At 64.8% G+C, this 56639-nt stretch carries 49 protein-coding genes and 1 pseudogene (1 of these 50 running past the window's edge); 19 read left to right on the top strand and 31 right to left on the bottom strand.

Annotation, left to right across the window (positions count from 1 at the left end; genetic code table 11):
- Both WBR68_RS28175 and ppc read right to left on the bottom strand, forming a co-directional pair.
- Positions 1-45, bottom strand: the 5' end (the start) of a protein-coding gene (locus tag WBR68_RS28175; protein WP_230695881.1) for a 3-hydroxyacyl-CoA dehydrogenase family protein. It extends 891 nt beyond the left edge of the window; 45 of the gene's 936 nt are visible here — the first part of the coding sequence; the start codon lies at positions 43-45; its stop codon lies beyond the left edge, outside the window.
- A 231-nt stretch (positions 46-276) separates the two neighbouring features.
- Positions 277-3126 carry a phosphoenolpyruvate carboxylase gene (ppc, locus tag WBR68_RS28170; RefSeq protein WP_230695880.1) on the bottom strand — a complete coding sequence of 950 codons (2850 nt, stop codon included), beginning with the start codon at positions 3124-3126 and terminating at the stop codon, positions 277-279.
- A gap of 159 nt (positions 3127-3285) precedes the next feature.
- Between ppc and queC the strand changes: the two genes are divergently transcribed.
- Entirely contained in the window at positions 3286-4005 is a 720-nt protein-coding gene (queC, locus tag WBR68_RS28165; protein WP_050450221.1) for a 7-cyano-7-deazaguanine synthase QueC, read from the top strand.
- Between the two features lie 57 nt (positions 4006-4062).
- On the opposite strand, the gene WBR68_RS28160 is transcribed toward queC, so the two are convergent.
- Together WBR68_RS28160 and WBR68_RS28155 are read right to left on the bottom strand one after the other, a co-directional pair.
- A complete protein-coding gene (locus WBR68_RS28160) occupies positions 4063-5253 on the bottom strand; it encodes an MFS transporter (RefSeq protein ID WP_230695879.1) in 1191 nt (396 codons plus the stop codon).
- A complete protein-coding gene (locus WBR68_RS28155; RefSeq protein ID WP_230695878.1) occupies positions 5250-5795 on the bottom strand; it encodes a GNAT family N-acetyltransferase in 546 nt (181 codons plus the stop codon). The genes WBR68_RS28160 and WBR68_RS28155 overlap by 4 nt, the downstream gene beginning before the upstream one ends.
- A 113-nt stretch (positions 5796-5908) precedes the next feature.
- Here WBR68_RS28155 and WBR68_RS28150 point away from each other — a divergent pair, with 113 nt between their 5' ends.
- From WBR68_RS28150 to WBR68_RS28140, 3 genes are all read left to right on the top strand, one after another.
- Positions 5909-6799, top strand: a complete 891-nt coding sequence (locus WBR68_RS28150) for a LysR family transcriptional regulator (RefSeq protein WP_050450223.1) — start codon at positions 5909-5911, stop codon at positions 6797-6799.
- 77 nt (positions 6800-6876) lie between these two features.
- Positions 6877-8745 carry a dihydroxy-acid dehydratase gene (gene ilvD, locus WBR68_RS28145; protein ID WP_050450224.1) on the top strand — a complete coding sequence of 623 codons (1869 nt, stop codon included), beginning with the start codon at positions 6877-6879 and terminating at the stop codon, positions 8743-8745.
- A gap of 164 nt (positions 8746-8909) precedes the next feature.
- The gene (locus WBR68_RS28140) at positions 8910-9791 is read left to right on the top strand and encodes a LysR family transcriptional regulator (protein WP_050450225.1); all 882 of its coding nucleotides are present in this window, start codon (positions 8910-8912) and stop codon (positions 9789-9791) included.
- 279 nt (positions 9792-10070) lie between these two features.
- Here WBR68_RS28140 and lpdA read toward each other — a convergent pair whose 3' ends face one another.
- From lpdA to WBR68_RS28090, 10 genes are all read right to left on the bottom strand, one after another.
- The gene (lpdA, locus tag WBR68_RS28135) at positions 10071-11504 is read right to left on the bottom strand and encodes a dihydrolipoyl dehydrogenase (RefSeq protein WP_230695877.1); all 1434 of its coding nucleotides are present in this window, start codon (positions 11502-11504) and stop codon (positions 10071-10073) included.
- 49 nt (positions 11505-11553) lie between these two features.
- Positions 11554-12894: a pyruvate dehydrogenase complex dihydrolipoamide acetyltransferase gene (locus WBR68_RS28130; RefSeq protein ID WP_230695876.1), complete on the bottom strand. Its 1341-nt coding sequence runs from the start codon at positions 12892-12894 to the stop codon at positions 11554-11556.
- Positions 12895-12904: 10 nt separating this feature from the next.
- On the bottom strand, positions 12905-13393 hold the full coding sequence (locus tag WBR68_RS28125) for a VOC family protein (RefSeq protein WP_230695875.1): 489 nt from the start codon (positions 13391-13393) through the stop codon (positions 12905-12907).
- Entirely contained in the window at positions 13390-15573 is a 2184-nt protein-coding gene (locus WBR68_RS28120) for an alpha-ketoacid dehydrogenase subunit alpha/beta (RefSeq protein WP_230695874.1), read from the bottom strand. Before WBR68_RS28120 ends, WBR68_RS28125 begins: the two co-directional genes overlap by 4 nt.
- 36 nt (positions 15574-15609) lie before the next feature.
- On the bottom strand, positions 15610-16398 hold the full coding sequence (locus WBR68_RS28115) for an SDR family NAD(P)-dependent oxidoreductase (protein ID WP_230695891.1): 789 nt from the start codon (positions 16396-16398) through the stop codon (positions 15610-15612).
- 52 nt (positions 16399-16450) lie between these two features.
- Positions 16451-17194 carry an ABC transporter ATP-binding protein gene (locus WBR68_RS28110; protein ID WP_230695873.1) on the bottom strand — a complete coding sequence of 248 codons (744 nt, stop codon included), beginning with the start codon at positions 17192-17194 and terminating at the stop codon, positions 16451-16453.
- Positions 17191-17943: an ABC transporter ATP-binding protein gene (locus WBR68_RS28105; RefSeq protein WP_230695872.1), complete on the bottom strand. Its 753-nt coding sequence runs from the start codon at positions 17941-17943 to the stop codon at positions 17191-17193. The genes WBR68_RS28110 and WBR68_RS28105 overlap by 4 nt, the downstream gene beginning before the upstream one ends.
- Complete coding sequence (locus WBR68_RS28100) at positions 17940-19208, bottom strand: branched-chain amino acid ABC transporter permease (RefSeq protein WP_230695871.1); 1269 nt, start codon at positions 19206-19208, stop codon at positions 17940-17942. Before WBR68_RS28100 ends, WBR68_RS28105 begins: the two co-directional genes overlap by 4 nt.
- Complete coding sequence (locus WBR68_RS28095) at positions 19205-20146, bottom strand: branched-chain amino acid ABC transporter permease (RefSeq protein ID WP_050445589.1); 942 nt, start codon at positions 20144-20146, stop codon at positions 19205-19207. The genes WBR68_RS28100 and WBR68_RS28095 overlap by 4 nt, the downstream gene beginning before the upstream one ends.
- A 226-nt stretch (positions 20147-20372) precedes the next feature.
- Positions 20373-21608: a branched-chain amino acid ABC transporter substrate-binding protein gene (locus WBR68_RS28090; RefSeq protein WP_050445590.1), complete on the bottom strand. Its 1236-nt coding sequence runs from the start codon at positions 21606-21608 to the stop codon at positions 20373-20375.
- A 444-nt stretch (positions 21609-22052) separates the two neighbouring features.
- Between WBR68_RS28090 and WBR68_RS28085 the strand changes: the two genes are divergently transcribed.
- A complete protein-coding gene (locus WBR68_RS28085) occupies positions 22053-22790 on the top strand; it encodes an SDR family NAD(P)-dependent oxidoreductase (protein WP_230695870.1) in 738 nt (245 codons plus the stop codon).
- 37 nt (positions 22791-22827) lie between these two features.
- Positions 22828-23574 (top strand): FadR/GntR family transcriptional regulator, encoded by a 747-nt coding sequence (locus tag WBR68_RS28080; RefSeq protein WP_050445592.1) that lies wholly within the window; start codon positions 22828-22830, stop codon positions 23572-23574.
- A gap of 74 nt (positions 23575-23648) precedes the next feature.
- Here the strand turns inward: WBR68_RS28080 and WBR68_RS28075 are convergent, their stop codons facing one another.
- The 6 genes from WBR68_RS28075 to WBR68_RS28050 form a co-directional block, all read right to left on the bottom strand.
- Positions 23649-24986, bottom strand: a complete 1338-nt coding sequence (locus tag WBR68_RS28075; RefSeq protein WP_050445593.1) for an NAD(P)H-dependent oxidoreductase — start codon at positions 24984-24986, stop codon at positions 23649-23651.
- An 81-nt stretch (positions 24987-25067) separates the two neighbouring features.
- Complete coding sequence (locus WBR68_RS28070; protein WP_050445594.1) at positions 25068-25628, bottom strand: 5'-3'-deoxyribonucleotidase; 561 nt, start codon at positions 25626-25628, stop codon at positions 25068-25070.
- Between the two features lie 43 nt (positions 25629-25671).
- Positions 25672-26352, bottom strand: a complete 681-nt coding sequence (gene thpR, locus WBR68_RS28065; RefSeq protein ID WP_230695869.1) for an RNA 2',3'-cyclic phosphodiesterase — start codon at positions 26350-26352, stop codon at positions 25672-25674.
- A gap of 84 nt (positions 26353-26436) precedes the next feature.
- Entirely contained in the window at positions 26437-27258 is an 822-nt protein-coding gene (gene cheD / locus WBR68_RS28060) for a chemoreceptor glutamine deamidase CheD (protein ID WP_050445596.1), read from the bottom strand.
- Between the two features lie 348 nt (positions 27259-27606).
- Positions 27607-28515 (bottom strand): cell division protein FtsX, encoded by a 909-nt coding sequence (locus tag WBR68_RS28055; RefSeq protein ID WP_127185937.1) that lies wholly within the window; start codon positions 28513-28515, stop codon positions 27607-27609.
- On the bottom strand, positions 28512-29270 hold the full coding sequence (locus WBR68_RS28050) for a cell division ATP-binding protein FtsE (RefSeq protein WP_050445598.1): 759 nt from the start codon (positions 29268-29270) through the stop codon (positions 28512-28514). The genes WBR68_RS28055 and WBR68_RS28050 overlap by 4 nt, the downstream gene beginning before the upstream one ends.
- A gap of 324 nt (positions 29271-29594) precedes the next feature.
- Here WBR68_RS28050 and WBR68_RS28045 point away from each other — a divergent pair, with 324 nt between their 5' ends.
- The 7 genes and pseudogenes from WBR68_RS28045 (at position 29595) to WBR68_RS28015 (ending at position 35757) form a co-directional block, all read left to right on the top strand.
- Positions 29595-30611: an amino acid ABC transporter substrate-binding protein gene (locus WBR68_RS28045; RefSeq protein ID WP_230695868.1), complete on the top strand. Its 1017-nt coding sequence runs from the start codon at positions 29595-29597 to the stop codon at positions 30609-30611.
- 124 nt (positions 30612-30735) lie between these two features.
- The gene (locus WBR68_RS28040) at positions 30736-31926 is read left to right on the top strand and encodes an amino acid ABC transporter permease (protein WP_230695867.1); all 1191 of its coding nucleotides are present in this window, start codon (positions 30736-30738) and stop codon (positions 31924-31926) included.
- Between the two features lies 1 nt (position 31927).
- Positions 31928-33028 (top strand): amino acid ABC transporter permease, encoded by a 1101-nt coding sequence (locus tag WBR68_RS28035; RefSeq protein WP_050445601.1) that lies wholly within the window; start codon positions 31928-31930, stop codon positions 33026-33028.
- A 60-nt stretch (positions 33029-33088) separates the two neighbouring features.
- Entirely contained in the window at positions 33089-33829 is a 741-nt protein-coding gene (locus tag WBR68_RS28030; RefSeq protein ID WP_050445733.1) for an amino acid ABC transporter ATP-binding protein, read from the top strand.
- A gap of 190 nt (positions 33830-34019) precedes the next feature.
- Positions 34020-34298, top strand: a pseudogene (locus tag WBR68_RS28025) (type II toxin-antitoxin system RelE/ParE family toxin); the annotation flags it as partial.
- On the top strand, positions 34295-34603 hold the full coding sequence (locus WBR68_RS28020; RefSeq protein ID WP_127185936.1) for an addiction module antidote protein: 309 nt from the start codon (positions 34295-34297) through the stop codon (positions 34601-34603). The pseudogene WBR68_RS28025 and the gene WBR68_RS28020, both read left to right, overlap by 4 nt.
- A 137-nt stretch (positions 34604-34740) precedes the next feature.
- Entirely contained in the window at positions 34741-35757 is a 1017-nt protein-coding gene (locus WBR68_RS28015; protein WP_050445604.1) for a Bug family tripartite tricarboxylate transporter substrate binding protein, read from the top strand.
- Positions 35758-36122: 365 nt separating this feature from the next.
- On the opposite strand, the gene WBR68_RS28010 is transcribed toward WBR68_RS28015, so the two are convergent.
- The 8 genes from WBR68_RS28010 to gtdA all read right to left on the bottom strand — a co-directional run bounded on the left by WBR68_RS28010 (position 36123) and on the right by gtdA (position 43909).
- Positions 36123-37298 carry an ABC transporter substrate-binding protein gene (locus tag WBR68_RS28010; protein ID WP_230695866.1) on the bottom strand — a complete coding sequence of 392 codons (1176 nt, stop codon included), beginning with the start codon at positions 37296-37298 and terminating at the stop codon, positions 36123-36125.
- Between the two features lie 59 nt (positions 37299-37357).
- Positions 37358-38590: a 3-hydroxybenzoate 6-monooxygenase gene (locus WBR68_RS28005; RefSeq protein ID WP_230695865.1), complete on the bottom strand. Its 1233-nt coding sequence runs from the start codon at positions 38588-38590 to the stop codon at positions 37358-37360.
- A gap of 19 nt (positions 38591-38609) precedes the next feature.
- The gene (locus tag WBR68_RS28000) at positions 38610-39962 is read right to left on the bottom strand and encodes an FAD-dependent oxidoreductase (RefSeq protein WP_230695864.1); all 1353 of its coding nucleotides are present in this window, start codon (positions 39960-39962) and stop codon (positions 38610-38612) included.
- Between the two features lie 31 nt (positions 39963-39993).
- Complete coding sequence (locus WBR68_RS27995; protein ID WP_230695863.1) at positions 39994-41010, bottom strand: Bug family tripartite tricarboxylate transporter substrate binding protein; 1017 nt, start codon at positions 41008-41010, stop codon at positions 39994-39996.
- Positions 41003-41380 (bottom strand): chorismate mutase, encoded by a 378-nt coding sequence (locus tag WBR68_RS27990; RefSeq protein WP_050445609.1) that lies wholly within the window; start codon positions 41378-41380, stop codon positions 41003-41005. The genes WBR68_RS27995 and WBR68_RS27990 overlap by 8 nt, the downstream gene beginning before the upstream one ends.
- Positions 41381-41402: 22 nt before the next feature.
- A complete protein-coding gene (maiA, locus tag WBR68_RS27985) occupies positions 41403-42041 on the bottom strand; it encodes a maleylacetoacetate isomerase (RefSeq protein WP_230695862.1) in 639 nt (212 codons plus the stop codon).
- A gap of 13 nt (positions 42042-42054) precedes the next feature.
- Entirely contained in the window at positions 42055-42753 is a 699-nt protein-coding gene (locus tag WBR68_RS27980; RefSeq protein ID WP_230695861.1) for a fumarylacetoacetate hydrolase family protein, read from the bottom strand.
- Positions 42754-42856: 103 nt separating this feature from the next.
- Positions 42857-43909 (bottom strand): gentisate 1,2-dioxygenase, encoded by a 1053-nt coding sequence (gene gtdA, locus WBR68_RS27975; protein ID WP_230695860.1) that lies wholly within the window; start codon positions 43907-43909, stop codon positions 42857-42859.
- 184 nt (positions 43910-44093) lie between these two features.
- Here gtdA and WBR68_RS27970 point away from each other — a divergent pair, with 184 nt between their 5' ends.
- The gene (locus tag WBR68_RS27970; protein WP_230695859.1) at positions 44094-45029 is read left to right on the top strand and encodes a LysR family transcriptional regulator; all 936 of its coding nucleotides are present in this window, start codon (positions 44094-44096) and stop codon (positions 45027-45029) included.
- The gene (locus WBR68_RS27965; protein WP_230695858.1) at positions 45029-45604 is read left to right on the top strand and encodes a hypothetical protein; all 576 of its coding nucleotides are present in this window, start codon (positions 45029-45031) and stop codon (positions 45602-45604) included. The genes WBR68_RS27970 and WBR68_RS27965 overlap by 1 nt, the downstream gene beginning before the upstream one ends.
- Before the next feature lie 263 nt (positions 45605-45867).
- Here WBR68_RS27965 and WBR68_RS27960 read toward each other — a convergent pair whose 3' ends face one another.
- From WBR68_RS27960 to WBR68_RS27950, 3 genes are all read right to left on the bottom strand, one after another.
- Positions 45868-47346, bottom strand: a complete 1479-nt coding sequence (locus WBR68_RS27960) for an efflux transporter outer membrane subunit (RefSeq protein WP_127185928.1) — start codon at positions 47344-47346, stop codon at positions 45868-45870.
- A gap of 68 nt (positions 47347-47414) precedes the next feature.
- Positions 47415-50630, bottom strand: coding sequence for an efflux RND transporter permease subunit (locus WBR68_RS27955; RefSeq protein WP_230695857.1), 3216 nt, complete (start codon positions 50628-50630; stop codon positions 47415-47417).
- 26 nt (positions 50631-50656) lie between these two features.
- Positions 50657-51853: an efflux RND transporter periplasmic adaptor subunit gene (locus tag WBR68_RS27950; RefSeq protein WP_083447275.1), complete on the bottom strand. Its 1197-nt coding sequence runs from the start codon at positions 51851-51853 to the stop codon at positions 50657-50659.
- 385 nt (positions 51854-52238) lie between these two features.
- On the opposite strand from WBR68_RS27950, the gene WBR68_RS27945 reads away from it, so the two are divergent.
- The 4 genes from WBR68_RS27945 to WBR68_RS27930 all read left to right on the top strand — a co-directional run bounded on the left by WBR68_RS27945 (position 52239) and on the right by WBR68_RS27930 (position 56462).
- Positions 52239-53348, top strand: coding sequence for a LysR family transcriptional regulator (locus WBR68_RS27945; protein ID WP_230695856.1), 1110 nt, complete (start codon positions 52239-52241; stop codon positions 53346-53348).
- 151 nt (positions 53349-53499) lie between these two features.
- Positions 53500-54615: an AI-2E family transporter gene (locus WBR68_RS27940; RefSeq protein ID WP_050445618.1), complete on the top strand. Its 1116-nt coding sequence runs from the start codon at positions 53500-53502 to the stop codon at positions 54613-54615.
- 117 nt (positions 54616-54732) lie between these two features.
- Entirely contained in the window at positions 54733-55515 is a 783-nt protein-coding gene (locus WBR68_RS27935; protein WP_050445619.1) for a phytanoyl-CoA dioxygenase family protein, read from the top strand.
- Between the two features lie 119 nt (positions 55516-55634).
- The gene (locus WBR68_RS27930) at positions 55635-56462 is read left to right on the top strand and encodes an IclR family transcriptional regulator (RefSeq protein ID WP_050445620.1); all 828 of its coding nucleotides are present in this window, start codon (positions 55635-55637) and stop codon (positions 56460-56462) included.
- The last annotated feature ends 177 nt before the right edge of the window (positions 56463-56639 follow it).

Raw genomic sequence — 56639 nt, 5'->3', positions numbered from 1 at the left:
GGCGCCTGCGCCGATGACGGCCAGATTTTTCAGGGGAGTATCCATGACGGCTCGCTTGATGCTTGCAGGCGAACGTCACGGGCGGGCACACGGGGAATCAGGGGGAACGCTGTCTCTTCCGGGGATGCCTTTCCGTGCCGTTCGGCCAGAAAAATCATTTTGTTCTAAATACGAACATTTGTGCGTACTTAGAATTTCTGTCAGGGATAGTACTAAAAGTCTCCAGGGGTGGACAAACCAGCATCAGCCGGTGTTCGGCAGGTGGACGCTGCCCGCCTAGCCGGAATTGCGCAGCCCCGCCGCGATGCCGTTGATGGTTAGGTGGATGGCGCGCTGCACTCGCTTGTCGATGTCCGCCTCGGGGTGTTTCTGTGCCGCGCGGTGGCGGCGGATCAGGTCGATCTGCAAATAGTTCAAGGGATCGATATACGCAAAGCGTTCGCGCAGCGAATCCTGCAGGGCCGGGTTGTCGGCCAGCAGCTCGCGCTGCGTCAGCAGCTTCAGCATGGACAGCGTGCGGCCATGTTCGGCGCTGATCATGCCGAACACGCGCTCGCGCAGCGCGCGTTGCGGCACCAACTGCGCGTAGCGCGCGGCGATGGCCAGGTCGGACTTGGCCAGCACCATTTCCATATTGGACAGCAGCGTGCGAAACGCCGGCCATTCGCGGGCCATCTCGCGCAGTTGCGCCAGGCGGGCGCGGCGCGAGCGGGGGGCGTCGGGGGCGCCCGTTTCCAGATAGGCCTCGATGGCCGAGCCCATGCCGTACCAGCCGGTCAACATCAAGCGGCATTGCGCCCACGAAAAGCCCCAGGGTATGGCGCGCAGGTCTTCGATGCGCTGGCCTTTCTTGCGTGAGGCCGGGCGTGAACCGATGTTCAAGCCCGCGATTTCACTGATGGGAGTGGCGGCGAAAAAATATTCGGCAAAGCGCGGCGTGTCGTAGACCAGGCCACGGTAGGTGCGCTGTGCGGTTTCGGACATGAACGACATCGCCGGGCCGTGCTGCGCCATGTGCGCGTCTTCGGCGCTGGTGGCCTCGGCGCGCGGCGCCAGGCTGGATTCCAGCGTGGCCGCCACCAGCAGTTCCAGGTGCCAGCGGCCCACCTCGGCGTCCTTGTACTTGCTTTGGATGACTTCGCCTTGCTCGGTCAGGCGGATCTGGCCGGCCACCGTGCCCGGGGGCTGCGACAGGATGGCGTCAAAGCTTGAACCGCCGCCGCGTCCCACCGAACCGCCGCGTCCGTGGAACAGGCGCAGTCGCACGTTGCGCGACGAAAACACATCCACCAGCGCGCGTTCGGCCTGATACAGCGACCAGTTCGACGTGAGAAAACCGCCGTCCTTGTTGCTGTCGGAATAGCCCAGCATGACTTCCTGCGCGCCGTTCTGCGCCTGCTTCACGCGCTGGCGCACTTCGGGCAAGTCCAGCCAGGCGGCCATGATGTCGGCGCCGCGCTGCAAGTCGGGAATGGTTTCGAATAGCGGCACCACCATCAGGCCGTCTTCGGGCGCGATGTCCTGGCCGGCCGGTGCGATCAGGCCGGCTTCCTTTTGCAGCACCATCACTTCCAGCAGGTCGCTCAAGGTTTCGGTGTGCGACACGATGGTCTGGCGTACCGCTTGCTTGCCATAGCGCGCGCGGCCGGCGGCGGCGGCGCGCAGCACGGCCAGTTCGCGCGTGGTGTCTTCGCTGTAGGCGATCCAGGGCGAGGCCAGCGGGCGGGCCTGGGCCAGTTCGGCGCGCAAGAGCGCCACGCGCTGGTCTTCGTCAAGCGACAGGTAGTCCAGCGGCTTGCCCTCGTGCTGGACGCCGGCGCGTTCGAACAATTCGGCCAATGCGTTTTCATGCACGTCGGAGCTTTGGCGCAGGTCGACGGTGGCCAGGTGGAAACCGAACACCTCGATGGCCTGTTGCAAGCCCGACAGCCGCAGCTTGGCCAGCGGGGCGCCATGATGCGCCGCCAGCGACGCGGCGATGATGGCCAGGTCGGCCGACAGTTCCTGCGGCGCCTGGTAGGCCGGCGCAGCGACGGTGCGGCGGCGCGCCAGGTTCTGCCCCGTCAGCGCCTGGGCGGTGGCGGCCAGGCGGGCGTACACACCGACCAGCGCGCGGCGATAGGGCTCGTCGCGGCGGTGCGGGGAATCGTCGCCGCTGTTGTCGGCCAGCGCCAGCAATTCCGGGTTGGCCGAAATCAGCATGGTGGTGATCGATAGTTCCGCGCCCAGCGCGTGCACCTCTTGCAGATAGTGTTCGAACAGCACGGTGGCCTGACGCAGCAGCGCGCGCTCCAGCGTGCTGGCATCCACATTGGGATTGCCGTCGCGGTCGCCGCCGATCCAGCTGCCCATGCGCAGGAACGGTTCCAGCGGCGGGGGCGGGGCGGCAAACGGCTTGGCGGGCTCGCGGTTCAAAAGCTTGGACAAATCCCCGTACAGGCGCGGGATGACTTGCAGGAAGGTGCTGCGGTAGTAAGACAGCGCGTTCTCGATCTCGTCAGCCACCGTCAGGCGCGTGTAGCGCAGCATGCGGGTCTGCCACAAGGTGGCCACGCGGCCAAGCAGCGCGGCATCCAGTTCGGCCAGCTCTTCCGGCGTCAACGGGTTGCCGCGCTGGGCCAGCGCGGCGGCAATTTCTCGGTGCACGTCCAGCGTGCTTTTGCGCTGCACTTCGGTGGGGTGCGCGGTCAGCACCGGCATCACGCTGGCATCGGCCAGCAGCCGGCGTATGCGGGCCACGCCCACGCCTTGCTTGCCCAGCGTCTGCACGGCATCGCGCAGGCTGCCGCGCGGGGCGGTGTCGCCGGCCAAGGCGCGGGCACGCTGACTGCGGTTCTGGTCGCGGTCTTCGGCAATGTTGGCCAGGTGCAGGAAGTAGCTGAAGGCGCGCGCCACCGAATTCGGGTCATTGCCTTGCAAGCGCTTGACGCGCTGCTCCAGCAGCTTGCTGTCCGCCTCATTGCCTTCGCGACGAAATTTCACCGCCGTGCGGCGCAGTGTTTCGATGGTGTCAAAGACACGCTTGCCTTCGCATTCCTCAATGACGGTGCCTAAAAGACGGCCTAGCAGCCGGATATCGTGGCGCAAGGGTTCTGCTGAGTCGGACTGCGGGCGAATGGCTTTCATCGGGCGGTGGATCCGTCGGGCTGAAGATGGAAAGGGAAGGGCGTTGCGGCAAAACCAGGAAAATCGAACCGATTGATTTTACGCAGCGTTCCTTACTGGGCGCGCGTTTGTCTCGGTTAAAGTCCGTGATGTCCCTTCGTCTTTCTAGAAGCCCCCTTTATGCAAAATCATCAACGTCGCGCGCTCGTGCTGTTTTCGGGCGGCCAGGATTCCACCACTTGCCTGGCGTGGGCGCTGGACCGTTATGCCCATGTGGAAACGGTGGCGTTCGACTACGGCCAACGCCATCACATCGAACTATCGGCCCGGCTGAACGTGCTGCGTGAAATCCGCGCCAACTTCCCCGACTGGGCGCCGCGCCTGGGTGAAGACCATCTGCTGGACCTGAAGGTGCTGGGCCAGGTGGGCGACACCGCCATGACCAGCGACCGCGCCATCGAAATGCAGGCCAACGGGCTGCCCAACACCTTCGTGCCGGGGCGCAACCTGTTGTTCCTGACGCTGGCGGCGGCGCTGGGGTATCGACGCCAACTCGATGTGCTAGTGGGCGGCATGTGCGAAACGGATTTTTCTGGCTACCCCGATTGCCGCGACGACACCATCAAGGCGCAACAGGTGGCGCTGGGTTTGGGGCTGGGGTCACGCATCACCATCGAAACGCCGCTGATGTGGATCGACAAGTCCGAAACCTGGGCGTTGGCGCATCAGTTGGGCGGGGACGCCTTGGTGGACATCGTCGTTGAAGACAGCCACACCTGCTATCTGGGCGAGCGTGGCGCGCGGCACGACTGGGGGTATGGCTGCGGCGAATGCCCGGCCTGCAAGCTCAGGAAAATAGGTTGGGAAAAGTGGGTGGTGGCTTCCGCCGCCGAAGGCTGATTTTTTCGACAGCGGCGGCTTGGGCAACGGCCCAAAGGTTTGGAAGGGGTTGCGAACCTACACGGCCCTTGCCGACACCCTGCCGATAAACCGCTTTCGCAACACCCAGGCCGCCGCGGCAATCGCGGCCGCCAAGACCACGGACATCGCCATGGCGGCGCGCGCGCCTTGGGTCTGGATCACGAAGGCATACGCCACGGGCGCCGCGGCCGTCAGCAAGAAGCTGGGCACCAGCAGCGCGCCGACCAGCGAGCCGTAGCTGCGGAAATCAAACAAGGCCAGCGGCAGCGTGCCGCGCGTGATCGTCAACAGGCCGTTGCAGGCGCCGTAGAAAAACGCATAGGCTGCGGTGGCATACAGGTTGCCGTTCGAGAACCAGCCCAGCACGAAGCAAAACGGCATCAGCGCGGTGACGGCCCAATTCAGCGTCAAGGGATGCAGCCTGGCGCCCACGGCCACATCCGCCATGCGCGCCGCGAATTGGCCGATGCCCCATAGCGCGGCCACACCGGCCGCCGCCGCGCTGGCCAGGCCCACGCCGGTCAGCAAGACAATCAGATGCGCGGCGGTGCCGGCCGCCAGGAAGTTGGTCACCATGGCGATCATGGCGTAAAGCGTGCCCGCCAGACGACGTTCTCCAGGTGAGCGGGTCAGGCCGGGGGCGTTGCTGTTGGCGGCGGTGGCCGGCGCGGCATAGCGCTGGCGGGGCAGCGCCAGGTAGAGCGGCAAGGTGGCCAGCGCCAGCGCGGCATACACCAGCACCGCGCCGCGCCAACCCAGCCAGGCGGCCAGTGCGTGGCCCGCTGGCCACATCGCCGTGGACGACAAGCCGCCAAACAGCGTGATCTGCGACATTGCCCGCCGCGCCGTGGGACCACCCGCGCGCGCCAATGCGGCAAAGGCGGCGTCGTACAGGCTTAGCCGCATGCCGATGCCCAGCAACAGCCAGGCCAGGTAGTACCAGACCACGCTGTGCGCGGCGGCCAGCAATACGCAACCGGCTGCGGCCAGCACGGCGCCCACCGGCATCACAACATGCCCGCCCCAGTGGTCCACGGCGCGGCCCGCCAAGGGCGACACCAGCGCCATCGTGACGATGGCGGCTGAAAACCCGCCATAGACCACGGCGGCGTTCCAGCCCAGGTCGGCCGTCATGGCGGGGCCGAACGCGCCGATCAGGTAAAACGTGACGCCCCAGTTCACCAACTGGGTCAGGCCCAGGCAAACGACGGCGCGCGGCCCGATCACGGGCGCTGCGGCGGCGTGCTGTCGCCTTCGCCCAGGCTGCGCTGCATCAGTACGGTGTCGCGCCATTCCCCATGTTTGTGGCCCACCGAGCGCAGCGTGCCCACCGGATGAAAGCCCTGGCTGGCATGCAGCGCCAGCGACGCGGCGTTGCGGCTGTCGCCCACCACCGCCAGCATCTGACGCCAACCCGCCGCGGTGCAGCGTGCGATCAGCTCAGCCAGCAGCTTGCCGCCGATGCCCAAGCCCGCGCGGCCAGCCTTGACGTAGACCGAGTCCTCGACCGTGTGGCGGTATGCGGGGCGCGGCCGGTAGGGGGTGACGTAGGCATAGCCGACGACCTCGCCGTTGATCTCGGCCACCAGGTGCGGCATGTCCTTTTCCAATACGCCCGCGCGGCGCTGCCGCATTTCGGCGATGGAAGGCGGTTCCAGCTCGAACGAGGCGGTGCCGTGTTCAACGTGGTGGGCGTAGATGGTCTTGATGGCTGGCAGGTCTGCTTCCGCGCTGTCGCGGATCAGGACGGTGGGGGTGTGGGGCGACATATCAGGGCCGAAAGATCGAAAGGAAAATCCAGCCGCCAGTGTGGTGCTAAACAATTCATAAATAAAGCTTTGGAAGATTATGATTTGCATAAGCAAAACTTTGGGTAAACGGCATGCGCGGTTTGAACCTGGACCATCTGCGCCTCTTCGCGCAGGTTATTGAGCTGGGCAGTTTCTCGGCCGCGGCCGAGCGCGGGGGCGTGACGCAGCCGGCGGTCAGCCTGCAGGTGCGCCAGTTGGAAAGGCGTTTTGGCTTGAAGCTTGTCGAACGGGTGGGCCGCCGTGCCGGGCCAACGGCGGCGGGGCTGGAACTGCTGACCCATATCCGCGTGATCGACGCCGCGCTGGCGCAGGCCGAGCAAGCCATGACGGCGCATGCCTCGCAGGTGTCCGGCCGCATCCGGCTGGGCACGGGCGCCACCGCCTGCACCTATCTGCTGCCCCCCGTGCTGGCGCAGTTGCGCCGCCGCTTTCCCGCGCTGGACATCGTGGCCAGCACCGGCAACACGGCTGACATGCTGCGTGGGCTGGAGAACAACACGCTGGATATGGGGCTGGTGACCCTGCCCGCGCCGGGCCGGATGTTTCAGGTGACGCCGCTGATCGAAGACGAATTCGTGGCGATCTTCCCCGCCCGCGACGCGGCCTCCATTCCCGCTCAGGTGACGCCGCAGGCATTGGCGCCGTGGCCGCTGGTGCTGTTTGAACCCGGTGCCCGCACGCGCCGTTTGGTGGATGACTGGTTCGAGGCGGCGGGCATGGCGGCCAAGCCCTTCATGGAGCTAGGCAGCACCGAAGCCATGAAGGAGATCGTGGCGGCCGGGCTGGGCTGCGCGGTGCTGCCCAAGCTGGCGGTGTCGGGCGCGGGGCAGCGCGATGCGCTGGCGGTGCACTCGCTGACGCCCCGCCTGTCGCGCGAACTGGCCATCGTGATGCGCCGCGACAAGCCGCTTAGCCGTGGTCTGCGTCATCTGCAAGAGGCGCTGCTGGCGTTGCGGGAATGAGGGTCCGGCCTGTGCCGCCCCGATCCAGCGTATTATTTAGCGTTTTGCCGCCACGCTAACAGCACTCGAGACAAATCATGCCGCACTACCGTTCCCGCACATCGACCCACGGCCGCAACATGGCCGGCGCCCGCGCCCTGTGGCGCGCCACTGGCATGAAGGACGGTGATTTCGGCAAGCCGATTATCGCGGTGGTGAACTCCTTCACGCAGTTCGTGCCGGGCCACGTGCACCTGCGCGACCTGGGCGCGCTGGTCGCCAAGGAAATCGAAGCCGCCGGCGGCGTCGCCAAGGAATTCAACACGATCGCCGTCGATGACGGCATCGCCATGGGCCACGGCGGCATGCTGTATTCGCTGCCGTCGCGCGAACTCATCGCCGACTCGGTCGAATACATGGTCAACGCGCACTGCGCCGACGCCATGGTCTGCATTTCGAACTGCGACAAGATCACCCCGGGCATGCTGATGGCCGCCATGCGCCTGAACATTCCGGTCGTGTTCGTGTCTGGCGGTCCGATGGAAGCCGGCAAGGTCAAGTCGCCCACCGATGGCCAGGTCATCGCCAAGATCGACCTGATCGACGCCATGATCAAGGCCGCCGACCCGAAGGTGTCGGACGCCGAAGTGGCCGAAGTGGAACGCAGCGCCTGCCCGACGTGCGGCTCCTGTTCCGGCATGTTCACCGCCAACTCGATGAACTGCCTGACCGAAGCCATCGGCCTGGCGCTGCCGGGTAACGGCACCATCGTGGCCACGCACGCCTGGCGCAAGGGCTTGTTCGAACAAGCCGGCCGCCTGGTGGTTGACCTGTGCCGCCGCTACTACGTGGAAGAAGACGAATCGGTTCTGCCGCGCAACATCGCCACCAAGAGCGCCTTCCAGAACGCGATGGCGCTGGACGTGGCCATGGGCGGTTCGACGAATACCGTGCTGCACTTGCTGGCTGCCGCGCAGGAAGCGGGCGTGGACTTCACCATGGCCGACATCGACCGCATTTCGCGCAAGGTGCCCTGCCTGTGCAAGGCGGCGCCCGCCACCGACAAGTACCACATTGAAGACGTGCACCGCGCGGGCGGCATCCTGGGCATCCTGGGCGAACTGGCGCGCGCCGATCTGCTGGATCTGTCGTGCGGCAACGTGCACAGCGGCACGCTGGGCAACGCCATCCAGAAGTGGGACGTGGCCGGCGGCGCGGGCGAAGAAGCGCAGAAGTTCTACCGCGCGGCTCCCGGCGGCATCCCCACCACGGTCGCTTTCAGCCAGGACGCCACCTTCCTGACGCTGGACACGGACCGCCAGACGGGCTGCATCCGCAGCAAGGAAAACGCCTATTCCAAGGACGGCGGCCTGGCCGTGCTGTACGGCAACCTGGCCGAGAAGGGCTGCATCGTCAAGACGGCCGGCGTGGACGAATCGCAATGGGTCTTCACGGGCCGCGCCCGCGTGTTCGAAAGCCAGGACGACGCCGTTGAAGGCATCCTGGGCGACAAGATCGTGGCGGGCGACGTGGTCGTGATCCGCTACGAAGGCCCCAAGGGCGGCCCGGGCATGCAGGAAATGCTGTACCCCACGTCGTACCTGAAGTCCAAGGGCCTGGGCAAGACCTGCGCGCTGTTCACCGATGGCCGCTTTTCGGGCGGATCGTCGGGCCTGGTGATCGGCCACGCCTCGCCGGAAGCGGCCGAAGGCGGCACGATTGGTTTGGTGGAAGAAGGCGATGTGATCGAAATCGACATCCCGAACCGCAAGATGCACCTGGCTGTGTCCGACGAAGAACTGGCCCGCCGCCGCGCCGCGATGGATGCGCGCGCGGATGGCTGGGAACCGGTCGGACGTGAGCGTGTGGTGTCGCAAGCCTTGCAGGCTTATGCGGCGTTGGCCACGTCTGCTGATCGCGGCGCGGTGCGTGACCTGTCGCAGTTGAAGCAGAAAGCCAAGCGTTGATCGGGTTTGGTTGATGCGGGAAGCGGCGCCCTTTGGGGGCGCCGTTTTTTTTGGGCTGGCGCGGCAGCAGTGTGGATGCGGGATGCCGCTGCGGGGTAGTGCATTAAAGCTGTAAATTCCCCACACAGTAGATCAGCTGTTTTTCGAGCGTAAGGACGCTTCACATGGCTTTGAATTCCGACGCATTGCGCGTGTTCCTGGGGGTGGTGGACGCGGGGTCTCTCAGCGCCGCCGCTGAACTCCTGGGCCAGACCGCATCAGGTGTCAGCCGCGCGCTGTCGCGGCTGGAAGAGGACCTTGGCGTGATGCTGCTTAACCGCACCACAAGACGCATGGAGCTGACGGAAGAGGGCGCGCATTTCCTGCCCAAGGCGCGGCAGATCGTGGCGTCGTTGGAAGAAGCCGAGGAGTGCATGCGGATGGTGCATCAGCGGCCGGCGGGACGCTTGCGGGTGGACGCGTCGGTGCCGGTGATGCTGCATTGCGTGGTGCCGCACGTGGGGGAGTTCCGGCGGGAATATCCCGAAATATCGCTGGAGCTGACCAGCAACGACCGCATCGTGGATTTGATGGAGCACCGCACGGATATCGCGATTCGTATGGGGCCGCTGACGGATTCCACGCTCCATGCGCGCGTCCTGAGGCCGTCACCGCGCTGGATGATGGCCAGCCCGGAATACATCGCCCGGCATGGGGCGCCGGAAACGGTGGAGGATTTGGCCAGGCATGAGGTGCTGGGTTTTACACAGCCCGAAAGCCTGAACCTGTGGCCGCTGAAGCATGCGGGCGGAACCAGCTATCAGGCGACGCCGACCTTGGCGACGTCTAGTGGCGAGACGCAGCGGCAGTTGGCGCTGCGGGGAGTGGGCATCGCTTGCCTGTCTGATTTCGTCGTGCGCGAGGATATTGCGGCGGGACGGTTGGTGAAGGTGATGGAAGGGGTATACAGCGATCAGCTGCAACCGATGCACGCGGTGTACCACCGGAATACGCAATTGTCGCGACGGATTGCGTGCTTTTTGGATTTTTTTGCGGGGCGGGTGTGATGGGTTTCGCGCGATGGGCGGTTGCTTGATTCTGACGGTGGTGCCGCGCTGCACCCATCCTACGGGTGATGGTTGGGTTTCTTGTCGTCGTGTCCATCAACGGCGGTGCTCATGCGTTTGCTGATGGGTTTCGCGCGATGGACGGTTGCTTGATTTTGACGGTGGTGCCGCGCTGCACCCATCCTACGTGGGCTGGCCGTTCCTTTGTAGGATGGGTGCAGCGCGTGTTGCATGTCACCGGTGGGCGGACGCTGATCGCGCGGAACCCATCAGGCGATCTTACCCATGCAGCGCCCGTCCAAACGCGTTTAATACCGATTCGTGCAGTGTTTCCGACAAGGTCGGGTGTGCGAAAACGGTGTGCATCAGATCTTCCTCGGTCGCCTCCAATGAGGTTGCCACGCCGTAGCCCGTGATCAGCTCTGACGCTTCCGGGTGGATGATGTGGGCGCCCAGCAATTCTCCTGATTTTGCATCGAACACCGTCTTCACCAGGCCCTGGTCTTCGCCCATGGCGATGGCCTTGCCGTTGCCCGCGAAGCTGAACTTGCCGACGCGGATGTCGCCGCCGTGCACCTTCGCGTGTTCGCGCGCACGGGCTTCCGTCATGCCGATGCTGGCCACTTGCGGATACGAATACGTGCAGGCGGGAATGCGCAGGGGGGCGATGGCGTGAACGGCTTTGCCGGCAATGGCTTCCACGCACAGCACGGCTTCGTGGCTGGCCTTGTGGGCCAGCCAGGGTGCGCCGGCCACGTCGCCGATGGCGTAGATGCCCGGTTCGTCCGTGCGGCAAAAACCGTCGGTGACGATGTGGGTTTTTTCGACCCTCACACGCGTTTGCTCCAGCCCCAGGTTTTCCACGTTCCCCACGATGCCGGCCGCGACGATGACACGGTCTACTTCAAGTTCCGTCTTCTTGCCTTGCTGTTCCAGCGTGACCTTGACGCCCGTGTTGGTCAACGCAGACGCTGTGACGGCGCATTGCGTCAGCACGCGGATGCCTTGCTTTTCAAACGCCTTGCGCGCCAACTGCGAAATTTCCGCGTCTTCTTGCGGCAGGATTTCGGACGTCATGTCGATCAGCGTGACTTCAGATCCGATGGCGCGGTAGAAGCTGGCGAACTCTGCTCCAATGGCGCCGGCACCCACCACCAGCAAGGACTTCGGGATCGCGTCCGGCGTCAAGGCTTGGCGATAGGTCCAGATGCGTTCGCCCACTGGTAACGCGGGTAGTTCGCGGGCGCGCGCGCCGGTCGCCAGAATGATGTGCTTGGCCGTCAGCGTGGTGCCGTTGGCGATCGACTGTTTGCCCGCCAGCGTCGTACCGTTGTCTAGCGCCAGCTTGCCCGCGCCCGCCAACTTTGCCGTGGCCGCGAACACCGTCACGCCGTTCTTCTTCATCAGGTGTGCAACGCCCTGGCCCAGCCGGCCCGCCACCTTGCGTGACCTTGCGACCATGGCGGCCAGGTCGGCGCGTGCCTCGCCGGAACCCGTTACGCCGTAGTGCGAGGCTTCCTGGCAGGCGCGCAGCACCGTCGCGCTGTGCAACAGCGCCTTGGTGGGAATGCAGCCCCAGTTCAGGCAGATGCCGCCCAGCTCGGCGCGTTCCACCAGCGCCACCGACATGCCCAGTTGCGCGGCGCGAATGGCGGCGACGTAGCCGCCGGGGCCGCCGCCCACGACGATAAGATCAAATTCAGTCTTCGTCATCGCGGGCCTCGCAGCAAGAAATCCGCATCCGTTTTCGTCATCACCGACCTCACAGCAAAATTCGCACGGGGTTTTCGATCAGCGTGCGCAAGGCCGCCAGCCAGCGCGCACCGACCGCGCCGTCCACTGCGCGGTGGTCAGCGGACAAGGTCACCGTCATGACGGTGGCTGCCACCAGCTCGCCGTTCTCGCCCACGACAGGCCGGCGTTCGGCCGCGCCCACGGCCAGGATGGCGGCCTGCGGCGGGTTGATGATGGCGGCGAACTGGCTGATGCCGTACATGCCCAGGTTGCTGACGGTAAGCGATCCGCCCGTGAATTCCTCGGGCTTCAAGCGGCTGACCTTGGCGCGGCCGGCCAGTTCGACGATTTCGGCGGCGATGGCCAACAGCGGCTTCACGTCGGCGTCGCGCACGATGGGCGTGACGAGACCGCCGTCGGTGGCGACGGCCACTGAGATGTCGGCGCCCGCGTGGTATTCGATGGCGTCGTCGTGCCAACTGACATTCACTTCAGGCACTTCGCGCAGCGCCAGCGCGGCGGCGCGCACGATGAAGTCGTTGACCGACAGCTTCACCGCGCCGCCTTGATTGGCTTGCGAGCGCAACGCCAGCAGCGCGTCCATCTTGCAGTCCACCGACAGGTAGAAGTGCGGCACGTTCTGCTTGCTTTCGGTCAGGCGGCGGGCGATGGCGCGGCGCATGCCGGTGTGCGGCACACGGCGGGCAGCGGGGCGGGTCGACGAAGGCGGGGACACGGTCGTGGCATCGTGCGCACGGTCGCGCGCGGATTCGACGTCGCGGCGCACGATGCGGCCATGTGGGCCGGTGCCGGTCACGCCCAGCAAGTTCACATGCCACTGCGCTGCCAGCCGGCGCGCCAAGGGGCTGGCGAACAGGCGTCCGCCGGGGACGGGGGTGTTGGAGGCGGGCACATCGTCAGACGCGGATGGGGTGCTGGCGGCTGGCGATCTGGCGGCCGGCGCTCCGGCATCAGACTTCACAGCAGCCGACGCTGCGTCAGCCGACGTCGCAGCACTTGATGCCGTATTGCCCGACGATCCAGCAGCAGCCGCGGCAGCACCCGACGATCCCGCCGCCGTCCCACCATGTTCCGCCAACACGCGATCAATTGCCGATGCATCATCGCCCTCGGCCAGCAATACACCAATCACCGTATTGATCGGCACCGACGCCGCGCCGGCCGGGACCACGATGCGGCCCAGCACGCCCGCGTGTTCGGCGTTGATTTCGACAATGGCTTTTTCGGTTTCGATTTCCGCCAGCGCGTCGCCGACGGCAACCGGGTCGCCTTCTTTCTTTAGCCACTGATGCAGGTTGCCGTCCGACGTATCGGCGGCAATTGAAGGAAGCTTGATAAGGTGAGCCACGATGTTCGTCCTAGTTAGCGGCGGCGGCCAGGTCGGGCCGGTAGGCGGCGGGGTCGTCGTATTCGACCAGTTCCAGCACGTTGCCTTCGGGGTCGCGGAAGAATGCGAGCCAGGTGCCGGGGCGCACTTCCATCGGCGCGGGCGCGCTGTCGAACACCACGCCGCGCGCTTGCAGGCCGCGCACCACGCCGGCCAGGTCACGCACGATAAAGGTCAGGTAGGTGGCGCCCTGGCGGTCCAGGATGGCCGCGCCGCGCACGGCGGCGTCAGGCGCCACGCTGGGTTGCAGCAGCTTGATGCGTTCGCCGTAAGGCGTCTGCAAGCGCGCCACGTCGTAGCCGTGCGCGGTCAGCCCGGTCGCGCGCGCCTTGTCGGCCGGCACGCTCACGCGGTTCACCAGCGTCAGGCCGACGACGTCCGTGTAGAACGCCAGCAGCGCGTCCAGGTCCTGGCAGCAGATGCCGACTTCCATCGGCACGGTCATGTGCAGCGCGCTCATGCCTGTTCTCCCAGATCAGCCAGCACGTCTGCCAGGCCCGCCAGCACTTCCTCGGTGTCGGCGAACGCCGCGCGTTCCAGCACCTTCGAGATGCTGGGCGAGGCTTCGCCGCCAGTGACGCGCTTGATCGGCTGATCCAGCCAATCGAAGTAGCGGCGCTGGATCTCGTCGGACAGCATCGCGCCGTAGGACGTGCCGCGCGCGCCTTGCTCCACGATCAGCACGTTGTTGGTCTTCTGGATGCTGGCGCCGATGGTGTCCCAGTCCAGGCTGGCGCGGTCCAGCGTGCGCAGGTCGATCACTTCGGCGTCCACGCCTGCTTCCTCGGCCGCCTTGAGCGCGCGGCTGACCATCGACAGGTAGGTCAGGATGGTGACCTTGCCGCCCTCGCGGCGCACGCGGGCGCGGCCAAACGGAATGGCGTAGTCCAGATCGCCATCGGCCACTTCGCCCGACGACGCATACAAGTCCACATGTTCAATGACCAGCACCGGGTCCTTGGAGGCCAGCGCGGTGTTCATCAGACCCACGTAGTCGTAAGGCGTGGACGGCGCCACGATGCGCCAGCCCGGCGCGGTGGCGAAGATGCCGGCCGGGTCCATCGAATGCTGCGAGCCGTAGCCCGTGCCCATCGCGACCTTGGTGCGCAGCACGAAGGGCACGTCGATATCGCCGCCGAACATATGGCGCGCCTTGCCGATCTGGTTGAAGATCTGGTCGGCCGCCACCCACATGAAGTCGGGGTACATGAATTCAACGATGGGCTTGTAGCGCCCGTCCATGGCCAGCCCGCCGCCCAAGCCGGCGAAGGCGTTCTCGGAAATCGGGGTGCCCAGCACGCGGTCGGGGTACTTGTCCTTCAGGCCGCGCGTGGCGCCGTTGGTGCCGCCCTTCAAGCGGTGCACGTCTTCGCCCAGCACCACGACGCCGGGGTCGGTTTCCATGCGGCGGTCCAGCACGTCGGCCACGGCGTCGACGAACTTGCGTTCGACCTTGGTGCCCGTGTAGTCGTCGGCGTCCTGATAGCGCAGGCCGGCCAGTTCGGACCCATCACTGCGCAGGCCCACGTCGCGGAAGTCCGGGCGCGGCCAAAGGTCGGCGCGCACGCGGCGCTTGCCGCCGTCCGCCGCTTCGGTCAGGCGGCCGCACACGTCTTTCATGACGTCCTTGCAGCGCTGGCGCAGCGCGTCCACTTCCGCTTGCGTGATCAGTTGGCGGCCCATCATTTCGGTGGCGATCTTGTCCAAGGGATCGCGGCGGCGCCACTGTGCTTCTTCGTCTTTCGTGCGGTAGCCAAATGCGCTGCCGGGAAACGGGCCGTTCTGGTGGAAGAAGCGGTACACGTCCACTTCCACGATGGTCGGGCCGTTGCCGGCGCGCATGTGCGCCACGGCTTCCGACATGGCCAGATGCACGGCCAGCGGATCCATGCCGTCCACCTTCCACGACGGAATGTTGAAGGCCAGGCCGCGTGCCGACAGGCGCGGTTCGGCGGTGGATTCTTCCACCGTGGTGGACACGGCGTAGCGGTTGTTCTCAATGAAGAAGCACAGCGGCGTTTTCCACGCGGCGGTCAGATTCATCGTTTCAAGCACGGACCCAATGTTTACCGCGCCGTCGCCGAAGTAGGTGACGGCCACGCGGTCGGTGCCCGCGTGCTTGTGCGCCCAGCCCGCGCCCGCCGCCAGCGGCACGCCGCCGCCCACGATGGCGTTGGTGCCCAGCGCGCCCGCTTCCAGCCAGCGCAGGTGCATGCTGCCCCCACGGCCCCGGCAGAACCCTTGCGCCAGGCCCATGATCTCGGCCAGCGTTTTTTGCAGCACCTCGTCGATGGCGGGCGTGAGCGGGTTGCGCGGGTCCAGGCCCAGCGGGGCGACGTGTTGCAGCGCCTTGGCCAGAAACTGATGGTGCCCGCGATGCGAGCCGTTGATCTGGTCGCCCGCGCCCAAGGCCAGCACGGAACCGACCGCGCCGCCTTCCTGGCCCACGGACGAGTGCGCGGGGCCGTGCACCAGGCCTTCGGCGGCCAGTTCCAGCACGGCCTCTTCAAAGGCGCGTATCCAGTGCAACTGGGTCAGCATGGTGCCGAGCAAGGCGGGGTCCGCCTGCTGCCAGTCGCCCGCGTCAACCGTCAGTTGCCGCCAGGGCGCTTGGGGCTCAAGCGGTTGGTAGGTGGCCATGAGTGTGTCTCCAGAATGTTTTTAGCGTCAGTACGATTAAAGGTAGCTGTAGCGGCTCCAGCCGCCATCGGCCACCAGGGTGTGTCCGGTGATGTAGGCGGCCTGGCGCGATGCCAGGAAAACCGCCAGGTCGGCCATCTCGGCCGGCTGCGCCATGCGTCGCAAGGGCGTGCGCTGCTTGAGACGTTCGGGGTCAAGACGGCCGCGCGCCGCCAGGTCACGCACCAGGTCGGTTTCCACGTAGCCCGGCGCCAGCGCGTTCACGCGCACCCCCATCGGGCCCCATTCCACCGCCAGCGTTTCGGTCAAGAGCACGACGGCGCCCTTGGTGGCGCAGTAGGCGGCGCGGTCGGGCGCGGCCACCACGCCGTACATCGAGGCCAGGTTGATGATGCAACCCGATCCGGCCGGCACCATGCGGCGGCCAGCCGCCTGGGCGCAAAGAAATACGCCTGTCAGGTTGATGTCGACAGCGCGGCGCCATTCGTCCACGGTGACTTCCAGCGTGGGTTTGTTGGCGGAAATGCCAGCGTTGTTGATCAATACGTCGATGCCGCCCCAGGCCTGTTCGACCTGGGCGAACGCGCGCTCGACCGCGTTGGCGTCGGTCACGGAGGCCTGCACGGCCATGGCGTCGCCGCCCGCCGCTTTCAGGTCCGCCACGGCGGCGTCCAGCGCGGCGGCGTCCATGTCCAGCAAGGCCACGCGCGCGCCTTGGCGCACGAAGGCTTGCGCGGTGGAAAAGCCGATGCCCTTGGCGCCGCCGGTAATGACGACGCGCTGGCCGCGCAGTTCGCTATGGATGACTTCTGTGGGGTGGTCCAAGGGAGTGTGGTCCAAGATAGGTGCCTGTAGAGGATTTGCGTACGGGCGGCGGTCAGACCGCCAGCCATTCCTGGACGACGTCCTGGCGCTCATGCAACTGCGCGGGCGGTCCTTCGAACACGATGCGGCCATGGCCCATGACGCTGACGCGCGTTGACACTTTCAGCGCAATCGTCAGCTTCTGTTCCACCAGCACGACCGATACGCCGCGCTGGTGGATATCGCGGATGACGTCGGCAATCACTTCCACGATCTTCGGCGCCAGCCCTTCGGTGGGTTCGTCGATCAGCATCACCTTGGGGTTGCCCAACAGCGAACGGCACATGGTCAGCATCTGCTGTTCGCCGCCCGACAGGTTGCCGGCGCGGGTGCTGCTGCGTTCCTTCAGGCGCGGGAAGTAGTCGAACATTTGCGCGGCGGTCCAGTGCGGCGCGTCGTCGCGCTTGGGCTGTTCGCCCATGCGCAGGTTTTCGTCCACGGTCAGGTTGGCGAAGACCTCGCGTTCTTCCGGCACAAAGCCCAGCCCGGCGCGCGCGATTTCAAAGGGGCGCTTGTTGGTGATGTCGCGCCCTTCAATGGCGATGCGGCCACCGGTCACATCCACCAGGCCCATGATGCTTTTCAGGGTGGTGGAGCGGCCCGCGCCGTTGCGGCCCAGCAGGCTGACGACTTCGCCGCGCCCGATGGACAGGTCGATGCCATGCAGGATGTGGCTCTTGCCGTAGTGCGCATGCACGCCTTGCAGGCTGAGCAGGGGCGATGAAGGGGTTGGGTGCGGGGTTGTGTCAATACTCATACCGTTTCCTCTCCCAGATAGGCTTCGCGCACGCGGGCGTCGCCACGGATCGCGGCGGGCGTGCCGGTGGCCAGGATTTCGCCATACACCAGCACGCTGATGCGGTCGGCCAAGGAAAACACCACCTGCATGTCGTGTTCGACGATCAGCAAGGTGCAGTCGCGCGTGACGTCCTTGATGAGTTCCACCGTGTAATCGACTTCGTGCTGCGACATGCCGGCCATGGGTTCATCCAGCAGGATGACCTTGGGGCGCGAGGCCAGCGTCATGCCGATTTCCAGCGAGCGCTGTTCGGAATAATTCAGGTCGCCCGCGGCGGTGTGTTGCTTGGGCGTCAGGCGTACTTTTTCCAGCAGACGGTCCACGTCTTCGTTCACCGCCCGGTTGCGCGCGATGGGGCGCCAGAAGTTGTAGACCAGCCCGTGCATGCGCTGCACGGCCAGGCGCAGGTTTTCACGCACGGACAGGCGCGGGAACACATTGGTGATCTGGAACGAACGCGCCAGCCCCAGCCGGTTGATGGCTTCGGGCGTCAGGCCGCCGATGGATTGCGAGCGCAGGTTGATGTTGCCCGAGGTGGGCGCGAACGAGCCCGACATCAGGTGGAACAGCGTGGACTTGCCCGCGCCGTTGGGGCCGATGACCGCATGGCGTTCACCGGCTTCGACGGCCAGGTTCACGCCTCGGATGATTTCCGCTTGGCCAAAGGACTTGCGCACGTCGGTCAGGGTCAGAATGTCGTGGCTCATTTTGCGGGCTCCAGCACAGGGGTGGCGTCGCCGTCGTTGCGCCACAGGGCCAGCGCCCAGCGGCAGGCCGCCAGCCCCAAGGCGAACAGCGTCACTGGCACCAGCCAGGTCGACAAGGCCAGCGGCGCCCAGTCGTGGCCGAACAGGGGGATGGCAGGCCAACCGGCGTCGGGGTTCATGGCCAGCAGCGAACGGTAGTCACGCGCGAACATGCGTTGCAGCAGCTCCACCGAGAACACGGTGGCGGCGGTCAGCAGCAGACCGCCCGCCACCGACACCAGCGCGCGCGGCAGCCAGTTGGCCAGGCCGCGATCACGCAGCGACTTGGCGGCGCGCTGCACCAGGCCCACTAGTCCATCGGGCACGAACAGCATCACCAGCACAAACAGAACGCCTTGGTACAGCAGCCACGAGCGCGTGATGTCGGCCAGCGTCTGCGACAGGAACGTCAGCACGGCGGCGCCCAGCACCGGGCCCAGGAAGGCATTAACGCCGCCGATGTAGGCGAACAGCACGGCGTCGGTGGACAGCTTGACCTCGAACAGCACGTAGTTGCCGGCTTCGATATTCAAACCCTGCAAGCCACCCGCGATGCCGGCGAACATGGCCGACAAGGCAAAAACCATGGTCTTGAGCGTGTGCGGGCGATAGCCCAGGTAGCGCAGGCGGTTGGCGTTTTCGCGCAGGCCCAGCGTCAAGCGGCCCAGCGGCGTGCGGGTCAGGCCGTAGAGCGCGGCCAGCGAAATCAGCACCCAGGCCAGCACCAGGAAGTACACCTCGATGTCGGAACCAAAGGTGAAGCCCCAGGCCGGCATACGCATGGCGGACACGCCCGCCTCGCCGCCGAACACGCTTTTCAGATGCGGCGCCAGCGCGTGCAGCAGTTCGGCCAGCGCCAGCGTGATCATCGAAAAGTACACGCCCGAACGCATCGTGGCGAACCAGCCGGCGACCAGCCCGAACAACAGCCCGGCCACGCCGCCCACCAGCGGCATCAAGGGCGTGGGCAACAGGCCCGCGCCGCCCAGCGCGTTCATGGCGTGGATGGTGGCGAAGGTGCCCACGCCAAAGTAGGCGGCATGGCCAAAGGACAGCATGCCACCCTGGCCCGCCAACAGGTTGAAGGCGCAGGCGAAGAGCGCGGCAATCAGCATCTGCACGGCCGCCACCAACTGGCCCGGAGGCAGCAGCCAGGGCAGGGCGCACAGCGTGGCCACGCACAGGGCCAGCAGCAAGGCGCTTGAGGCAAGACGGGTGTGGCTCATGCTTGCTCTCCCTTAAGTCCCGACGGCTTGACCAACAGCACCACCAGCATCAGCAGGAAGGGCAGGGTGGCCGCCAGGCTGGACACCTTCACGGTCATCAGGCCGCCCACGCTTTCGGCCCATTCACCCGCGCCGAACAGGCCAAAGAGCGACGCCAGGCTGGCGTCGATACCGACCGAGAACGAACTGATCAGGCCGATCAGCAACGAGGCGATCATGGCGCCTTCCAGCGAGCCCAGCCCGCCCACGACGACCACCACGAACACCAGCACGCCCAGTTCAAGCGCCATGTTGGGGTTGGTGGTGTAGAACGCGCCCGCCACGGCGCCGGCAAGGCCGGCCATGGCCGCGCCCACGCCAAACACGCTCATGAAGACGAGCGGCACGTTGTGGCCCAGCGCCTCGGCCATGCGCGGCCGATAGATGGCCGAGCGCACGACGATGCCCACGCGGGTGCGCGACAGCAGCAGGTAGATGACGGCGAACATCGCCAGCGACACACCGCCCATCAAGAGGCGGTAGAAGGGGTAGTCGGCGTCGAACACGCGGAAGGCCGCGAAGTTCAGGAATTGGGGAACGCGGTAGTCAACCGGGAAGTCGCCATAGAACAGCTTGATGAGCTCGGCCACGATGAAGGCCAGGCCGAAAGTGACCAGCAGTTCCTGCGCGTGGCCGAACTTGTGGACGCGTCGCAGGAAAAAGCGTTCCACGCCCATGCCGAGCACGCCCGCGATAAGGGTGGCCAGCACCAGCGCCGTCCAGAAGCCGGTGACCGGCGAGAGCGTATAGGCGGCGTACGCGCCGATCATGTAGAACGAGGCGTGCGCGAAATTCAGCACGCCCATCATCCCGAAAATCAGCGTCAGGCCCGCCGACACCATGAATAGCAGCAGGCCGTAGATCACGCCGTTCAACAGCGAGACGGTAAAGTATTCCATGTCTGATCCATCATTCTTGCGTCAAGACGGCGGGGCGTGTTGCGAGCCGGCCCGCGCCGGGGAGCATGTTTTTTTTGGGGGGCGTGGTGATGGGTTGCGCGCGGTTCAAATCGGGGTTCGCGGGGCGACATCGCCGCGCTCCACCCATCCTACGTAGGATGGGTGGAGCGCGCGAAAATCACGCCGCGTACGCAAGTCCCGAACGCGCGCAACCCATCATCCAGCCCTACCCCGGCCGCTTCATCTTGCACGTCGCCTGCACTGGCGCCGACACGTCCGCCGCCGTCAACACCTTCACCGGCTCGAAGCCCATGTCCGTGCCGTCGGCCTTGTACTTGGCGTTCTTGCTGACTTTGGACACCACCATCGGCAACTGCACCTGGTGGTCTTCGGCGCGCATCGTGTACTTGCCCAGCGCCGAGGTATACGTGACCTTCTCCAACGCATTCGCCAACGCCGGCACGGACAGCTTGCCGTCCTGGGGCTGCACCTGCTTCAGCGCTTCACCCAGAAAGCGCATGCCGATCACCGTCTGCGGTTCCGTATAGCTGGGGTAGTGGCCCGTCTTGGCCTTGTAGTCTTCGGCGAACTTGGCGCCTTCTTCGCCCGCCGCTTCGATGTTGTACGGGTGGGCGATGTAATGCCCCATCGCCACCTCGCCCGCGTTGGCCAGGTTGCCCACCTGGTCCAGGAACACGGTGGCGAAACGCACCTTCAGGCCGCCGGCCTGTGTGGCCTTCATCAACAGCAGCAGGTCGTTGGACCAGTTGCCCGTGATGACGGTGTCGGGCGAGGCCGAGCGGATGCGCGCGACGTAGGGCGCGAAGTCCTGGATCTTGTTGACTTCGTGCAGCGTCTTGCCCACCACTTCATAGCCGTATTGCTTGGCGAAACGCTCGGTGGCGTCCTCCATGTCCTGGCCCCAGGAATAGTTCTGGTTGATGGCGTACACGCGCTTGCCCAGCGTGCCGTCGGCCGACATGACCGAGGCCAGCGACTTCACCCGCAGGTCGGCATTGGTGGTGAAACGGAAGTGGTAGAAGTGGCACTTCTGGCCGGTCAGTTCCAGCGCTTCGCCACCCACGTTCAGGAAGACGACTTCCTTGCCGGGGTTGCGCAGGTTGTGCTTGCGCACGTCTTCGGTCAGTTGGCCCGAGATGGCCGACGACGAGCCCTGCACCAGCACCTGCACGCCTTCGGCGGCAGCGGCGCGGAAGCGGTCGGACGCGCCCACGGGGCCGCCCTGATTGTCGAACTCAACCAGTTCCAGCGGCTGGCCGTTCCAGCCGCCCGCTGCGTTGATGCGGTCCAGCTCATATTTGACGGCGGCGCGGAACATCAGGCCGGTCGAGGCCTGCGGGCCGGACAGCGTTTCGATCAGGCCGATCTTGACGGGTGCGGCGTGCGCCGATGCGGCGATGCCGGCCAGGCACAGCAGGCCGGTGGTGAAAGCCAATTTCATGCGTGTCTCCTCCGTGGGACGGGAGTGGTTTGTTGTGTGCATCGTTCCGTACGTGATGGCGTGCGTAACGATGCGTGCGAGCGTCATTCAAGCGCGCTTGGTGGCGGCTTTTGTTGGCCGAAGAGGGCAAATCGGGATGGGGGGTATCGCAAGATACGGGCGAATACCGTCGTGCTGCCGGTGGTGTTCACCCTGTTGTCCCCGTCCTGTTTTGCGGCGCTTCGGCCTTGTTTTTCTCTGACTGGCTTGCCTGGATACCGGAGTTGCTTTACGCTTTCCAGACAAGTTGTCCGATAACTTATTGAAGTTGTCTGATAAATAATAGGGCAAGCGTTTTTCTCGTGTCAAGCGATGCATTCAGGAGTTCAATCGCAGATGGCACGGCACGCAGAACGAGCGCTGAGCTCGCGCATGAAACACAACAGAAAGACGACAGGAGACAGGATGATTTCATTTGAAGGACAGGTGGCCGCGATCACGGGCGCGGGCAATGGCATCGGCTTGGCAACGGCGCGCCTGATGGCCGCCCATGGCGCTCGCCTGGTGCTGACGGACATCGACCGTGCGCGCCTGGATGAGGTTGCCGCCGAGCTGGATCCGACCGGCCAACGCATCTACACGCATGCGCTGGATGTATCGATATCGCATGATTGCGAACGGGTGTTCGAGGCGGCGGCCAAGCATTTCGGCGGGCTGGACCACCTGGTGCATTGCGCCGGCATCTACCCGGAGCAACTGGTCAAGGACACCAGCGACGAGGCTTGGCGCACGCTGATGCGCGTGAACCTGGACGGCACCTTCTATGCGTGCCGCGCGGCCCAGCGCCATCTGCGCCACAACGGGTCTATCGTGCTGTTGACCTCATTGGCCGCGCAGCGCGGCAGTTACGCGCATGCGGCCTATTCGGCGTCCAAGGGCGCGGTGCAAAGCTTCACGCGCAGCCTGGCGCTGGAACTGGCGCCGCAAATCCGCGTGAATGCGGTGGCGCCCGGCATCATCGCCACGTCCATGACGCATGACCTCATCGGCCAGAAAGGCGCGCAGTTGCTGGAAAGCACGCCGCTGCGCCGTTTTGGTACGGCCGACGAGATTGCCGGAGCCATCGCGTTCCTGTGTTCGCCGCTGGCGGGCTTCGTGACGGGTGAAGTCATGCAGGTCAACGGCGGCATCTATATCGCTTAAAGTGCAGGACGCAACCATCACGTTTCCACGACTTTCCATGCCGCCGAATCAAGATCAGGATCCGCCGCGCACCGCGCCCAAGAGTTCACTTTCCGCCGCGTTGGGCGATGCGCTGGCCGAGCAGATACGCCAGGGGGCACTGGCGCCCGGCGACCGCCTGCCCACCGAAAAGCAGTTGACTGAAACCTATTCGGTCAGCCGCGCGGTGGTGCGCGAGGCGCTGGCGCGGCTGAAGTCCGAAGGGCTGATCACGTCGCAGCAGGGCAGCGGCGTGTTCGTGGATCCCAACTTTCAGCGCAACGCCTTTCGCATCGCCGCGCCTACCCCTGGCGACACCCAGGACCTGGAACACATCCTGGAACTGATGCTGTCGATTGAAGTCACCGCCGCGCGCTATGCCGCGCAGCGCCGCACGGATCAAGACTTGAAGAAGATGCGTCAGGCGCTGGTCGGCATGGAATACGCGCTGATCAACGACAAGCTGGGCGACGAAGAAGACTATCAATTTCATCAGGCCATCGTGCAGGCCACGCACAACCCGCACCTGGTGTCGCTGAACGATTATCTGGAAGCGAACGTGCGCCGCGTCATCCGCAGCGCGCGCCACAACACCGCGCGCCGGTATGCCGAGCGCATGGCGGCGGTGCAAAGCGAGCATCAGGCCATCTTCGTCGCCATCGAAGGGGCGGACCCGGACGCCGCCGGCCGCGCGGCCGAACAGCATCTGCGTAACGCGGCCGACCGCCTGCGGTTGTTTCAGGCTGAACGCCCCGCACCGGTGTAGCGGGCGGGGCCTCGGTGCGGAGTGCTGTGCGTGGGTGTGGTTTTGGCTGCGGGTTGGGGTACGGGTTTGTGTGCCTAGGCGAAAGTCTGTTCCATCTCTCGCCGGAACTGCACCGCCGTTGAGGTCTCGTCGTACTCCACGTCGCGCCAGCGTATGGCCTGCGACTGCCGCACCGGATTCTTGAGCTTGACCCCGTGCGACAGCCCCAAAGGCAGATAGCCTTCTTCCACCGAATCGGGCGCCGGCATCAGCCGGCCAAAGACCGTGTAGCCGCCTTCGCCGTCCAGGATCTGGCCCGCTTGCAGATCGCGCTTGGCGGTGGCGACCACGTCGCCGTGCCAACCGGCCGGCGCACCGGTGGGTTCACGCCGCAAGCCCACGCTGGCCACGCTGATGCCCAGTTCCAGGCCGATCAGGTGATAGGGCTTGTACATGGCGGTGTAGTTGCCGCTGGGGTCGGTGACCAGGCCGTATTCCTGGAAGCAGCGGCGCACGTAGTCGCTGTCGGCGGCCAGCGTCACGTAGACGCCCCAACGCAGGTCGCGAAACACCGGCCGGCCGTCGCGCTCCAGCGATGAAATCACTTCCACCTGGCCGCGATGGTGCAGAATGCCGCCGTCTTCGCGGGGCCGCAGCACACGGGCCAGGTCGTCCACGCCGCACGGCGGAAAATGCAGGCCCGACGGCGAGGGCAAGAGGCCGGTGGCGTTCGACACCGCCGCCATTTCGATGGCGCTCTTGGTGCCGTCCAGAAAGCTGTTGAACATCTGCGCGTTGAAGTCGCCCGCCGCCACCATTTCAGCGGTGAAGCCGTAGTAGGGCCAGACGGTGTCGGGCGTGGACGTGTGGAATTCCGGCAGGTACTTGGTGCCCTTGCCCGCTGCCATGACCTCGAAGCCGCTGGCGCGCGCCCAGTCGACCATTTCGCAGATCAGGGCGGGCTGGTCGCCGTAGGCCAGCGAATACACGATGCCCGCTTCGCGCGCGCGGCGCGCCAGCAGCGGCCCGGCCAGCGCGTCGGCTTCCACGTTGACCATGATGATGTGCTTGCCGTATTCGCAGCAGGCCAGCACGTGGGTGATGCCGGCGGCGGCTTGGCCCGTGGCGTCGATGACGATGTCTACGTCAGGGCTGGCGATGATGGCAAGCGGGTCGTCGCTGAAGTAGACCTTGCCGTTCTTCAGCGCGTCAGAGGTGCTGGCGGCGTTGAGCGCAGTGGCCGGCCAGCCCACCCGGGTCAGCGCGGCGCGGGCGCGGTCGGGCGCCAGGTCCGCCACCGCCACCAGCCGTATGCCCGGCGTGCGCGGAGCCTGGCTCATGAACATGGCGCCGAACTTTCCGGCGCCCAGCAATGCAACACGCAAGGGCTTGTGGTCGGCTTCTCGCTGCTTGAGCAGACGGTGCAGATTCATAGTGCGGGCTCCTCCGGGGTGGGGGTACGGCCAGCACAGAATAGTCCTAAATCATGACGGCTGAACAGCGTCCGGCAGGCCTCATGCGTCCGCGGTATAGAGCTCGCCCGCCAGCACATTGCGCCAGTTCGCCCAGGTGATGCGGGGGCGGTCGGACACCTGCCGGTTGTAGGGCGCATCAAACAGAATGTGCTTCCAGCGCGGCTTCACGGCGCCTTCAATCTTGGGCTTGTCGTCGATCAGCAGGTTGCCATGCACCAGCGTCTTGTCCTTGGTCAGGATCAGCCGATTGGTGGCGTCGCGGCCCAGGTTCTTTTCCACCCACAGGTACTTTTCCGCCACGCAGTTTTCAAACTGCGAGAGCGGCGACGAGCAGATGCGCACGTCCATGCCCAAGGCGAGCAGCTCGCGCACGGCGTCCAGCGCGCCCGGCACCGGAGGCAGCTCGCGGATGAAACCCGGTGCCGTGTAGATGGCCTCGGCCATCTTGCGTAGTTCGGGGGGGTAGTCCTCGCGGATGTGGAAAGACTTGCGGTCTTCGAATTCCACGGGCGGGATGTCGGGATGGCGCAGGCGCCAGGCGTCGAGGAAAGCGTGTTCGAAATCGGCCAGCACGCCGTCTTGGTCCAGCAGGATGATCATGGCGATCCCCGAAGTTGCAACCGCACAGATTGTGCCAGAGCCGCTACGGTTCCAGCGGACGGGACTGCGCCACGATGCGGTAGCGGCTGCCGCCCGTCTGCGATTCGGACGCCACCAATACCAGGCGGTCATAGCGCCAGATCAAGGGGGCGGGCGGGGGCGGCGGCGGGTCGTCGCGTTCGATGTTGCGCAGCAAGGTGACGTGCGGGCGAAAGGGCTGCGGCGGCGCGGTCAGGCCATAGCCGGCCAACCATTGCCACAGGCCGTCGTGGATGACTTGCAGCGGGGCCGGCGCGGGCTGCGTTTCGGGCTGATGGGAATCGGGCTGAAGGGAATCGGGCTGAAGGGAATCGGGCCGATGCGGTTCAGTCGGATTCGGTTCAGCCTCATCCCGCCCGGCCTGACGCGGCCCGGCCTGACGCGGCCCGGCCTGACGTGGCCCGGCCTGACGTGGCCCGGCCCACAGAATGCGCTGGCGCTTGAACACGCCGTAGCGGTCCAGCATCAATTCGCCGGGAGGCACGCTGCGTTCGGGCGTGGCGGCGGCCAGCGCATCAGCCAGTTGCGCTTCGACCGGCCCCAGGAAGGCCAGCGTCAGGTGCAGTGTCTCGGTGCGCATGATGCGGCCGCCGCAATGCGGGCGGGCGGCTTGCGCCCATTCGGCCAAGGAAGCGGCCAGGGGTGGCGACGGCCACAAGGCGAAGAAAAGACGGATCGCGGACATGCGCCGATTGTAGGCGCGGACCCGTGCCAGGCGTCGTGCCCGTCAAGCCGCGACCGGTCTGTGCGAACGGCGCCCGAGCGCCGTTCAACTACCGGTGGTTTCCGACTTGCGCAGGCGCGACAACGCGGTGTCGAAGCGTTCGACACCTGGCCGTGCGGGGCGGGCGGGGGTGTCGAAACGCTCCACGCCAGGGCGAGCCGGTTTGTCGAAGCGTTCGACGCCAGGGCGCGCGGGCTTGTCGAAACGTTCCACACCCGGACGAGCCGGTTTGTCGAAGCGCTCCACGCCAGGTGGGGTGAAGCGTTCCACGCGCGGCGGGCTTTGTGTTTTTGCCTGCACGCTTTGGGCCGCGGCCTGTTCGCGCTTGGCGATGATCTCTTCGGCGCGCTGGTGGTGCGGCGCCATCTTGCGCACCATCACCCGGCCGTCACGCGGGAAATAATTGATGCGGCGCGCATGCACGTCGCCCAGGTCCTGCGCCTTGACCGGTATGCCTTCGAGCTTCAGGTAGTTCAGGACAAAAATGCCATTGCGTTCGCCGATGTTCATCTGCTGCATGGCGCTGAGCACCGCGCCGCCGCCAAACACCTTGGCTTCCAGGCGGTCACGCGAGGCGCCGGCCTTGAGCAATTCGTTGATCAGCACTTCCATGGCGAAAGCGCCGTAGCGCATCGTCGCCGACGCGGGCGACTGCATGTCGCCTTCTGGCAACATGAAGTGGTTCATGCCCCCCACGCCGGTCACCGGATCGTGAATGCAGGCGGCGACACAGGACCCGAGAACGGTCGAGATCATCAGATCTTCGTTGGTGACGTAGTACTCGTTGGGGAGCACTTTCACCGCTTGGCATTGGAACGCGCTGTCGAAGTAGTGGCGCGTTGCGCGGGCTTCAAGTCGTGAGACCATGGGACTTATCAGGCAAGAACGGCGGTTGGGACATGAAGGACAGAGCCCTGCAGAACGGTTTATGTTTCAAAAAGTGAAGAAAAATTTCGCTTTATTCTTGCATATCCCGAAAGGTAACGGGAGAAATGCTTGTAACGGTGGTCGATGATATGACCCCGTTTAACGCTACATGCAGGACCAAACGCCGCGCCAAATGCAGCATCAACGCCGGTCACCGGCCACTCGAAGCCATCGTACACATACGCGCGCGAACCCTTTCCCCGGATCACGGGGAGGTTCAGGCGTTATACGTGGCTTTAATGCGGAACCGGCGCGCGTGGAGTCAGGCGCGCCGGTATGCGGAGGCGCCTAAAAGCGCGTACTGCGCGTGACGGACCAGCGGGCCGACAGCGCGCCCAGCGCGGCGGTCGCCACCACCGCGCCCAGCAGAACCGGCGCGCCGGGCAGATGCAGGGCAAATTCGGCGCCGTAGCTGCGGGCCAGCCCCAGCAGGGCGTCGTTCAAGGGCGACAGCGCAATGGCGGACACGCCGATGGCCAGCAGCGAGGCCACCGCGCCCGACAGCGCGCCCAGATACAGGAAGGGGCGGCGCACAAAGGATTCGGTGGCGCCTACCAGGCGCGCAACGCCGATCTCTTCGCGTTGCGACAGTGCCTGCATGCGCACGGTGTTGAACACCGTGGCCAGCACCACCACGGCCACGCAAGCGGCAAGAAAGCCCAGGCCGATGCGGGCAAACCGCAGGATGGCCTCAAGCCGTTGCACCCAGGCGCTGTCCAACTGCACCAGGTCGACGTGGTTCCACTGCTTCCAGTCGCCCGCCAGCTTGTCGGCACGGCCTGCCAGGTTGTCTCCATCGGCCAGCGTCACGACCACCGCATCGGGCAGCGGATTGCCGGGCAGCACGGCCAGCGCCTCCTGCCAGGCGGGGTTGGCGCGCAGGTCGGCAAGCGCCGCGTCGCGATCGACCACGCGCACGGCGCGCACGTCGTTTTGGTAATCATCCTTGATGCGCTTGGCTACGTCGGCCGCGGCGCCCTTGGGGGCGTCCACGCGGAGAAACACGGTGACTTCCGGCGTGACCGACATTTGGCGCGCAACGGGTTGCACCGACACCAGGATGGCGCTGCCCAGCAAGGGCAGGGCCAGTGCCAGCGCCATGACCAGCAGGTTGGCCAACGACGAGAAGGGTTGCTTGGCCAACCGGCGCACGGTGACCATCAACGCATAGCGGTGTTGCCGCAGCCAGGCGTTCATGACGACGCTCCGTGTGCACCCAGGCCGGGCTCGGCGCGGCCGCTTGCGCGCGATGAACCCGATGCGGGCTGGCCCGAGTCGGGCGGTGAGGCGGGGCCGTGCGAATCGGCGAACTTGCCCGGCTCGATGCGCAAGGTACGCGAGGCATAGCGTGCCATCAGCCCCTGGTCATGCGAGGCGATCAGCGTGGTCACGCCAACGCGGTTGAAATCGCGGAACACGTTCATGATGCGCTGCGCGTTGTCGTCGTCAAGATTGGCGGTGGGTTCGTCGGCAATCAGGATGGCGGGCCGGTTCACGATGGCGCGCGCGATGGCCAGGCGCTGCTGTTCGCCGCCGGACAATTCAATGGGATTCAGGTCTTCCTTGCCCGACAGGCCCACCTTGTCCAAGGCGGCGCGCGCGCGCGATGCGGCGGAATCCCAGGCGTGGCCCTGGACCGCCAGCGGCAGCATGACGTTTTCGAACGCGCTTCGATCGAACAGCAGGTGGGTGTCTTGCAAAATGACGCCCACGGCGCGGCGCAGGTAAGGGCGCGCGCGCGCGGGCAGCTTGTCCAGCCGTTGCCCGTTGACCTGGATGGACCCGCGGCTGGCGGGCTCCAACCCGCCGATCAGCTTGAGCAGCGTGGATTTACCGGCGCCTGATGGCCCGGATACGAAAACGAATTCTCCCGCGCTTACGCGGAAGTTGATGTCGGCCAGGATATTTCGGCCGCGACCATATGATTTGAATACGTGCTGGAATTCGATCATGGCGGCTGTCGGATGAAGCCGCAATAGTAACTCGGGGACAGGAGGGAGACCTAAGCCCATTCCTCGCGGTCCTGTGAAAAAGCGTTTCCGCGTGACCGCCTGGACACGTTTTGATCAGAACGAAATGAACGCATCTTCGAACGCCGTGCAATCGAAAAAAGGTGTCCCCGTTTTCGAACGAAAACATCAATTGATTTCGCCAGTGTCCCTATATTTCAAGGGAATTCCCGGATGTGCCGCCCCTTGTCCGGACGCTACCATCCGCCCCATGCTTCGGCCCAACCCGGCCGTGGCAAGCTCGATTTGTCCCACACGGAGATCACGATGAAAGTACTGAAACTCGCTGCTATTGGCGCGGCACTGTTCGCCGCATCCGCGGCTGCCAATGCGGGCGCGACCTTCGATAACGTTAAGAAAAAAGGGTTTGTCCAATGCGGGGTTTCAACGGGCATTCCGGGATTCTCGATTGCTGACAGCAAGGGCGAATACAAGGGCATTGACGTGGACCTGTGCCGCGCCATCGCCTCGACCATGTTCGGCGACGCCACCAAGGTCAAGTTCACGCCCCTGAACACGCAGCAGCGCTTCACCGCCCTGCAATCCGGCGAAATCGACGTGCTGACCCGCAACACCACCGTGACGCTGACGCGCGACACGACGCTGGGCCTGATCGGCGTGGGCGTGAACTACTACGACTCGCAAGGCGTAATGGTCTCCAAGGACCTGAACGTCAAGAGCGCCAAGGAATTGAACGGCGCCACCATCTGCGTGCAGCCGGGCACCACCACCGAACTGAACCTGGCCGACTGGTTCCGCAGCCAGAAGATTGAATTCAAGCCGGTCGTGATCGACAAGTACGACGAAATCATCCGCGCCTTCTCGGCCGGCCGCTGCGACGCCTTCACGACCGACAAGTCGCAACTGGCTTCCACCCGCACCACGCTCGAGAACCCGGACAAGTTCGTCATCCTGCCGGAAGACTTCTCCAAGGAACCGCTGGGCCCCATGGTGCGCCAGGGCGACGAGCAATGGTTCAACATTGTTCGCTGGACGCTGAACGCCATGCTGGAAGCCGAGGAATACGGCATCACCAAGGCGAACGTCGATGAAATGACCAAGAGCTCCAACCCCAACATCCAGCGCATCCTGGGCGTGACCCCGGGCATGGGCAAGAACCTGGGCGTGGACGACAAGTGGGCTTACCACATCATCAAGAGCGTGGGTAACTACGGCGAAAGCTTCGAAAACACGCTGGGCAAGAACAGCGCGATGAAGCTGGAGCGTGGTTTGAACGCCTCGTACAAGCAAGGCGGTTTGATGTACGGCTGGCCGGTGCGCTAACACGGCTGCCTGGCAAGGCGGAGCCCGGCGCTCCGTCTTGCCTAGCCCGCCACCGAGCGGGCGGCAGGAGTAGGGGTGGCCTTGCCGGCGTTGCCGCCCGGTTTACGACTTCTGTAGATTCATCATGACGACTTCTAAAAATAATGCCCCAATTGCGGCTCCTCGCCGGCGGCTCAACTGGAACGACCCCGGCGTGCGCTCGGTGGTGTACCAGGTGTTCGCGCTGGCCGCGGTGGCCTGGGCAGTGTGGTTCCTGGTTTCCAACACGCTACACAACCTGTCCGTGCGCAATATCGCCACGGGCTTCGGGTTCCTGAGCCGAGAAGCCGGATTCGCGATCGGCGAAACGCCCATCGACTACTCCCCCACGAATGATTACGGCCGCGCCATTCTGGTCGGCTTGCTCAACACCTTGCGCGTCGCCGTCATCGGCATCGTGCTTGCCACCATCCTCGGTACCCTGATCGGCATTGGCCGACTGTCCAAGAATTGGCTCGTCGCCAAGATCACCTCGGTTTACGTCGAAGTGATGCGCAACGTGCCGCTCTTGCTGCAATTGTTCTTCTGGTACGCGCTGATCACGGAAAACATGCCGGGTCCGCGCCAGGCGCACAATCCGCTGCCCGGCGTCTTCATTTCCAACCGCGGCCTGAAGGTGCCCTCGCTGGAAGGCAATTCGCTGGATTGGATGCTGGCGGGCCTGGGCCTGGCCATCGTCGCCATCATCTTCCTGGGCCACTACGGCAAGAAGCGCCAGGAAGCCACCGGCCAGGTGTTCCCGCTGGGCCGCTGGGCCATCGGCTTGTTGATTGGCTTGCCCATCGTGGGCTGGTTGGTCAGCGGTGCGTCGCTGTCGCTGCAGATGCCGGAACTCAAGGGCTTCAACTTCGCGGGCGGCCTGACGCTGTCACCGGAATTCGCCGCGCTGCTGGCGGGGTTGGTGATCTATACGTCGGCCTTCATTGCCGAAGTGGTGCGCTCGGGCATCCAGGCCGTGAACAACGGCCAATGGGAAGCCGCCGGTTCGCTGGGCCTGCCGCGCGCCAAGGTGCTGCGCCTGGTGATTCTGCCGCAGGCGCTGCGCGTGATCATCCCCCCGATGACCAGCCAGTACCTGAACCTGACGAAGAACAGCTCGCTGGCCGTGGCTATCGGCTATCCGGACATCGTGTCGGTGGTCAACACCACGCTGAATCAGACGGGCCAGGCCATCGAGGGCATTCTCATCATCATGGGCGCGTACCTCACGGTCAGCCTCTCGATCTCGATATTCATGAACTGGTACAACAAGCGCATCGCGCTGGTGGAGCGTTGAGATGAGCAGCACTACGCATACCCCCACCGACGCCATGCCGCCGCCCAGCACGCATGTGGGCCCCTGGGCATGGCTGAAATCCCGCCTGTTCTCATCACCGCTGAACATCCTCATCACGGTACTGCTTGCGTGGTTCCTGCTGATGTCGGTGCCGGCGCTGCTGGAATGGGCATTCTTCAAAGCGGACTTCAATGCGACCAATGCCCAGGAATGCCGGGCCTCGGGTGGCGCCTGCTGGGCGTTCATCATCGAGAAGCACCGGCTGATTCTGTTCGGCACCTATCCGTTCGACGAGCAATGGCGGCCGCTGATCGCCACCATCCTGCTGGTGGGCGTGATTGTGTGCAGCGGCATCCGTGCCTTCTGGAACTGGAAGCTGGCCGTCATCTGGGTCGTGGGCCTGACCGCGGTTGCGCTGCTGATGTGGGGCGGCGTGTTCGGCCTGACCTACGTGGAAAACGCACGCTGGGGCGGCCTGCCGCTGACGCTGATCCTGTCCACGTTCGGCATCGCCTTCGCGTTCCCCATCGGCGTGTTGCTGGCCTTGGGCCGGCGCTCGAAGATGCCGGCCATCAAGGCGCTGTGCGTCGTGTACATCGAACTGATCCGTGGCGTGCCGCTGATCAGCCTGCTGTTCATGTCGTCGGTGATGCTGCCGCTGTTCCTGCCGGAAGGGTTTTCCATCGACAAGCTGCTGCGCGCGCAGATCGCCATCATCATGTTCGCCGCCGCCTACATCGCGGAAACGGTGCGCGGTGGTTTGCAGGCGATCCCGAAGGGGCAGTACGAAGGCGCGGATTCGCTGGGCCTGAAGTACTGGCAGCAGATGCGCAAGATCATCCTGCCGCAGGCGCTGAAGATCGTGATTCCGCCGCTGGTCAGCATTTTCATCGCGCTGTTCAAGGACACCTCGCTGGTGGTCATCATCGGCATTTTCGACCTGACCTTGGCAGCCAAGGCGGCCTTGTCGGATGCGGCATGGCGTGGATTCGGCGTAGAGGCGTACCTGTTCATCTCGCTGATCTACTTCGTGTTCTGCTTTTCCATGTCCAAGTACAGCCAGGCGCTTGAAAAACGTCTTGCGACGGGTCACCAACGCTAGTCAATGCCGCGCGCCTGCCTGCCGGCGGGCGCGCACAGCGATATTTACGGGAGTACAGGCATGTCGGATGCCATTATTCGTTTGCAGGACGTGAACAAGTGGTACGGCCAGTTCCACGTGTTGCGCAATATCAATCTGGACGTGGCGCAGGGTGAGCGCATTGTGGTGTGCGGCCCGTCGGGCTCGGGCAAGTCCACGATGATCCGCTGCATCAATCGTCTGGAAGAGCACCAGAAGGGCCACATCATTGTCGATGGCACCGAGCTCACCAATGACTTGAAGCACATCGAGACGATCCGCAAGGACGTCGGCATGGTGTTCCAGCACTTCAACCTGTTCCCGCACCTGACGGTGCTGGAAAACCTGACGCTGGGACCCATGTGGGTGCTGAAGAAGCCGCGCGCGGAAGCCGAGGCCACCGCCATGAAATACCTGGAGCGCGTGCGCATTCCGGAACAGGCCAAGAAATTCCCCGGCCAGTTGTCGGGCGGCCAGCAGCAGCGCGTGGCCATTGCGCGGTCGTTGTGCATGAGCCCGAAGATCATGCTGTTTGATGAGCCGACGTCGGCGCTTGACCCCGAAATGGTCAAGGAAGTGCTGGACGTGATGGTCACGTTGGCCCAGGAAAGCGGCATGACGATGATCTGCGTGACCCACGAAATGGGCTTCGCGCGCAAAGTCGCCAACCGCGTCATCTTCATGGACCGTGGCGAAATCATCGAACAAAACACGCCCGATCAGTTCTTCGACAACCCGCAGAACGAACGGACCCAGCTTTTCCTGAGCCAGATCCTGCACTGATCCCCTCAAGAACCGCCGTTTTGGCAATCACCCCAAAGCTTGGATTTCGATCCGGGTTTTGGGGTGTTTTGTTTTGACGCGACGAAAGTGTGTGGCCGGCTGACGCTAGGGGAGGATCTTGCCGTTGTTCTAAATGTACCTTTTGAGCGACATTCTCGGTATGCTTAGATTCTGAGAAACCGAGGCGTTCACCCGTTGGCTAAATTCACTCCGAGACTTGCGGGCGCGTGCTCAAATCCTGCGCCGATTGTCGCGCGCCATGAATGGGAATTTTGGCGACGTAGAGCCAGTGGGCGAGGGCGTCAGTGAAATGCGCGTGAATATTGGCGCCGGCTACCGGGTGTACTACGCCCGAGCCGACGAGGTGGTCTACGTGCTGCTTTGCGGCGGAAACAAGACCAGCCAGGGCAAAGACATTGCCCAAGCCAAACGCCTTTGGACGGAAATTAAGCGGAGCATCGAGAAATGACGAAATTACGCGACTTCGACGCAGCGAATTATTTGAAAGATGACGAAACGATCGCGCATTACCTGGCGGACGCGGCGGCTGAGGACGATCCTGACGCCTTCCTGCAAGCCCTAGGCGACGTGGCGCGCGCGCGCGGCATCACAGAAATCGCTCGTGAGACAGGGCTTGCCAGAACAAACCTGTATCGGGTGCTGGCCCCCGGCGCGAACCCCAGCTACCACACCCTGCGCAAGGTCATGAACGCACTAGGCGTTTCACTCACCGCGCTGGTCAGGCGCAAATCCGAACCCACGCCGCAAGGCTGATCGGTGCACGTGCGGCGCTGAAATCCCGCTGACCCGCGCGAATATCGGGCCAATCTGCCGCGTATCCCTTTGTTACGCCAACACTTGGGCTGCGGTATGCTACAGGCCGCCATTGATCTGGATGAGGAGACAACATCATGACGAATCCCCCCCGTAGCGCGGTCCGCCGCGCCCTGTTGCAAGGCGCCGTGGCGCTTGCCGCCACCCTGCCTTTCGGCGCACCCGCGCTGGCCCAAGCCACCGATTTCCCGACCAAGCCGCTTCGCTTTGTCGTGCCTTACCCGCCCGGCGGTCCGCTGGACACCATGGCCCGCCTGCTTGCCGAAAAAGTGCGCGCATCGCTTGGCCAACCCGTGATCGTGGAAAACCGGTCGGGCGCGGGCGGCAACATCGGCGCTGATCTGGTGGCCAAGGCGCCGGCCGATGGCTACACGCTGGTCATGGGCGCGGTGGCCACGCACGCCATCAACCCCTGGCTGTTCGCCAATCTGCCTTACGACCCAGTCAAGGACTTCGCGCCCGTGACGATCGTGGCGGCGGTGCCGAACGTGCTGGTGATGAACAATGAATTCGCCGACAAGAACAACATCAAGACGCTGGCCGACCTGATCGCTTACGCGAAGAAGAATCCGGGCAAGCTGAACTACGGTTCGGGCGGCAACGGCAGCGCGGGCCATCTGTCGGGCGAACTGCTGAAGGCGCGTGCCGACATCAAGGTTGAACACATTCCTTATCAAGGCGCGGCGCCCGCGCAGTTGGCCTTGCTGTCGGGCCAGTCGGATTTCATGTTCGACAACCTGGCTGCATCGGCACCCTTGATCAAGGACGGCAAGGTCAAGGCGCTGGCGGTGACGACGGCCAAGCGTTCGTCGTTGCTGGCGGATGTGCCGACGGTTGAAGAGTCGGGCATCAAGGGCTTTGACCTGGGTACCTGGTTTGGGGTGTTCACGACCGGCGGCACGCCCGCGCCGGTGGTGGCGAAGCTGAACAAGGCCTATGCGGATGCGATGCAGCAGCCGGACGTGAAGCAGCGCCTGTTGATGATGGGTTCGGAAGCCACGCCGATGACGCCGGAAGCGTTTGCCGAATTTGTGAAGAGTGAGAAGGCGAAGTACCAGGAGATCGTGAAGATTTCCGGGGCGAGTTTGAATTGAGGGGGGTGATGGGTTTGCGCGGTCGGCGGTGGGGTTCTTTTTACAAGCCCCGCGCGCCACACCCATCCTACGCGGATTGATCCCGGACCCGTAGGATGGGTGTAGCGCGGCATAGTGTAGGCAAGAACACTAACGCCAAACGCGCGAAACCCATCAAGCAGCGGTGAAAGCACGCTAGCGCTCACAATAGAAAAAACAGCCGGCAGAATGGACTAAAAGCCTATCCATCTGCCGGCTGTTTTGCTTTTGGAGATCTACGCGCGATCCGGCATCGTCTGATGGGTTACGCGCGATTCCCGCCTGTGTTCTTTTTACGGATCTGGCGCGCTCCACCCATCCTACATTTTGCTGTCTGCCGCATGCACCTACATTTTGCAGGTTGCCGCGTGCACGTCGGTGTGATCGCGCGCCAGCACCTTTACGTTTTTGTAGACCAGCTTGCCGCTCGCATCCGCTTCGATGTGCAGCAGGTACCAATCCTGGATCGGGTGCTGATTCGGCCCAAACTTGAACTTTCCGCGCACGCTGGAAAAATCGGCTTTGCGCAGCGCGGCGCGGAAGTCGTCGGCGCGGCCGGTGATGTCGCCGTTGACGGCCTTTAACGCTGACGCGATCAGATTCGCGGTGTCGTAGGCTTGTGCAGCATAGGCCGTGGGCGCGCGTTGATACGCCTGGGTGAAGGCCTCGACGAAGTGTTTGTTCTGCGCGTTATCCAGGTCCGCGCTCCATAGCGAACTCAGGTAGAACCCCTTGCCCGCCGTGCCCGTCGCGGCCAGCATGCGTTCGTCCATGGAATAGATCGGCGTGATCATCTTGATCTTGTCCGACAGGCCCGAATTGGCGAACTGCTTGGTCAGGTTGATGCCCGCGCCGCCCGGATGAAACTGGAAAATCGCATCGGGATTCAACGCGCGGATGCGGGCCAGTTCAACCGAGAAATCCGACTGATCCAACTTCGTGTAGATCTCTTCAACGATGTCGCCCTTGTACGCGCGCTTGAAGCCGGCGACGGCATCGCGGCCGGCCTGGTAGTTGGGCGCCATCACCACCACGCGCTTCACACCCAGTTCATTCGCGGCGATGCCGGCGGTGTCGGCGTACGAGTCGTTCTGAAAGGCGACCGCGAAGTAGTTCGGGTTGCAGGCCTTGCCCGCGTAGTTGGAGGGGCCGGCGTTCAGGCTGACGTAGAAGCCGCCCGCGTTCAGCACCGTGGGGCCAACCGCCGCCATGACGTTTGAAAAGTTCACGCCCGTGAAAAGGCGCACGCCGTCCTGCACCATCCTGTCGGCGGTTTGCTTGGCGTTGGCGGGCTTGAGCGCATCGTCTTCCACGCGCACATTGACCGGCACGCCGCCGAGCTTGCCGCCGCCTTCCTTGACGGCCAGCATGAAGGCGTCGCGCTCGTCTTCGCCGATGTAGCCGGCGGGCGTGGACAGCGTGCCGATAAAGCCGATGTCCAGCGGCTTGCCCTGCGCGCCAGCGGCGCATGCCGTCAGCGCCAACGCCAGGGCAGCGGCGCCCTGTAGGATATGGCATGTCATGGTTGTCTCCTGTTGTGCTCTGGTCTTGTGCTTTGGTCTTGTGCTTCTGCATTGAGTCTCTACGCTGGCGTCAGGCAGTGCTCAACCTTCCAGCCGTACAACCACTGCAACGCGTCGTAGAACTGCGATTGGCTGCGGCCCGTCCACAGCATGTTGCGCACGGTGCGTTCCACGCCACGCGCGTGATACAGCCTGCCCATTTCCCGGGTCGACCAGACCACGCGCGCGCTGCGCGGAATACGCACCGACTCGTACAAGCGGAATGCGGCTTCCAGATCGTGCCCGCATTGGCGCACGGCTTCGCCCAGCGTGACTGCGTCTTCCAGCGCCATGCACGCACCCTGCGCCATGTACTGCGTCATGGGATGCGCGGCATCGCCCACCAAGGTGACGCGGCCCTGGCCCCAGTGTTCGACCGGGTCGCGGTCGGCGGTGGCCCAGCGCTTCCATGACGTGGGGCGGTCCAGCATCTGATGCGGGCGCGGGTGGATGCCTTCAAAGTACGACAGCACCTCTTCCTTGCTGCCTTCGCGCACGCCCCATTGCTCTTCTTCGCGGCTGTGAAAGGTCACGACCAGGTTGTATTGCTGGCCGCCGCGCAGCGGGTAATGCACCAGATGGCAGCGTGGCCCCGCCCACAGCACGGGCGCGTTGATGCGCAGTTCTTCGGGCATGTTCTCGCGTTCGACCACGGCGCGGTAGACCACGTGGCCTGTCACGCGCGCGGGGTCGCCCACGGTGCGTTCGCGGATCACCGACTTCACGCCGTCCGCGCCCACCACAGCATCCGCGCGGTAGCGTTCGCCGTTCGTGTCCACCACTTCCACGCCTTGCGCGTCTTGCGACATGGCGGCGATTTGCGTCGATGTTCGAAAACGGATCAACGGGTTCTGCTGCACGGCTTCCAGTATCGACAAGTGAATGTCGGCGCGATGGATCACCGCATACGGCCCACCAAAGCGCGCACGAAAGGCCTCGCCCGTGTCGATGCGCACCACCTCCTGCGCATCCACCGCGTCCATCATGATGATGTGGTCGGTGAACACCGCGCGCGTACGTGCCGTGTCGCCCACGCCCAGTGCGTCCAGCGCCGCGAAGGCGTTGGGGCCAAGCTGGATGCCCGCGCCGATTTCGCCGATGTTCGCGGCCTGCTCCAGCAGTTGCACGGCAATGCCTTGCCGGGTCAGCGCCAGCGCGGCCGCCAGCCCGCCGATGCCGCCACCCACCACGATGACGGAGCGCGTAGCGGGTGTGGTTGTTGCCGTTGTCGTTGTTGTCGAGGATGCATTCATATCAAGGTTCCGTGCCGGTTCATTCCTGGCCGCCCAGGAAGGCGCCCTGGCGTGTCAGTTGCGCCTGCAAGGCCGCGATGGGCAGCTCGGCCGGCGCGACGCCCGCGCGCAGCGCCATGGCCGCCGCCGTGCCCGCCGCTTCGCCCATCACAAAGCAACTGCCGCTGACGCGCGCGGCGGACTGGCCTTCATGCGTCATGGACGCGCAGCGGCCCGCCACCAACACGTTGTCGGCCACACCCGGCCCGCGCTTGGGCACCATCATCCGGAACGGCAGTTGGTTGTAGCCACGAGATTCCGGAATGGGCGGCCAGACCCATTTCACGTCACCGGCTGTGTGCATTTCCAAGGGCCAGCCGTTCACGCCGATGCTGTCTTCAAAGTCGGCGCAGCCCAGCACGTGCTCTTTGGTCAGCACCGCCTCGCCCACGATGCGGCGGGTTTCGCGTATGCCAAGCTGCGGCGCGATGTCCAGCACGTAGGCCTGTTCAAAGCCTGGCACCTTGGCGCGTAGAAAGGCCAGGTACTGCACGATCTGGCGGCGGCCTTCCAGTTCGCCGGCCGACAGCGAACCGGCGTCGGTGCCATCGGCCGCGCTGCCATCGGCATTGGCCAGTTGCGTAACGTTCACCCGCCATTCGTAGTCGTGCTTTTGCGGGCGCACGATGGCGCCGCGACGCGGAAACGTGAATTCGCCGCTGGCCACGGCCTCGTCCATCAACAGCGGAATGGTCTTCCAGGCTTCTTGCGCGCGCGCGCCGTCCACGTTGCCTACCTTGAACATCAGCGTGGGGTACAGCATGTGGCCGTGTTCGTCGCCTTTCTCAAACGGCAGGCCGCCCCATTGCGCGATGTCGGCATCGCCCGAGCAGTCGATGAAAACCTTGGCGCGCACCGCGCAGCGCCCGGACTTGGTCTCCAGGAACAAGACGTCGACGCGGCCTTGCTCGTCGCGCGCCAGACCCGTGGCCAGGGCGTGGAACAGCACCTGCGCGCCGCTGTCCTGCACCATGCCGTCGGCCGCGCATTTGAAGGCGGATATGTCATAGGCCTGGGCGTGGATCTTGCCCAGGATCAGGTGCGGGTCGTTCAAGCCATCCATGGCGCGCATGCGGTCCAACAGTTCGTCGGTCATGCCGTGCACCACCTGGCGGATGTTGCCGTGGATGTTGGCGTGCAGCCCGCAGAAATTGGACACGCCAGCGGCGGTGCCCATGCCGCCCAGAAAGCCGTAGCGTTCCACCAGCAGCACGCGCGCGCCGTTGCGGGCGGCGCTGGCGGCAGCCAGCACGCCGGCGGGGCCGCCGCCCAGCACCACGACGTCGAATTCGCCGTAGAGCGGCACCTGGCGGGCGGGTTCGGTAATGAGCATTGATGTCCTCCTTGCTTGTCTTGCGTATGCCTTACTGTCCCTTGATGCCCAGCTTCTTGATCAAGGGTTCCCAGCGCTTGAGCTCTTCATCCATGTAGGCGCGGAATTCGGCCGGCGTGCTGCCCACTGGGTCCATGTACTGCGCTTGCAGGCGCTTGGCCACCTCGGGGTCGAGGATGGCCTGGATCAGTGCGTCCGACAATTTTTTCTGTATGTCGGCCGGCACCTTGGACGACACCACGAAGCCGATCCACGCCGAGCCCTCGATGCCCGGCACGCCCACTTCCGCCAAGGTCGGAATATCGGGCAGCAGCGCGGAACGCTTGGAGGAAGTCACCGCCAGCGCCTTCAAGCGCCCGTCCTTCACCATTGGCATGACGGCAATGGGCGGCAGCGCGGCAAACTGCGTATCGCCCGACAGCAGCGACGTCAGCGCGGCGGGCGACGACGGGTAGGGCACGTGCGTGGCGCGCGCGCCAATCTGCTGCAGCAACAGCTCAACCGCCAGATGCGATACGGTGCCCGCGCCCGGCGAAGGGAAGTTGTACTTGTCCGGATTCTTCTTCAGCGCGTCAAGCAACTGCCCCACGTTGGCGATGCCGGCCGAAGCAGGCACCACCAGCACGTTGGGCTGATGCACGGCCAGCGTCAGCGGCGACAGATCGGTGGCGGGCGCATAAGGCAGCTTGTCGAACAGCAGCGTGTTGTTCACCAGCGGGCCCGTGATGGACACGCCGAAGGTGTAGCCGTCGGGCTTGGCGTTGGCGATGGCATAGGTGCCGATGTTGCCGCTGGCGCCGGGCTTGTTTTCGATGACGATGGTTTGGCCCAGGATGGCGCTGGCCTTTTCACCGACCACACGCGCCACCTGATCCGGGCTGGACCCGGGGCCGAACGGCACGATGGCCTTCAAGGGTTGCGACGGCCAGGCGTCGGCGGCCTGTGAGTTGGCGGTCGTGGCGGCCAGCGAAGCGCAGGATGCCACCGCCAACGTCAAGGCGCGCGCCATCAAGCTTAGGGGTCGCCCCTGCGAAAAAAACTTAGTCATCGGTGTCTCCCACATTTTTCATGTTGTCGAAATAGGTTTGCTCGTTGGCGATGAACGCCGCCACCATCGCGCGATAGGTCGCGTCCACCACCGCTTCCAAATTGGCAAAGCCGCGGTTGTGGCGGGTGGCCAGCGCGCGCGCCTTGTCAAACACCTGGGCCTGGCGCGCGGGCGCGCTGACCTGGTAGGCGTCGCGCTTGAAGCGCGCCGCGTCTTTCACATACATCGCGCGCTCAGCGATCAGGCGCACGATCTCGTCGTCCAGCCGGTCGATGTGGGCGCGCACTTCGGCCAGGTTGGCGCACAGGGGCTGGTAGGCGGGGTCGGTGTACTCGCGCAGCGGCGCGCCTTGGGTGTCGGGTTCTTGCATGGGTGTGCTCATCGTCATTGCGTCATGGGGTGGCGTCGGGTTGGCGGGCGGGCGCGGCTTGCTGGAACGCGGGCTGCGCGTTGCAGTGCGCATGGACGCTCAGGATGCGCGGGAACGCAGACAGGTCGCAGCCCATGCGCTGCGCGTTGGCCACTTGCGGCACCAGGCAGCAATCGGCCAGCGTGGGCGCATCACCAAAGCAGTACGCGCCGTGGCCATGGCGGACCAGCAACTCTTCAACCGCGCCCAGGCCTTCGTTTACCCAGTGCTGATACCAGGTGTTTTTCTGCGCGTCGCTGGCGCCCAGCACGTCTTGCAGATAGCGCAGGACGCGCATGTTGTTGACCGGATGGATGTCGCAGGCGATGGCGTTGGACAGTTCCAGCACCCGCGCGCGCGCCAGGGTGTCGGCGGGTATCAGGCGCGGCTCGGGGTGCGTGGCGTCCAGGTAGTCGATGATGGCCAGCGATTGCGACAACTGGACATCGCCATCGATCAGCAGCGGCACACCGGCCGACGGGTTTTTGGCCACGTACTCGGGCGCGCGTTGTTCCTGCTTGCGCAGGTTCACGGGCAATACCTCGTAAGGCAGGCCCTTGAGCGCCAGCGCGATGCGCACGCGATACGACGTGGAACTGTTGAAAAAGCTGTGCAGTTGCATGGTGAGCTCCGGGTCAGACCATCTGCACGCTCAGCGTGCCCAAGCCGTCGACGCCGCCCAGCATCCTGTCGCCGCGCACCACGGGGCCCACGCCTTCCGGCGTGCCGGTGTAGATCAGGTCGCCCGCTTCCAGCCGGAAGTAGCGCGACAGGTAGGCGATGGTTTCGGCCACGGACCAGATCAGTTTGCCGGTGTCGCTGCGTTGCTTGTCGGCGCCGTTGACCTGTAGCCAGATGCCGGCCTGGTGTATGCCCGCAACGGACGCGGCCGGATGCAGCGGGCCGATGGGCGCGCTCTGGTCGAAGGCCTTGCCCAAATCCCAGGGGCGGCCCGCTTCGCGCATCTTCATCTGCAAGTCGCGGCGCGTCATGTCCAGGCCCACGGCGTAACCCCATACGTGTTGCAGCGCGTCGTCCACGGCGATGTTGGCGCCGCCTTTGCCGATGGCGGCCACGAGTTCAATCTCGTAATGCAGGTTGGCGGTCTCGGGGGGGTAGGGCAGCTCCAGCGTCTGGCCATCCGCCACCGGCACGACGGCGTCGGCGGGCTTGCAGAAAAAGAAGGGCGGTTCGCGGTCGGGGTCAAAGCCCATCTCGCGTGCGTGGGCGGCGTAGTTGCGGCCCACGCAGTAGACGCGGCGTACGGGAAAGGCATCCTGGCCGCCGGCCACGGGCACGGCGACGGGAGCGGCGGGAGCAAACACGAAAGGCATGGATCAACCTTTGATCGAAGAGGCGGGAAACAAAGCGGAAAGCAAGCAGAAAACAAGAAGAAAGCGGGCCGCAAACCCCGCGCAGCGAACCGCGCGGCGCGAATCAGCCGACGCGTTCTTCGCGCCATACGCCCAGCGCGTCTTGCACGGGGCGGTCGGAATAGCTGAACAGCGTGGCGTCGTCCAGCGCGGCCAGTTGCACGGGCAGCCACGATGGCGCCACGAAGACGTCGCGCGGACCGAAGTGGAATTCATCTTCACCAATGCGCGCGATGCCCCGGCCTTCCACCACGCTGTAGACGGTGGAGTCGGTGCTGCGATAGGGCTTGCCCTGAAAGCCGGCCGGCAGAAACTGCATGAAGGTGGCCATGGTGGGCATGGGGTAGCCGCCCGTGGCGGGGTTCAGGTAGCGCAGCTTCACGCCGTCCCAGGCGTCCAGTTCGCCGTGTCGATAGAGCGAGTCCAGCGCCTCGCGGCTGCGTTCGTAGGGGTAGTTGAAGATGGGCGAGGTGCCGCTCGACACTTGGTGGCGCACGGGCGCCATGTTGTGGCCAAAGCGCGCCATGCTGTCGCCTTCCGGGCGGGTCACGGGTTGGGCGGCTTGCGGATAGTTTTCGGCAAAGCCGGCATCCAGAAAGCGCAGCAAGGGAATGTCCAGGCCATCCAGCCATACGACGGGCTCGCCGCCCTCGACGGTGTCGGCATTGCCGTGGTCATGCCAGGTCCAGGATGGCGTGATGATGAAGTCGCCCGGATGCATGGTGGTGCGCTCGCCGTTGACGGCGGTGTACGCGCCCCGGCCTTCGACGATGAAGCGCAGCGCCGATTGCGTGTGGCGGTGGCTGGGCGCCACTTCGCCGGGCAGGATCAGTTGCAGGCCCGCGTACAGGCTTTGCGTGATGCTGGCCTGGCCCGGCAGGCCGGGATTTTCCAGAATCAGCACGCGCCGCACGGCTTCCTCGGCGGTAATCAGCGAGCCGGACGCCATGACGTCGTCGCGCACATCGTCGTACTTCCAGATGGCGGGTACGCAGCGCGGGGCGGGCTGGCGGGGCACCAGGTTATGCAATGACTCCCAGAGCGGAGCCATGTGTTTCTTGGCGATGCGGGCGTAGTAGTTGCTGCGGTCGGCGCTGGTGGTGTGGCCGTCGGGCATGTTTGTCTCCGGTATGTCCGGCTTGATGCCGGCTTCTACAGGTGGCCGCCGCGTGGTTCGCGGCTGGTCCAGGTTCGAAGACGATTATGCGTAGAACAGCTATGTGTTTTGAAATGAAATTATCTTATTATCCATACCGATAACCATATACATACGAGACAACCCCCCACGGATGAGGGCCTGCATGGACTGGACCCACCGCCTGCGGCTGCGCAATTTGAAGATGCTGTTGAGCTTGGCGCAGACCCGCAACATCAGCCATTCGGCGGCCATGCTGAACACCACGCAGCCCGGCCTGTCGAAGTGGCTGAAAGACCTGGAAGACGATATCGGGCTGCCGCTGTTTGAGCGGCATGCGCGCGGCTTGCGTCCCACGCCGCATGGCGACGTGCTGATCGCGCACGCGCAGCGGCTGGAAGCGCAACTGGACCGCGCCGGCGCCGACATGGCCGCGCTGCGCGAAGGCGGTGGCGGCCGCGTGGTGATTGGGGCTTCGGGCGCGTCGGCCTCCGACACCGTGCCGCTGGCGGTGATGAAGCTGTTGGAACGCATGCCGCAAGCGCGCGTGAAGCTGGTGGAAGGCACCACCGACCGGCTGCTGGCGCAATTGGCGCAGGGCGATCTGGATATCGTCGTGGGCCGCTCGGCGCCTGAACATCACGACCCGGCCATTCGCTTTGAAGCGCTGTACCTGGAACCCATCCACCTGGTGGCGCGGCCGCGTCATCCGCTGTTCGCCATTGAACAGTCGACTTGGCCCGAGCTGCTGTCGTATCGATGGATTCTGTGGCCCAAGGGCACACCGATCCGCAACGCGGTGGACGCGGCACTGGCGGCGGCGGGGCAAGCGCCGCCGGCCGATCACGTGGAGTCGAATTCGGTCACGATCAACCTGACGCTGATCAACAACAGCGACATGATCGGCGTGGCCTCGCACCGGGCGGCGCTGCGCTTTTCGCAGATGCGGGCGATGCGGATCATTCCGGTGCGGCTGTCGGGCTTTGGATCGGTGGCGATGTACTGGCGCGAAGATGCGTTCCGACCGCTGGCGGTGCAAGAGGCCATGGCGGCGCTGCGCAACACGGTCGCGGAACACGCGCCGGGCGTGACGCGGCTGTGATGCCATCGTCCGGCGACAAGCCCCAGGCCGGGCTGAACAAGTTGATCGCGCAGTGCCGCAAGGTAGAGGCAGCGCTGTCCGCCCTGGATGACCGAGAAGACCCGGTGGCGTCATCGGCGATGCATCGCTTCGTGGCCGACATGGACGCCCGCCGCGCGCCGCCCGGCATGTGGTCTCCCTTGGTGCTGGCTGTGCTGGTCATGACGGGCGGCTTGGGCGTGGGGATCGAAGTGCTGAGCCTGTTGTTGCAGTCGGCCGGCGCCGCATGGGCGGCGTTCGCGTTGGTGGTGGTATGCGCGGGCACGGCGTTGGCTTTGGCGATAGGCGTGGTGTGGGTGATGGCGGGCAGGTCAGCCGGATTGGTGGTGGTGAAGTGGCTGGTGCTGGCTTTGGTGACCATCGGCGCGCTAGGCCTGGCCGTATGGATGCAAGGCGGGGTGCGCGCGGCGGGGCCCGTGGTCGCTCTGCTGGGCGGGTTGGGGGCGTGGCTGGTCGTGAACAGCGCAGCGTTCTACGTCTTCGCAGGATACCGCGTGGCGCTACGCGCGACGCAGCGCAGGAAATTCCCAACGTAGGATGGGTGGAGCGCGGCAGAGAATGCAATAGAACGACAATGCCAATCGCGCGAAACCCATCAAGCAGCGCAACAGTTCTTCTGAAGCTTAGCCATATGGCAACCGTTGCATGATGGGTTACGCGCGTTCGGTGCTTGGGTTCTGGGCATGGCCGTGCCGCGCTGCACCCATCCTACGGGTTTGGCCTTGTGCGATGGGTTACGCGCGTTCGGCGTTTGGGTGCTGGGCGCGGTCTTGCCGCGCTGCACCCATCCTACGCCATCCTACCGGGTGGCCACCGTATCCGGGGGGACGGGGTTGTCCCAGCCGCCGCCGATGGCGCGGATCAGGGCTACCGCCGAGCGGGCCTGTTCGCCGCTCAACTGTACGGCAACGCGCTGTTGCAGCAGCACGCTGCGGTCGGCTTCGATCACGTCCAGGTAGCTGATGCTACCTTCGCGATACTGCGTGTGCGACAGCATCGCGGCGCGGGCCGAGGCTTGGACGGCGGCGTCTTGTGCCTTGGTCTGGTCGGCCAAAATACGCAGGTTGGCCAAATTATCTTCGACCTCGCGGAAGGCGTTCAGCACCGTTTGGCGATACACAGCAACGTCTTCCTCATACACGGCGCGAGCGCGGTCCAGGCCGGCCTGGCGGCGGCCGCCGTCGAAGATCGGCATCGACAGCGCGGCGCCCACCAGCGGGCCCAGCAGGAACGTGCGGCTGGACCACTGGAACAGGTTGCCCAGGTCGGACGATTCATAGCCAAAGGCGCCGGTGATGTCCAGGCGCGGGAAGAACGCGGACTTGGCCGCGCCCACGCGGGCATTGGCGGCGGCCATGGCGCGTTCGGCGGCGGCGATGTCGGGGCGGCGTTCCAGCAGGGTGGACGGCAAGCCTGCCGGTATCGATAGCGCTACCTTTTCAATCGGCTGCGGCGGCATTGTGAATTCAGACGGCGCGCGGCCCAACAGCACGGCCAGCGCGTGTTCGGCGGCGGCGCGGCGGCGGTCGATGCCCAGCGCTTCCGACTGCGCGGACGCCAGTTCGGACTTGGCGCGGGCCAGGTCCAGTTCGCTGATGTCGCCGGCGTCGAAACGGCGCTGAATCAATTGCAGCGTGTCGGTGCGCAGCTTGACCGTCTGGTGGTAAAGCTGCGATTCGGCGTCCTGCTCGCGGACCAGGAAATAGGTCGAGGCCACGTCGGCCTGCAAGGCCAGCAGCACCGACCGGTACAGCGCCTCGCTTTGTTGCGCATCGGCGGTGGCGGCGTCCGCGGTGGAGGCCACGCGGCCAAACAGGTCGGCTTCATACGATACGGCGCCTTGCGCGCGCCACGTCGTCACCGGGCTGGTGGACGTGCCGTCGGGCAGGCCTTGCGACACGGCCGACGGACGCTGGCGATTCGGCCCAAAGGCCGCGTCCAGCGTCGGGAAGAAGCCGGCGCGGGCTTCGCGTTGCAGCGCGCGCGACTGCGCCAGGCGGGCGGCGGCGGCTTGCAGGTTCTGGTTGGCCTGCTGCGCTTCTTCTTCCAACTGGTTCAGGCCTTCGTCGCCGAATATCTTCCACCAGGCGCCGCGCAGCGCGTCTTCCGACGGTTCGGCGGGCTTCCAGGTGCCGGCTTCTGACGCGGGCAGGGCCGCTTCCTTGAAGGTCGCCGGCGTGGCGGCGGATGGCTTTTCATACGTGGGGCCCACCGCGCAGCCGGCCAGCACGAGCAGGACGGCAAGCAGGGCGGAACCGCGGGTCAGTCTTTGGATCATGATGAATTCTCTTTGGCGCGCGCCCTGCCTGGTGGGGCAAGACGCGCTGGCTTCTCTTCTGGCCAACTTCAAGCGTGAGTCTGCGTGGTGGGCGGCGCGTTCGTGTCGATGTGCGGCGCGCACTCCGGCGCTTCATGCGGGGCCGCCGAATGCAGCGGCTTGCCGCCCAGCGAGCGCAGCAACACGTAGAACACCGGTGTCAGGAACAGGCCGAACAAGGTCACGCCCAACATCCCGAAGAACACGGCCACCCCCATGGCATGGCGCATCTCCGAACCGGCGCCCGAGGACAGCACCAGCGGCACCACACCCATGATGAAGGCGATGGACGTCATCAAGATCGGGCGCAGACGCAGGCGGCTGGCTTCAATCGCGGCTTCCAGCGGCGTGCGGCCGCTCATCTCAAGCTCTCGGGCAAACTCCACGATCAGAATCGCGTTCTTCGCTGACAAGCCCACCAGCACCATCAAGCCGATCTGCGTGAAGATGTTGTTGTCGTTGCCCGTCAGGTACACGCCCGTCAGCGCGGCCAGGATGCTCATCGGCACGATCAGGATCACGGCCAGCGGCAAGGTCAGGCTTTCATACAGCGCGGCCAGCACCAAGAACACCAACAGCACGCTGATGGGGAACACCCACAAGCCGGCATTGCCCGCCAGGATTTGCTGATAAGTCAGGTCGGTCCATTCGAACTTCACGCCACGCGGCAGCGTTTCGGCGGCGACGCGTTCCGCCGCGGCTTGCGCCTGGTCGGACGAATAGCCGGGCGCCGGGCCGCCGTTGATGTCGGCGGCGGTGTAGCCGTTGTAGCGCACCACCATTTCCGGGCCGAAGGTCTGGTTGACCGTCACCAAGGACGACAGCGGCACCATGTCGCCCGCCGCGTTGCGGGTCTTCAGTTGCAGGATGTCGTCGGCATGCGCGCGGAACTGGGCATCGGCTTGCGCACGCACCTGGAATACGCGGCCAAAACGGTTGAAGTCGTTCACGTACATCGAGCCCAGATAGATCTGCATGGTGTCGAACACTTCCGTCACCGGCACACCCAACTGCTTGGCCTTCACGCGGTCCAGGTCCACATCCAGCTGCGGCACGTTGATTTCATAGCTGGAGAACGCCGGGCCCAGTTCAGGCGTTTGGCGCGCCTTTGCCAGGAAGGCTTGCTTGGCCTTGTCCAGTTCGGCATAGCCCAGCGCCGCGCGGTCTTCCAGTTGCAGCTTGAAGCCGCCCAGCGTGCCCAGACCCATCACGGGCGGGGGCGGGAACACGGCAATGAACGAGTCTTGGATGGCGGCAAACTTCTGGTTCAGCGATGCGGCAATGGCGTCGCCGGAAAGCTCGGCGCTCTTGCGTTCGTCAAAAGGCTTGAGCGTGACGAACACGATGCCGGCGCTGGAACTATTGGTGAAACCGTTGATCGACAGACCGGGGAAGGCAATGGCGGATTGCACGCCGGGTTCTTTCAGGGCGATATCGCTCATGCGGCGGATCACCGCTTCCGTGCGGTCCAGCGACGCGCCGTTGGGCAACTGCGTGAAGCCGATCAGGTACTGCTTGTCCTGCGCGGGCACGAAGCCGCCGGGCACCAGGTACGACACGCCAAGCGTGGCGGCCACCAGCACCGCGTACACGCCCATGGCGCCCGCCTTGCGGCGGATGACGCGCGACACGCCCGTGCCGTAGGACTCGGACGCGCGGCCGAACATGTTGTTGAACCAGTTGAAGAAGCGGCCGAAGACGCGGTTCATGCCACGGGTCAGCCAGTCCGGCTTGTCGTGATGGCTTTTCAGCAGCAGGGCCGACAGCGCGGGCGACAGGGTCAGCGAGTTGAAGGCCGAGATCACCGTCGAAATGGCGATGGTCATGGCGAACTGCTTGTAGAACTGGCCGGTCAGGCCCGTCATGAAGGCCAGCGGCACGAACACGGCGCACAGCGTCAGCGCGATGGCGATGATGGGGCCGCTGACTTCACGCATGGCGCGGTACGTGGCATCGCGTGGACTCAAGCCCGCCGCGATATTGCGTTCCACGTTTTCCACCACCACGATCGCATCGTCCACCACGATCCCGATGGCCAGCACCATCCCGAAGAGCGAGAGCGCGTTGATGGAATAGCCGAACACCAGCAGCAGCGCGAACGTCCCCACGATGGAAACCGGCACGGCCAGCAGCGGAATGATCGACGCACGCCACGTTTGCAGGAACAGGATCACCACCAGCACCACCAGTGCAATGGCTTCCAGCAGCGTGTGCACCACGGCTTCGATACTGGACCGCACGAACTGCGTGGGGTCGTATTCGATGCGGTACTCCACGCCCGGCGGGAAGTCTTGCGCCAGCTCGGCCATGGCGGCGCGCACCTGGGACGACACGTCCAAGGCGTTGGCGCCCGGCGACTGCATGATGCCCATGCCCACTGCCTGCTTGTTGTCCAGCAGCGAACGCAGGCCGTATTCCTGGGCGTCCAGTTCCACGCGGGCAACGTCGGACAGATAGGTCACGGCGCCATCGGGCGAGGTCTTCAGGATGATGTCGCGGAACTCTTCCTCGGTTTGCAGGCGGCCGCGCGTATTCACGTTCAGTTGCAGCGGCACGTCGCCTTGCGTGGGCGATGCACCGATCACGCCGGCGGCCACCTGCACGTTCTGTTCGCGGATGGCGGCCACGACTTCCGACGCGGTCATGCCGCGCTGGGCGACCTTTTGCGGGTCCAGCCAGATACGCATCGAGTAGTTGCCCGAGCCCCACACCGTGACCTCGCCCACGCCCGTGATGCGGGCCAGGCGGTCCTTCACGTTCAGGATCGCGTAGTTGCGCAGGTAGGTGATGTCGTAGCGGTCGTTAGGCGAGATCAGGTGCACCACCAGCGTCAAGGTGGGCGAGCTCTTGGCGGTGGTCACGCCCAGGCGCTGCACGTCCGGCGGCAGGCGCGGCAGCGCTTGCGACACGCGGTTCTGCACCAGTTGCTGCGCCTTGTCCGGGTCCACGCCCAGCTTGAAGTTGACCGTCAGCGTCAGGTTGCCGTCGCTATTGGCCTGCGACTGCATGTACAGCATGTCTTCGACGCCGTTGATGGATTCTTCCAGCGGCGACGCAACGGTCTCGGCGATGACCTTGGGGTTGGCGCCCGGATACTGCGCGCGCACCACCACCGACGGCGGCACGACTTCCGGGTATTCGGAAATGGGCAGTTGGAACATGGCCAAGAGGCCTGCCAATAGCACCAGAATGGACAGCACGCCGGCGAAGATCGGCCGGTCGATGAAGAACTTTGAGATATTCATGAACGTTCTCTGAAGACGCGCGGGCCTTACTGGACTTGGGCCGCGGCGGTCTGCACCGGCGCGCGCTTGGCGGCGACCATGGGCACGACGGTGGGGGTCACGGCGTCACCGGGGCGGATGCGTTGCAGGCCATTGACGACGATGCGGTCGCCGACGGCAAGCCCGGAATCCACCACGCGCAGGCCTTCCTGGTTGGCGCCCAGCTTCACCTGGCGGTAGACGGCGTGGTTCTTGTCGTCCAGCACCAGCACGTAGCGCTTGTCCTGGTCGGTGCCGATGGCTTTTTCATCGATCAGCACGGCGGAGCGGGGCTCGCTGCCGCCCAGGCGCACGCGGGCATACAAACCGGGCAAGAGCGAGCCGTCGGCGTTGTCGAACTCGGCGCGCACGCGGATCGTGCCCGAGTTGGCGTCCAGGCGGTTGTCCACCGACTGCACGAAGCCCGTGCGCGAATAGCCTTCTTCGTTCGCCAGGCCCAGTTGAACCGGCACCGAGCCCGCCTTGTCGTTGCGGGCGGGGTTGACGTACTTCAGGAAGGTTTGTTCGTCCACGTCGAACGATGCGTACATCTTCGACACCGACACCAGGGTGGTCAGCGGCACCGAACCGGCGCCGGCGGCCACCACGTTGCCCTCGGTGACTTCGGCGCGCGACACGCGGCCATCAACCGGCGCTTCGATGCTGGTGTAGCCCAGGTTCAGCTTGGCGTAGTCCAGCGCGGCCTGCGCGCCTTGCAGGTTGGCGGCGGCTTCGCGGGCGGCGTTCTGCTTTTCCTCGAAATCGCGGCGGGCGATGGCGTTGTCTTTCAAGAGGCGCTGGCCGCGCGCAAGATCGGCGGCGGTGTACGACGCGCGGGCCCGGGCGGCGGTCAGGGCGGCGGCGGCGCGGTCTACTTCGGCCTTGTAGGGGCGCGGGTCAATGGTGAAGAGCACGTCGCCCTTCTTGACGATGCTGCCGTCCTGGAAATGCACTTTGGTCAGGGTGCCCGACACCAGCGGGCGGATGTCGACGCGGTCGATGGCTTCCAGGCGGCCCGAATAGCGCTGCCAGTCCACGATGGTCTTGCTGACCACTTCGGCCACTTCCACGGGCGGCGCGGTCGGGGCGCCTTGGGCCATGGCGGCTTTGCCGCCGGCGGGGTCACGGGTCAGGGCGTAGCCGCCTCCGGCCGCCAGCACGGCGGCAAAGACAACGAGCAAAGCAATACGTTTACGCGAAACCATGATGTTTCCTTGAGTGGTATAGGTGCGAAAGCGCGCTTGTTGGCCTGGGGCGGAGGCGGCCGTGGCGATCGGGCATGGCAGTCCTGAGCATCCGTTGGCACCCTGGGTATATTGCGATGCAACATTCAACAGAGTTAGGTTCCCGAGGCAGAAAGCCGGTTGGCGGCTGGCTTCTACAGGGGGACGGAAAGTTGAGGATTGACATGCCCTGTGGGGTCGCCGGGAGGCAAGGGCACTTCAAGATGGTTTGCATTCTGAGTGTTTTGCCGGGCCGGATAAACTCAGTTAATTCGGCAACACTATTCGGCAGGGTTGACTAATCAGCGCAAAAATCGGGTTATGCTCCGTTCACCCCGACTTATTTGCCTAAAAGGACACCGTTGCCATGGACCGTTTTCAGGCTATGCAGGTGTTTGTGCGCGTCGTGGACGCCAACAGCTTCACGCGGGCGGCCGACAGCCTCTCGCTACCGCGCACCACCGTCACCACCATCATCCAGAACCTTGAACGCCTGCTGGGCGTGCGCCTGCTTAACCGCACCACGCGTCGTATCGGCCTGACGCCGGACGGCGCGGGCTATTACCAGCACTGCGTGCGCATTCTGGCCGACGTAGAAGAAACCGAGGCCTGCTTCCAGGAAGCGGCGCTGCGCCTGAAAGGGCGGCTGCGCATCGATGTGCCGACCTGCATCGGGCGGCTGATCCTGATTCCCTCATTGTGTGATTTCCACGACAAATACCCGGACGTCGAGCTGGTGCTGGGCATGGGCGACCGGCCTGTGGACATGGTGCAAGAGGCCGTGGACTGCGTGATCCGCGCGGGCGACCTGGAAGATTCCAGCCTGGTTGCGCGCCGTATCGGCACCCTGCAGACGGTCACCTGCGCGTCGCCCACCTATGTGGCGCGCCACGGCATGCCGCAAACCATTGAATCGCTGCGCGACCATCACGCGGTGCATTACTTCATGAGCCGCACGGGCCGCAACTGCGCGTGGGACTTCAAGGTGGACGGCAAGCACCAGGAAGTGGACATGAAGGGCACGGTGGCGGTGAACGAAGCCGGCGCCTACCTGGATTGCGGCTTGAAGAGATTCGGCCTGATACAAGTGGCCCGCTATATGGCATTGCCCTATTTGCAGTCGGGCGAGCTGATCGAGATCCTGCCGCAATGGAAGCCCAGCTCCACCCCCATTTCAGTGCTGTATCCGCAAAGCCGGCAGTTGTCGCCCAAGGTGCGTGCCTTTACCGACTGGGTGGCGGAATTGTTCGCCGGATGCCCCTTGCTTAGCGGCCGGGACGAGACCGACCCGGCGGCGGCCAGTTGCGGCGTCTATCAACGTCAATTGGGCATGCCCAGCGCCATGACGATGGGGGCGCCGGCGGTGCCGACCCAAGCCCGGCCTCACGCTGAACCCGCGGTGGCCCAAACGTTGCTGGCCCAAACGCCGCCGCGCCGTCGCAGTCCACGCGAAGAGGCGGCCGAGTACGCGCTCTAAGCCCCTGGCGTGGCGCGTCCGGTGGTGCGCCACGCAGCAGGATCACGGGAAACCCCGTAGTAAATACAGGGATTGTGTCCCTCGTATTTTTTGAAACGTCTGTATAGTCCGACAGTCAAAGCCTACAACGCCCTTACTGTCGATCCGCTCTATGCAGCCTGTACTTCCCGCTTACCTGATCGCCCGTTGGCTGCTGCTGCTTGTGCTGTTGGCTGGGGTCTACTTCCTTAGCGGCTTCCTCGTCCCCGCCTTGGCGGCAATGATTATCGGCCTGGCCACTTGGCCTTTGTACCGCCGCCTGGTCGTGCGCTGCGGCGGCCGCACGGCGATAGCGGCTTCCCTGGCCTTGCTGATGGTCATCGTGGTGCTGATCGTGCCGATGTCATTCGCGCTGTCATACGCCATCAAGGAAGCCAGCACCTTCTTCGCCTGGGCCATCGCGGCCAACCGCCATGGGGTGGCGGTGCCTAACTGGATCTCGTCCATGCCGGTCTTCGGCGAACGCCTGGGCCAGTACTGGGAATCCTATATTGGCCAGCCGCACGCGCTGGGCGAATTGGTCGAGGCGGTCAGCGGCGAGCACCTGGGCAACATCTACCGCATGGTGCTGGCGGCCACGGGTAATGTGTTCCAGCTGTTGCTGACTGTGCTGTTCATGCTGATCACGCTGTTCTTCGTCTACAAGGACGGTGTGCGTATGGTGGCCCAGTTGGACGTGCTGGGCGAACGCATTCTGCCGGCCCGCTGGCAGCGTTTTTCGCGCGTGGTGCCGGCCACCATCAATTCCACTGTCACGGGAATGGGCCTGATTGCCCTGGGCGAAGGTCTGGTGCTGGGCATTGCGTATTGGGTGGCGGGCGTGCCGTCGCCGGTGCTGCTGGGCGTGGTGACCGGCTTCATGGCCTTGATCCCGGGCGGCGCACCGCTGTCGTTCACGCTGGTGTCGCTGTACCTGGTGGGCTCCGGCCATCTGGTTGCGGGCATCGCGCTGATGGTCTGGGGCAGTGTCGAACTGTTCATCGTCGATAAAACGCTGCGCCCGCGTCTGGTGGGCGGGCCGGTCAAACTGCCTTTCCTGCCGACGTTTTTCGGGCTGGTGGGCGGTGTGAAGACGATGGGTATCGTCGGCTTGTTCGTGGGCCCGGTGTTGATGGCGCTGCTGGTGGCCGTGTGGCGGGAATGGGTCCACCACGAGGTCCAGGAACGCGAGGCCGGGCGGTCCCAACGACCCTTGCCGCCACAGGTTGAAAAAACTCCTTCCGCCTGACGCGCGGCCCCGGGCGCTTTGGTAATCTAGCCTTCCCCGCGTATACCGGCGCCTGACCGGTACGCGCCTGCCCCGCACGCAGACGCTTCGCAACCGCCGCGGGGTGTGAGGATTGAGATGTCCGGGTTTCTGCATGATGATCAGATAGCCGTCCTGCGCAAGCAGGGCTTTGTGGTGGCCCGCCAGTTCGCGGACCCCAGCCAGGTGGCCGCGCTGCGCGCCCTGGCCCAGCGCCACTTGGCGGAGCATGTGGCGCCCATCGAATACGAAGCCGATCTGCAATACCCCGGCGCGCCCGAGTCGCGCGGGGCCGAAGGCGGCTTGACGGTGCGGCGTCTGTTGAACGCCTACGCCCGCGACCCGCTGTTTGCGCAGTGGGCGACGAACCCGCGTATTGGACAGTGGTTGGTGCGTTATTTTGGCGAGCCCGCCGTGTTGTCCACGGTGCATCACAACTGCGTGATGACCAAGCATCCCGCCTACGGCAGCCTGACCGGATGGCATCAAGACATTCGTTATTGGTCTTTTTCAGACACTGACCTGGTGTCCTGTTGGCTAGCCCTGGGGCCCGAGACGCGCAACAACGGCGGTCTGTCGTTCATTCCCGGATCCCACGCGGCGGCCTTCTCGCCCGAACAATTCGACGACAAGAAATTCTTCCGTGAAGACGCACCGCAAAATGCCGATTGGATTGCGCGCGCGGTGTGCCCCGAGCTTCAGGCCGGCGACGTGGTGTTCTTCCATTGCCGCACGTTGCACGCGGCGCAGGGCAACCGTAGCGATCAGGTGAAGCTGTCGGTGGTGCACACGTATCACCCCGCGTCATGCCAGCCCGTGGCGGGCACCCGGTCGGCATCGCAGCCCGGCGTGGCATTGGTGGCGGCTGCTGGAAGTGATTGATATCTGCTATTAATAATTGAATTACAATTAAATCAAGCGCAATACGCGATGCGGGCCGGCAAATCCCGCATCGCGTTGATGTTTGCGTGGCCTCCCTAGAACTCAATAGGCTGTTCCCCGTGCGCAAAAAAAACATCGACGACACGCAAGAAGAACAAGCGCCCACCGCAACCCGGTCGTCGCTGTTTGTCGGCTCCACTGAAAAAGCATTTCAGGTGCTGCACGCCTTCGACGGGTCGAAACGGCACATGACCTTGGCCGACATCGCGCGTGAGTCGGGTCTGGACCGCAGCGCCACCCAGCGCCTGGTCTATACGCTGGAAACGCTGGGCTACCTGCGCCGCATTCCGGATACGCGCAACTATGGGCTGACGCCGAAGGTGCTGCAGTTTTCGTACAACTATGTGCGTGCTAACGAGCTGATCGACAAGGCATCGCCGTATCTGCTGGACATCAGCCGCACGCTGGGTGAAACGACGAACCTGCAAGAGCTGGATGGCCACGAGATCGTTTTCGTGGCACGTTTCCCCGGCCATCATCTGGTGAATGTGGACATCGCCGTCGGCAGCCGCCTGCCGGCATTTTTTACGGCGTCGGGCACGGCGATTTTGTCACGCCTGTCGGATGAGCATCGCCGCGAGATCCTGGCGCAGACAAGGCTGGAAGCGATCACGCCGTATACCGAAGTGAACCCCGAGAAATTGCTGGACCGCGTGCAGCGCGTGGCCGAGAAGGGTTACGCGATCATCGTGAACGAGACGGTGCTGGGCGATATTTCCGTGGCCGCACCCGTGACGGACCACCGCGGGTTCGCGGTGGCAGCGATCAATATTTCGGTGCCGACGACACGTTGGACGGTAGCCCGGGTCGAAGCCGAATTGGCGCCGCACGTGCAGGTGGCGGCGACATCGATTTCGAAATCGAAGTTCGCGGGGTATTCGAGGTAGGGGGAGGCGGCTGTGATGGGTTCCGTGCGCTAGGCGCCAGCGTTCTTCTGCACGCCCACGCGCACTTCACCCATCCTACGATGCGACGTGCAAGCACCCCGTAGATTCTATGGTTTGGCGCAAGCCTGGCTGGCCATAAAGAGGTTTACATCGAAGGGTTTGCGCGATTTCCATACG

It is taken from the genome of Achromobacter sp. JD-1 (assembly GCF_038594925.1).
In the GTDB taxonomy this organism is placed as follows: domain Bacteria; phylum Pseudomonadota; class Gammaproteobacteria; order Burkholderiales; family Burkholderiaceae_B; genus Achromobacter; species Achromobacter spanius_C.
Note: the sequence above shows the minus strand (reverse complement) of the source record. Positions and strands in the feature narration are given on the sequence as shown.

What these genes read in the sequence shown, in the direction of transcription:
- ppc (WP_230695880.1), bottom strand. Translation starts at nt 3,126, where the DNA reads ATGAAAGCCATTCGCCCGCAGTCCGACTCAGCAGAACCCTTGCGCCAC.
- queC (WP_050450221.1), top strand. Translation starts at nt 3,286, where the DNA reads ATGCAAAATCATCAACGTCGCGCGCTCGTGCTGTTTTCGGGCGGCCAG.
- WBR68_RS28155 (WP_230695878.1), bottom strand. Translation starts at nt 5,795, where the DNA reads ATGTCGCCCCACACCCCCACCGTCCTGATCCGCGACAGCGCGGAAGCA.
- WBR68_RS28150 (WP_050450223.1), top strand. Translation starts at nt 5,909, where the DNA reads ATGCGCGGTTTGAACCTGGACCATCTGCGCCTCTTCGCGCAGGTTATT.
- ilvD (WP_050450224.1), top strand. Translation starts at nt 6,877, where the DNA reads ATGCCGCACTACCGTTCCCGCACATCGACCCACGGCCGCAACATGGCC.
- WBR68_RS28140 (WP_050450225.1), top strand. Translation starts at nt 8,910, where the DNA reads ATGGCTTTGAATTCCGACGCATTGCGCGTGTTCCTGGGGGTGGTGGAC.
- lpdA (WP_230695877.1), bottom strand. Translation starts at nt 11,504, where the DNA reads ATGACGAAGACTGAATTTGATCTTATCGTCGTGGGCGGCGGCCCCGGC.
- WBR68_RS28125 (WP_230695875.1), bottom strand. Translation starts at nt 13,393, where the DNA reads ATGAGCGCGCTGCACATGACCGTGCCGATGGAAGTCGGCATCTGCTGC.
- WBR68_RS28120 (WP_230695874.1), bottom strand. Translation starts at nt 15,573, where the DNA reads ATGGCCACCTACCAACCGCTTGAGCCCCAAGCGCCCTGGCGGCAACTG.
- WBR68_RS28110 (WP_230695873.1), bottom strand. Translation starts at nt 17,194, where the DNA reads ATGAGTATTGACACAACCCCGCACCCAACCCCTTCATCGCCCCTGCTC.
- WBR68_RS28105 (WP_230695872.1), bottom strand. Translation starts at nt 17,943, where the DNA reads ATGAGCCACGACATTCTGACCCTGACCGACGTGCGCAAGTCCTTTGGC.
- WBR68_RS28100 (WP_230695871.1), bottom strand. Translation starts at nt 19,208, where the DNA reads ATGAGCCACACCCGTCTTGCCTCAAGCGCCTTGCTGCTGGCCCTGTGC.
- WBR68_RS28095 (WP_050445589.1), bottom strand. Translation starts at nt 20,146, where the DNA reads ATGGAATACTTTACCGTCTCGCTGTTGAACGGCGTGATCTACGGCCTG.
- WBR68_RS28090 (WP_050445590.1), bottom strand. Translation starts at nt 21,608, where the DNA reads ATGAAATTGGCTTTCACCACCGGCCTGCTGTGCCTGGCCGGCATCGCC.
- WBR68_RS28085 (WP_230695870.1), top strand. Translation starts at nt 22,053, where the DNA reads ATGATTTCATTTGAAGGACAGGTGGCCGCGATCACGGGCGCGGGCAAT.
- WBR68_RS28080 (WP_050445592.1), top strand. Translation starts at nt 22,828, where the DNA reads ATGCCGCCGAATCAAGATCAGGATCCGCCGCGCACCGCGCCCAAGAGT.
- WBR68_RS28075 (WP_050445593.1), bottom strand. Translation starts at nt 24,986, where the DNA reads ATGAATCTGCACCGTCTGCTCAAGCAGCGAGAAGCCGACCACAAGCCC.
- WBR68_RS28070 (WP_050445594.1), bottom strand. Translation starts at nt 25,628, where the DNA reads ATGATCATCCTGCTGGACCAAGACGGCGTGCTGGCCGATTTCGAACAC.
- thpR (WP_230695869.1), bottom strand. Translation starts at nt 26,352, where the DNA reads ATGTCCGCGATCCGTCTTTTCTTCGCCTTGTGGCCGTCGCCACCCCTG.
- cheD (WP_050445596.1), bottom strand. Translation starts at nt 27,258, where the DNA reads ATGGTCTCACGACTTGAAGCCCGCGCAACGCGCCACTACTTCGACAGC.
- WBR68_RS28055 (WP_127185937.1), bottom strand. Translation starts at nt 28,515, where the DNA reads ATGAACGCCTGGCTGCGGCAACACCGCTATGCGTTGATGGTCACCGTG.
- WBR68_RS28050 (WP_050445598.1), bottom strand. Translation starts at nt 29,270, where the DNA reads ATGATCGAATTCCAGCACGTATTCAAATCATATGGTCGCGGCCGAAAT.
- WBR68_RS28045 (WP_230695868.1), top strand. Translation starts at nt 29,595, where the DNA reads ATGAAAGTACTGAAACTCGCTGCTATTGGCGCGGCACTGTTCGCCGCA.
- WBR68_RS28040 (WP_230695867.1), top strand. Translation starts at nt 30,736, where the DNA reads ATGACGACTTCTAAAAATAATGCCCCAATTGCGGCTCCTCGCCGGCGG.
- WBR68_RS28035 (WP_050445601.1), top strand. Translation starts at nt 31,928, where the DNA reads ATGAGCAGCACTACGCATACCCCCACCGACGCCATGCCGCCGCCCAGC.
- WBR68_RS28030 (WP_050445733.1), top strand. Translation starts at nt 33,089, where the DNA reads ATGTCGGATGCCATTATTCGTTTGCAGGACGTGAACAAGTGGTACGGC.
- WBR68_RS28020 (WP_127185936.1), top strand. Translation starts at nt 34,295, where the DNA reads ATGACGAAATTACGCGACTTCGACGCAGCGAATTATTTGAAAGATGAC.
- WBR68_RS28015 (WP_050445604.1), top strand. Translation starts at nt 34,741, where the DNA reads ATGACGAATCCCCCCCGTAGCGCGGTCCGCCGCGCCCTGTTGCAAGGC.
- WBR68_RS28010 (WP_230695866.1), bottom strand. Translation starts at nt 37,298, where the DNA reads ATGACATGCCATATCCTACAGGGCGCCGCTGCCCTGGCGTTGGCGCTG.
- WBR68_RS28005 (WP_230695865.1), bottom strand. Translation starts at nt 38,590, where the DNA reads ATGAATGCATCCTCGACAACAACGACAACGGCAACAACCACACCCGCT.
- WBR68_RS28000 (WP_230695864.1), bottom strand. Translation starts at nt 39,962, where the DNA reads ATGCTCATTACCGAACCCGCCCGCCAGGTGCCGCTCTACGGCGAATTC.
- WBR68_RS27995 (WP_230695863.1), bottom strand. Translation starts at nt 41,010, where the DNA reads ATGACTAAGTTTTTTTCGCAGGGGCGACCCCTAAGCTTGATGGCGCGC.
- WBR68_RS27990 (WP_050445609.1), bottom strand. Translation starts at nt 41,380, where the DNA reads ATGCAAGAACCCGACACCCAAGGCGCGCCGCTGCGCGAGTACACCGAC.
- maiA (WP_230695862.1), bottom strand. Translation starts at nt 42,041, where the DNA reads ATGCAACTGCACAGCTTTTTCAACAGTTCCACGTCGTATCGCGTGCGC.
- WBR68_RS27980 (WP_230695861.1), bottom strand. Translation starts at nt 42,753, where the DNA reads ATGCCTTTCGTGTTTGCTCCCGCCGCTCCCGTCGCCGTGCCCGTGGCC.
- gtdA (WP_230695860.1), bottom strand. Translation starts at nt 43,909, where the DNA reads ATGCCCGACGGCCACACCACCAGCGCCGACCGCAGCAACTACTACGCC.
- WBR68_RS27970 (WP_230695859.1), top strand. Translation starts at nt 44,094, where the DNA reads ATGGACTGGACCCACCGCCTGCGGCTGCGCAATTTGAAGATGCTGTTG.
- WBR68_RS27965 (WP_230695858.1), top strand. Translation starts at nt 45,029, where the DNA reads ATGCCATCGTCCGGCGACAAGCCCCAGGCCGGGCTGAACAAGTTGATC.
- WBR68_RS27960 (WP_127185928.1), bottom strand. Translation starts at nt 47,346, where the DNA reads ATGATCCAAAGACTGACCCGCGGTTCCGCCCTGCTTGCCGTCCTGCTC.
- WBR68_RS27955 (WP_230695857.1), bottom strand. Translation starts at nt 50,630, where the DNA reads ATGAATATCTCAAAGTTCTTCATCGACCGGCCGATCTTCGCCGGCGTG.
- WBR68_RS27950 (WP_083447275.1), bottom strand. Translation starts at nt 51,853, where the DNA reads ATGGTTTCGCGTAAACGTATTGCTTTGCTCGTTGTCTTTGCCGCCGTG.
- WBR68_RS27945 (WP_230695856.1), top strand. Translation starts at nt 52,239, where the DNA reads ATGGACCGTTTTCAGGCTATGCAGGTGTTTGTGCGCGTCGTGGACGCC.
- WBR68_RS27940 (WP_050445618.1), top strand. Translation starts at nt 53,500, where the DNA reads ATGCAGCCTGTACTTCCCGCTTACCTGATCGCCCGTTGGCTGCTGCTG.
- WBR68_RS27935 (WP_050445619.1), top strand. Translation starts at nt 54,733, where the DNA reads ATGTCCGGGTTTCTGCATGATGATCAGATAGCCGTCCTGCGCAAGCAG.